Raw genomic sequence first — 56,923 nt, 5'->3', positions numbered from 1 at the left:
ACTCTTTGATGCCTGCATGTGCCACAACTGCATTGGCTTCTGGTATTTCTAAATAAAGTGGTGCCTCTTCATATAGGCGCATGAACTGCTTGCTGATGTTTCCTTGCATTTTTTTATCTAGTGCCTCGTATTCTGCTACAGTAGTTTCAAGTCCATGCTGTTGTTTTACATTATTACCAAGAAAAAAACGATATAGTTTGTTACAGTGATTGCCTGGTACATACAAAGCTTTATTCTTTTTGATGACCATATCATAAACTAGTTGAATGACTTTAATGGATTCAGGTCCACGGTCTGTTAAATCTCCAACGAAAATTGGTATACGATTATCAGGATGGATGTATACATCTTGTTCTTTTTTATAACCTAATTCCTCAAATAATGAACAAAACTCGTTATAACAACCATGGATATCACCAATAACGTCTATTTTCATTGTCTCACCCCCATATAATGAAAAGCGAGAATAGTTTTTGCTATTCTCGCCTTATTCAAACATATATTTTTTTGTTCTAGAATGGATATTTAATACAATACCAATTGCGATTAAATAGGTTAAGGTTGAGCTTCCCCCGTAGCTTAGGAATGGTAAGGGAAGTCCAGTAATCGGAAGTAATTGAATAGACATACCTATATTTTGAAAAATTTGATATGCAAACATACCGACGATTCCAGTTACAATATAACTTCCATAGCTATCATTACTCTGGATTGCAATGTGGATAAGGCGGTAGAGTAATAAGAAAAATAATGTTACAACAATACTGGAGCCAATAAAGCCAAATTGCTCTGCAATGGCAGTGAAAATCATATCCGTTTGACGTTCGGGAACACTCACTTGCATTGTTTCAATCCCTTTACCAAAGAGTTGACCAGAACCTATTGCCATCATGGCCCGAATAAGTTGAAATCCTGAATCGGAGTATTGTTCTGGTTCAAGCCAACCATAAAATCGACTAGATACATGTTTGAAAACGGATTCTTCTAGAAAAACTGCTACAGAATTTGGAAACATAAAATATGCTGCCACGATTAGCCCAAGAAAGGCTAAAACAATTAGTAGAATAGAAAATATTAATCGCCAACTTATACCAGATACTAAAATCATTGCACTTGTTAAAGCACACATGACTAAAAATCCGCCCAAATCCGGTTGAACTGCAATAAGTCCCATTGGTGGGAGAGAAAAAATTAGAATCTTGGATAATAGCCATAGATCGCTTTTTATGGTTTGAGTTACAAAATTCTGGTTATGTGCATACATAACATGAGCTAGTGTGAGAATCAGTATTACTTTCATAAATTCAGCAGGTTGCAATGTACCTAGTAAAGGGAATAAAAACCAACTTACTGCACCATTCGCCTCATGAATATATGGTATTGGAAACCCAAGGCTCCCTAAGAAAAGCATCAATAGCATAGTCATCCCAATACCATACAGAATCCAAGTTAATTGTCTAAAGCGGTCATAATCAATTAACATAATAAGCGCAATTAAGAAGCTGCCACCTACATACCAAACAATTTGCTTTTCAAAGAAATTTTGACCTGCTAATTTGGCTGGCAATGTTGGTTCAACAGTATGAATCGTAAAGACGCTAACAATTCCAAGTAGAACAATTATTGTTATTAAAGTATAGTCAAGGTTATTTTTAGTCGTATTCATGTATTATCCTAACTTTCTATATGAACTTTCATCTCTTTAAAGTTTACACGATTTCACATCATTTTTTAAGCATTATATAATTATAACATTTTTTTCTTGTGTTAGCTGAACGATTTTCTAGGGTATGGTATAACTATAAGTGAACTAAAAAGGAGGGTTGCGACATGGAAAATATTGAAGAATTGAAAGAAGAAATGTTTGAAAAACTTAAACAAGACTTACAGGAAGAAAAAATTGATACATTTAGAATGAGTTTTTTGGACATGCATCCATTTGACCAAGCTGAATTTTTCATGGAAGTTGATGCAACCGATCGAATGCTAATATATAGCTATCTGTCACCAGAAGAAGTTGCCGCAATGATGGAGCATATTGAACTTGAAGATACAGAACCGTTTTTCTCGGAAATGGATCCGCGATTTGCTTCGATGATTTTTGCAGAAATGGCTACAGATGATGCGGTTGATATTTTAAATGAGATGGAAAAGGATAAGGTTGTAAGCTTTCTAACTATTATGAACGAAGAGGATGCCGAGGATATTAAGGACCTTCTTCATTATGAAGAAAAAACTGCTGGTAGTATTATGACGACGGAATTTATTTCTGTCTTTAAAACCCAGTCTGTAAGGGACACCATGCTTCAATTAAAAGAAGAGGGACCAGACGCCGAAACAATTTATTATTTATATGTAGTTGATGATGACAAGAAATTGGTTGGGGTTTTGTCTCTTAGGGACCTCATCATTTCAAGTGATGAAACAAAGATAGAAGACATTATGAATGAAAATGTTTTTCATGTTTCTGTTGCTGAAGACCAAGAAGAAGTCGCAAAAATCATGCGTGATTATGATTTCCTTGCTGTTCCGGTTGTTGATTTTCAACAGCATTTGCTAGGGATTATCACCGTTGATGATATTTTAGATGTTATTGATGAAGAGGCTAGTGAAGATTACTCGAAACTTGCTGGTATATCCGATGGGGATCGTCCTGATACCAGTCCACTAGTTGCAGCAAAAAAACGACTGCCTTGGTTAATTATTTTATTATTCTTAGGGTTATTAACAGCTAGTCTTATTGGGCAGTTTGAAGAAACTTTAAGTCAAGTCACGATTCTCTCTATCTTTATTCCGCTAATTGCTGGGATGGCTGGAAACACTGGCACACAAGCATTAGCTGTCGCAGTTAGAGGACTTGCCACAGGTGAGTATGGAGCAGAAGGGAAGCTAAAGTTGATCTTTCGAGAAGCGGGAACGGGCCTCATTACCGGAACCGTTTGTGGAATCATTATTACGGTTGTTATTTTCTTATGGCAGCATAATCTTTATTTAGGTATCCTTGTTGGGTTGTCTATCATGGCCACATTGGTTGTTGCAACACTTGCGGGTTCTTTGATTCCAATCATTATGCATCGAATGAAAATTGACCCTGCAGTTGCTTCAGGCCCATTTATAACGACGATTAATGATATTATTTCTGTATTAATCTATTTTGGATTAGCGACAGCTTTTATGAGCTTTTTGCTATAGATTTCAGATCAGGATTTTTAATAGCAGGGGAAATTGTTTCCTGCTATTTTTTTGTGCATAAAGAAAAACTTACTGTCAGTTGCACAAATGAATTTAATAATCGGCAATTTAGCTATATTTCCTAGGCATTTACACAATTCGATAATGAGGTTCATATAATAGGGTGATAATAGAATTTGAAAGGAGATCATCCATCATGTCTGAACGTAGTAAATATGCGAATGAGCCATTAATGTATATTCATCAGCCTACTCAAGGTAAGCCCCATGCCCCAATGCAGCATTTCTATACGACACCAAAGCAACCCAAAACTTTAGCACCAACTCCAGAAATAAAAAAAAAAACAATAAAAACTCCGGTTAAAAAAATACCTTCTTTGAGTTCTTTCGCTGGAGAAGCACCACAGGATAAACCGAAATATTCAAGCAGTGCTGTACAGGAAAGAAAAACACCTGAATCTTCCTTGTCACAAGAACAAAAAGATCAAGAAAACAAAAAAAAATTTAAAGATATGACCATTCAGGAGAAAATCACTTATTTCTTGAATTCCTCGAATCACTTACCAAGAATGAGATGTGAAGTGCTAACAGAAGAAAGAAAATATCGAGGAATAATTCTTAATTTGGAAGATAATGAAGTCCAGATGAGAGTAGGAAGAAGAACTGTTTTTATTAAAAAAGAAGATATTCAGGATATTCAATTATTAGGATTAGGATATTAAATGGCTCATTTGTGATGGGTAATCTAGAAAAGCAACGGCCAGAGTACACTTCTGTATTCAGGCCGCTATGCTTTTTTTAAATACTGTAAAAAAACAAACACCATAGAGAGATTCTCCATGGTGTTCCTTAAAATTACTAGTTAAATACATTGATTGCTGGTAAGCAAGTAACGTGACAGAAACAGTTTAAGTCTACAGTGATGCAGATTCCAGTATTCTGTAGATTACCTGTATCATGGTCACATGGACTCTTTAATTCATGACAATCATCACGGTCGTCACGATCAAGTAACAATTCTAGAACTGCACAGCAGTCATCTGTTACTGTTTTTACGCGGAAAATGAAGCTACCTTTGATATCGCCCATTTCACCTAGTTCTCTACCACGTCTTGCACCGAATCCTTTAAATGGCTTACAATCACCTGCACAATATAAAATTACAGGTACTGTATCCAAGCCATTACCTGGATCAGTTTCACCTAATAAATCATTAATTGATTGTTCACAACTAGTTTCACAGCAATTTTCGATAACATCGTTTTGAGCATCAACAATATCACGAAGAATTTCACAAACGCAGTTATCTGTTGCTGCACCTTCTACTCTACCATGGCCACAACCCATGAAACATTTCTCCTTTCATCATGCTTATTGACTTATTGTCTTTAATAGAATATGTGTTAGAGGCTATATGGTGTGGGCACCTGTACGATATTTTATTAGTGTTTTTATCCGGATAAAAACACTAATAAAATAGGGCACATGACTATACTCGCCTCGGGCTAATTACATAGACTAATATCGAGCACATATCATAAAGGAGTGACAAGCATGTCTGAAAATAGAAGAGTGATTCGTGTAAAGGATCTTGTGATCGAAGCAGAAAACGTCATTATTAACCCAAGAAGAAAAAATTATGATCCAATTATTGGTGGAATTAGAGATGAAGAGGATAGATGGGAATCAAGTAGTAGTAGTAGCAGAGAATCTGAGAGCAGTGATAAAAATAATGATAAAAGAGACAGAGGTCCATTCTCCTGGATATAAAAGCCGCCATAACGATAAACCATAACCATTGCAGCTAAGCTAGCTGCATTTTTTTTACATAAAAGTAGAGGGGGGAGCGAATGGACAAGGAAAAATTGATTAATAATCTTAGGATAATTGAAAAGCATCTTGAGAAAAATGAAAAGTGGCTTCAGCAACCAGAAAAGAAAATGATTGCTTTTGAAAAGGATATGAATGAATGGAATACTCGATTTATGAAAACCATCGTTGAAATCGAGAAATGGATAAAAGAGTTAGAAAAGACGATGGAAGGTTAATATGTAGAGATTGACAGACATAAAAATAAGAAGATTATCGAATTTCTATAACAAAAGGTTGAGGGGGTAGTGATATGGGATATATATTACCGGTTCAACAACATGAATATGCGGAATATCAGAGAAGAATGGTTACAAGAAAAAGAGAAATTACTTCTGTTGAAAAACCTTATAAAATCATCTTTAAAACAAGGTATGAAGAATTGAAACGTGAAGAAGAACTTAAAAACCAAAATCTCAAACAACTTCCTCAGAAAAAAGAGTTATGTGTATCATATATAGACTTGGATGAAGTATTTACAGAGATTACAGGGTTAGGGAATTTTATTAATGAACGGATATGATGGACCGTCTAATTTTCACTAGGCAGTCCTTTTTTCTTTATGGTATGATGTTTGAAAACAGGAACGTGAATGGGGGTACCGAGATGAGATGGAGTGATCTAACTACACCGTGGAAAAGGAGCTTCTTACAAGCATGGGAGGCATATTGTAATGGTTCCATACCGATTGGATCTGTATTAGTTAATCAACAAGGAGAAATTGTATTAGAGGGTAGAAATAGAGTATTGGAAGGAACAGCACCAGTAAAACAAGTTTTTGGAAACCGTCTCGCTCATGCAGAAATGAATGTTCTTCTACAATTAAATGGAAAAGATTATGAAGAGATGAGTGAAGCAACAATTTACTCAACAATGGAACCTTGCATCCAATGCTTCGGCGCAATTATTCTATCAAAAGTGAGAAATATTTGTTTCGCAGCAACTGATGATAAACTCGCAGGTGCAACTACTATAAAAGATGAACACGGGTTTATTGAGTCTAGGAATCTTAATATTAGGGGACCTTTTCCAATACTTGGTGAAGTACAGATGGTCCTTAGAACCGACTTTTTATTAAGAACATTTACTACAGAACGGGCTGAAGAACTAATTGCTGCACATGCAATTGATTATCCAATTGGTGTCTCGGTAGGAAGAACGATATTTCAACTTAACACATTGCAAGAAGTAAAAAACGTATCAGATGGTTTCCCATTACTTTTTGATGAATTAGTTACTAAAATAAAACAGGTTAAACAAGCCCATTCCGTTTAGGAACGGGCTATTTCCATAGTAAGTATTTAAATATGCGTTATTTACTATTTCTTCCTTTTTCCACGGTTCACAAATGGTAACACTAATAATTCCTCATCCTTCATGTACTCTGCGTAAAATACATCTTTTACTTGTTCATATCCTTGTTCTTTTAATTCTTGCAGCAACCATTCTTCTGTAAGATTTTTTTCCTCCAAATTATCATAGATAATTTCTCCATCATTAACTAAGGTTACGGTGAGATTTGCAGGTTGGGGTGCTAGCTTCATATCTTTACGTGTCGGTGACTGATAATCGGATTTTTTGAGAACAGAAATGGCACCATTCGTTTCTAAAATTGCATATTCTACCTCTCGAACAGAAAATACATCCTTTTCACGCAAAAGATGTTGAAGTTGATTGACATCTAATTTGTTTTTTTTCATCACATCTCGAATCATCTTACCTTTTCGAATTACAATCTCGGGAGTACCTTCTAGTAGGGAACGAGAGGCTTTAAACTTCTGAGTAATAATCTCCGTGGAATATAATAATCCGCCCCATAAAAAAAGGACAAAAGCCATTTCTAATATCCCCGCTTTGTCGTCAAACATCGCATTTCCAACAAGCTCGCCAAGAATAATTGCAGAAATAAAATCAAAAGCAGTAAGTTGAGAAATTTGTGTTTTACCGAGGAGTTTAGTTAAAATATATAAGGCAAAAAAACCAAAAAGTGTATCAGTAAACATTTGAAAATAGGATATCAACCAAAACGCCCCTTTCCAAGCTTAGGATTAACCGGATTGAGAAAAGTCATGCATGAAAAGGGGGCATAAAAAAAGACAGTCCCTATAAAAGGACTGTCTAAAGTGATTTCTTCATGGTTACGTGAGGAATACCTGCATCCAGAAATTCACCTGAAACGGTTTTATATCCCAACTTTTCATAAAAAGTTTCAGCATGTGTTTGTGCGTTTAGTTTCGCCTTGGTACACCCATTTTTCTTGATTTCATTTTCCATAGCTTGTATAACATCTTTTCCATATGACTTTCCACGGTGTTCCTCTAAAACACAAATACGTTCTAATTTGCCGTATTCCTCCACAAATCGTAAGCGACTAGCGACAACTGGTTGGTTCTTCACATAACCAACAAAATGAATTGCGGTTTCATCGTATTGATCGAGTTCTTCTTCTTCCGGTACTTTTTGTTCCTCAACGAATACAATCGTACGTACTTGAAAAGCATGTTTTCTTTCTTCGTCTGTTTCAACAATCTTTAAAATCATACAAGTTCCTGACCGAAAACGAACGATTCATAAACCGTCCAAGAACCGTTTTCTAACTGGTATAGAAGTTGGAAACGATCAACTTCTTCTTCAAATTGAAAACTTTTCATCTTTAATCTACCGAAGACGTCAGAATACTCGTCGTCCATTAATTTTTGTCCGATTGTGATATGTGGAACAAAATTGTATTTCTTATTTTGAGGAAACTTTCCTTCATGAAGTTTTTCATAAAGGGTGGTTAACGCTTCATTAGGTTCTACTTTTAGGTAAATTGTATTTGTTACAGGAACAAATGAACTTGCCTTATTAATACGAATTGTAATCGGTTCTGTTTCATTTGCAATTCGCTTTAACTCTGGAATTAGTTCGTCTATCATATCATCATCAGCAACAAATGCTTCCTTTAATGTAATATGAGGTGGAATTAAAGGGTAGTGTGGGTCGTACCGTTTACGATATGAATTAGCTTCGTCCTGAATTACTTTGGATGGGAAAATCGCAATACCATATTTCATGTCAGAACCTCCTATTATTTTTTTATCGTATAAGTATTATAGCTTCTTCTAATTTATAACATAAAAGTCCATATTTAAAGTGTTTTATTTCCTATTTATATAAAAATTGGAACTGTTATTCACCAAAGATTGCCTTCAATGCATTTACCATATCCTTCTGCCAATACTTCCATGTATGCTCACCGTCTAGTATTTCTTTATAATGATACGTTAGTCCTTTTTGTTCCAACAATTCCTTAAGTTGTCTATTTGGTGTTAAGAAATCAACATTGGGTCCATTTGTTGTATCCACACTAGTTTCGGAGATGCCGATTGTATGGTATATATCTAATGCTTCAATATTTGATGCGTTTCGAACTGCTTCTAACACTATTTCATCGACTAGTGGAGATTGGATAATTACTTTTCCAAAGGTGTTCGGATATTTGATGGCCATTGTTAAAGCAAGCGTTCCTGCCAGGGAATCTCCCATTAAGGCTCGTGTTCCACCCATATGATACGAAGGTAGGATGTCATCCAAGAACGGAACAACCTCGTTCATTAAGAACTTGGAATAGGCTTCATATTGTTCCCCTAAAGGGTGGTATTTTTTTAAGCGATCATATCGGTCCTTATAATGAATACCAACAAAGATTGTATTCTCAATTTCTGCATCATCGTGTAACTTATCACTAAATGTTGCCACACGTCCCATCTGGTAGTAATCATTTCCGTCTTGCATAATGCAAATGTGATATTTATACAATGGTGAAAAAGATTCTGGTTGATAAATTTTAAGCGTCATTTTTTCTTCAAGATATATACTGTTAATTACATGCTCCAGCATTTTCCCTTTTCTGCTCAATACATTCACCTCATAAGCAAATTACCTAATCCTAGTTTACCATGAAAACTTATAGTTGTAACCTTAACTGCCGACTACTTCGCGAAGTTGTCCTTTGTATAGATTGTAATAATTTTCTTTAAGGTCTAGTAGTTCATCATGGTTTCCTTTTTCTAAGATTTGACCATGTTCTAACATTATTATTTGATCTGCTTCTTGGATGGTGTTTAATCGGTGGGCAATGATGAAACTTGTTCTGCCCTTCATTAATTCTTTTAACGCTTCTTGGATTTTCAATTCGGTTATCGTGTCAATGTTACTAGTTGCCTCATCTAGAACAAGGATAGTTGGCTCTGCAATAAATGCACGAGCAATTGTTAATAATTGCTTTTGGCCTTGGCTAATTCCACTTCCGTCAGAATCTAGAATCGTATCATAACCATCTGGTAATTGTTCAATAAAATCATGCGCATTCGCTTGTTTGGCAGCTACTATTACTTCTTCATCGGTAGCGTTTAATCGTCCATAGCGAATATTTTCCCTGATTGATGTATGAAATAAGAAAGAATCCTGTAATACAAACGCCATATGGGATCTCAGACTAGACCGTTTTATTTCTTTTAAATCAATACCATCAAGTTTAATTTTACCACTATCATAATTGTAGAAACGTGAAATTAAATTAATAATGGTTGTCTTACCTGCCCCAGTATGTCCAACGAAGGCTACGGACTCTCCAGGTTTTGCCTCGAAGTTTATTTTGTTTAAGATAGCTTCATTTTCATAACCAAAGGTGACATTTTCAAATTTGAAATGACCTTTTATTTCCTGAAGTTCGATTGCTCTACTCTCATCCAATTCTTCCTCTTCTTCGTCTATCACATTAAATACACGCTCAGCACCAGCAACCGCTGAAAGGAGAAGGTTAAATTGGTTGGAAAGTTCATTTAATGGACGAGTAAACTGACGGGCATATTCCGTGAAAATTACGATTACCCCAATGGTAACAAGCTCTGTATTAATTGCTAGAATACCACCAACTAGAGCAATCATCCCGAAACTTAGGAAGTTCAGCATATTCATCACTTTAGGAATAAAACCAGCAATGGTTAATGCCCAGAAACCAGAGTGGTTTAAATCTTTATTTTTTACTTCGAATTCTTTGATGACACGTTCTTCCTGGGAATATGTTTTTACGACATGTTGACCAGACACGGTCTCTTCGACATAACCATTTAATTCTCCGAGTCTTTTTTGTTGTAACTTATACAATGGTCCAGTTCTCTTTGTAATCCAACGAGTCGCAAAGAACATTACCGGAACAATAGACATGGTCACAACCGTTAATATAGGACTTAGATAAATCATTACCCCAATCGTACCAATAAGTGTCAATACACTGGAAAATACTTGGATGACCGACTGGTTTAAGGTGTTATTGACATTATCAATGTCGTTTGTAATACGACTCATTAATTCGCCATGTTGTCTTTTATCAAAGTAAGCTATTGGCAAGCGGTGGAACTTATGGAATAGCTCGGAACGTAAATCATACACTGTATTTTGCGCAATCCCAATCATCCAAAAGCTTTGTAGGAAAATGGAAAGGGAATGTAATAAATAAACGGCTATTAGTCCTACTACCAATATTCCAAACCCAGTTACTTCTTGTTTAACGATAAAATTATCAATGGCCTTCCCAACCATGAAAGGTCCAAGTAAGCTCATAGCAGAACTAATAAGTACCATTACTATAACTAGCCATAATCGTGCTTTTTCACGAGCAAGGTAGGACCAAATTCGTTTTATCGTTCCAACCGTATTACGCGCACGTTTTTTTGTATTGTCTTCAGAGATATTTTCTATTGGTATTTTTTCATATTGAAAGGGAGCTTTTAGTTGTTGTTTAATGGACATGTGGATACTCCTTTCCAAATTGTGATTCCACGATTCTTTGGTATAATTCGGAATCTCTCAGTAACTCCTCATGGGTACCAATGTTTAACATTTTACCTTCATCCAATAGTAAAATTCGATCAGCATTCATTGCAGTAGAAATCTTTTGTGTAATTATAAATAACGTATTTAGGTCATCCTGAATGGCGTCTAATAATTTTGACTCCGTTTCCAAATCAAGTGCACTTGTACTATCATCAAGCATTAGAATTTTAGGCTTGCGTATTAATGCTCTCGCAATGGAAATACGTTGTTTTTGTCCACCGGAAAGATTAACACCTTTTTGACCAATCTGTGTTTGGTACTGGTTGGGTAATTCCATAATAGTGTCATGGATTTGTGCGTCCTTAGCTGCTTTAAGAATTTCCTCTTTCGTCGCATCATCTTTACCCCATGAAATATTTTCGATAATTGGACCACTGAAAAGCAATGGACTTTGAGGAACATATCCAATACTTCTTCGGAGTGTTTCTAGTTTATAGGAAGAGATTGGTTTATCATCAATTAATATTTCGCCCCCCGTCACATCGTATAACCTTGGAATAAGCTGAAATAAGGATGACTTCCCAGAACCAGTTGCTCCAATAATAGCGAGCTTTTCACCAGGTTTGACAGTGAAAGTTAAGTCACTCAGTACAAGACCATCAGAAGTAGGGTATTGGAACGAAACATTTTTTAATTCAACTTTTGCGTCCATAACCTTTTGATTGTTATTGGCATCCTCTAAATCTAGCAGATCAACTTCCTCTACCAGTACTTCGCTAATTCTTTCTGCAGATGCTTTGGTACGAGATAGTGCCATAATAATGAAGGAAAACATTGAAATAGCCATGGCAACACGCATTGCATAGTTAAGAATAGCAACCACATCTCCAACTTCAGTAGTGCCTGCGATAGATTGTGTATTACCAAACCAGAGTATTGCAATGATACTAAGATTCATAACGAACAATAGGATAGGCATGGAAGCCTCAATGAAACGAAACGTAAACCTTGTGTTATTTTTAAGGTTTGAATTGGCATCGGTAAAACGATCTTCTTCATAGTCACGCCTGAAGAAAGCTTTGATTAATCTCATTCCTGCAAGGTTTTCTTGCATCACAAGGTTCACTTTATCGATGCTTTTTTGAACATTATTAAACATTTTGGATGCTTTCTTTAGAACCCATAACAGAAATCCTAGAAGTAGTGGAACAGTAATTAAGAAAATAATTGCAAGTCCAGGATTTACGACAAACGCCATGATAACGCCACCTAATGCAATAAGTGGTGCCTTCATCATAATGCGCAAACTCATAAAAATAGTGTTTTGGATTTGTCTAACATCGTTTGTAAATAGAGTCATAAGATGTGATGTTGGATGATGATTTAAATTTGTAAATGAAAATTCCTGAATTTTGCGGAATAACCTTTCACGAATATCATAAGCAAAACCCCAGCTCACATGGGAAGCATAAAAGGAATTAATAATACCCGATATAAAAGAGAAGAATGCAAGCCCAATCATGATGCTTCCACACATGACAATATTATTTAAGTCGCCATTCATAACCCCATTATCAATCATTTTTCCTAGAAAGAATGGAAGAAGTAGCTCAACAGCAAGTTCAACGAGCATGAGCAAGAAGGCAACAACTGCGGGCAATTTATACGGCTTTAAAAAGGAAAAAACTGTTTTCACGTGCATGTAACCCCCGTTGTCGAAATTGTGAAATTTTTTTAGATAGGAAAATATAATGTCTTTTCATTATAAAGGATAAACAGGTTTTGTACCAAGGATTTATTTCGTGTATCGAATGAATTTATGTATATAGAGCTCCTATTTATATAGGGATATATAATCTTGGCTTGTAAATTGTAGAATTGTTCAGTTAGTGATGGAGAAGGTAGAAATTGTTGTAGGAGAAATTTGAAAATATAGAGATTGCTCATACTTATTTTGATTGACTAATTTTACTAAAATTTATATAATTTATCTACAACTACATATTACGATTCCGTAGCTCAGCAGGGAGAGCGCTACCTTGACAGGGTAGAGGTCGTTGGTTCGAGCCCAATCGGAATCATCATGCACAAACCTTGATGTAAAGCGATTCCTAGTAAATATAGGAGTCGCTTTATTTTTGTTAGTTTTCTACTTTGCCGACATTTTGACGGCAGGAGCTTGTTTTTCATTGGTTTTTGATGGTTTATCTTGGTTAATTATTTTTCTGTTTAGGACTTCGGATAATCTCTCTGTTGCCAATTCGTCCACCGTTTGTACATGATGGCTATACGTATCATTCGTTATACTTATTCCAGAGTGCCCAGCACGTTTTGATATTTGCGATAGAGGAATGCTTAATTCAATCAATATCGTCACCATGGTATGGTGTAGGGCGTGGATATTAACATATCGAAGCTTATGCCTTCTTAAAAATCGTTCCCACCAGTTTTTCATACTATCCGGGTTAAAAGGTTCGCCGTTCTCATGAGAGAGCAGTAAGAAATGCTTACCTTCACGCCACAATTCTTCTTTTTTAAAGTGTGATCTTTCCTCTATTCGTTATTCAATTAACTCTTTAATAAGTGGCATTAAATCATAGGGTAAGGATATATCACTTTTATCTAATGAATTAAATAAGGAAAGTTTGCAACATATTATTTTTTTAGTCGCTTTAGAGAATAAAGAACTTATTGGAAGAAAGCTTATAAGACTTGAATTAATTAATAAAGAGGATGCCAATTCTTCGGAGTTTTGTTTGATAGGTAAAGATGAATTGAATAGCTTAGAAGTTGCATAAAATAAATCCATCTTGCATGGGTTTATTTTTTTGATTATGATAAGAACAAATGTTCCGAAAGGGTGTTCTTGTCATGAAAGGTTTATTCCAACGTTCCATCGATAATAAAGAAAAAATCCTCATCTTTTATATCGATAGTAAGAACCAGGTAACACAACGATATGTTCGTGTGATTAGCATGGATGATAATTCTATCGTGGCATTTTGTTATTGGCGTAAGAAGGTAAGAACATTCAAGTTGGAAAATATCCTTTCGGCTGAACAGGTGAAAAAGAGAGTTGGAGCATAGTATAAATGTTAATATCGTGGATTTATTATCGGTAACAGTTGGGCTTACTTGATTGACCACTAAATTAGTGCTCAGACAGGCGTTTCTTAAGTAGTAAGCCAACTGCTATTCCAGGAAATAAGGACAATATATGGACCATACAGGCCCTAATAAAACGCCAAATATCGTTACTTTCGAAGAATAAACTAATCCAACAGTTGCAGAAAACGCAGGACACACAAATGGAAAAAAGAGTATGGATCCTCTCCACCACCCGCATCTTTCACAGCATCCCACATAGCGAAACTGTATATACAAGGATAAAACAATAACCAGTTATAATTTGTAATGGCTATTGCAACAAGGGTTTTACCATGAAAACTTAACAGTATAGCACTATTTAAATTACTAAATAAATTAATTAAAAATTCAAGTGTCACTATATAATACCTTTTAAATATTTACCATTTAACAACTGTCCGAACCCAGGGAGTGCGACAGACCACAGCAGCTTCTCGAATGGATTCTTATTCATGCATTACCACCTTGCCTATTACTTATCTTTTGCTATTTTCTTTCTGTTTGGAGCAAGTGGTGGTTGTTCTAACCATCTGTTCTTTGTCATAAGGTTAAACCATTCTTTGGTAACCATTAGGTTTTTCAGAATGGTTTGTTCATACGTTACAACAAGGTCTGTTCGCATAGCTGATGCTAGTCCTGATCCATGGTAGGCTTGCCCAGTTTGAAGTAAAAAACCAATATGATACAACATTAGCTTATCTGAAAAGGGAGAATCCTGAGATGCCGTAACCTCTGATTCCCAAGACATTGGCACTGGTAAACTATCTTGTTGTAGTATCTTCCCGAACGATTGAATTTGATTGTCAGACGATTTTTGAGCTGAAACTAAAAATTTCCTTACCTCTTTTGATTGTGCAACTTGGCTAAATGCAATGGAGAGGGTTTTTTCCATTATCTTCTTTTTCAAGTTAAAAGATAGGCTAATAATTTCCATTGCGGACAAAGGACGTTGATCGCCAAAATATCCATCTAAAAATTGCTGACCTGTAATAAATTCAGGGTTTTTTTCAGGATAAAAGTATGGATCTCTTTGAAAATGACCTTTTTCTAAAAGTAATTCTATCGTTTGATGGTACATTTTTTTACCGCTATTATCACATGAATCATAAAAATCTCTTAAATCCTTTCTAACAGATGTACTAAGCGATGTTGTATGCCCTAACAAACCATGTAACGTCATAATATGTAAATAGTGTAGGCAAAAAATGTCCGAGAATAATCTTTTTGCCCCATGATTAAGATCGGATTCCGTAAACCCAATTGGAACTGGAAATCCTTCATTTTCCATGAAGGTTGAAATCTGCTTTTTTTGGTTGCCAAATATATGTATTGCTTCTTCAAAAAGCGCTTTAATTTTTTCATCCTCGATGATTGAATACATATATTTGTTGACTATATCAACGGCTGTACCATTTACATATTCGCCCCACAATGTTCCTATTTCACCAGATGTGAGCTTTAAATTTTCCTTTTCCAATGTAATCACCTCTGTCTAATATTTCCCTTGTTTTGTGATTTTATTAAAAATATTGGTTGTATCAGGACTACAAACACCTCATTATTGAAATAGACAATCAGCAAAAAATGAAATAGAACAAAATTAAGATTGATAAGTATAGGAGATTGATAGAACGAAATTCGTTTAAGGGTATGCCTAAACTTTATTGGGTAACGACTACACCATACAGAAGAAACAGTTTACTAGAATTATGTGAGGGTTTAAATGTAACGGTGTATCTTGATACCGACATTAATTAGGAGGGGAATTGTGAATTTATAATTGACTGATAATGAAAAGGGCTCAGTGGAATTAGTAGTAACTAAGGAAATAAAATATCTAAAGTCTTACGGATCCATGGAAGAGTTTTTCCCATCTTGCTAATTTGTTCTATGTCTATATAAAGATAATAGGAAAAAATAATGAGGAGGTCAAACATGCGGACTAAAACCTATGATTCTATTGAATTTATAAGGGGTGAACATAAATTAGTTAAACTCCTACGTTTTCATTGGTGCCACTTGCAGCTGCTCCTTTTATTCCTAGTACTGTATTTGCTGAAGAATCAATTCAAACAAAGGTCATGAATACCTTTGACCCGTTATGGCTTTTGCATATCCCGGGGCCTTAGCAGTGATGTTGGGCGGTACTTTATTCATTATAATAGGGAAGAGTGATAAAGGATTCGGGATGATTCAAAAAGCAGCATCGGGGTATATAATATTAATGTTATTACCGATGGTATTTGATATTTTAGTAGGTGCAATGGACGGTGTTGTCTAATGGAAATCAAAGCACCTATGGAGTATGTCGGGGATAGGGTAGGGGCAAAATTTAAAGAGGGAATGACCGATATAGCCTTAGAATATATAGCAGCCATTCCGATACTTGACGGAGTATCAATAGGATTATATGCACTCTGTAGCATGATTAGTAAAACTTTTGCTAAGTTAGGAGTTATTGGTGTGTTTGGGTATGTTTTTCTAGTTGCACTATTTTGAATAAAAAATAAATAGGAGTGGATCCTAATGAAAAAGGAGGCTCTTATATGCTACTGATTGGAACCGTAATAGGAATCTATATAGGGTATAAACTAAACAATCTCATTAGAAAACTGTATAATGGATTTGAATTTATGATACTGGGCTTAAAAGTGACAATTGGTAAGTTTAAGAAAGCGCCTGTTGTCGACATTACTAAGAAAAAGAAGAAAACCCATCCCTCCAAACTCAAAATGCGAAACATGCAATAATGAAGATATATTCATTGCTGGAACCAAAAATTATTTCCGTGTCCAAAATGTAAAAGAAATGGAAATAAGTTCAGGAAAATAACTATGTAAAATTTCCTTTTAAAGAGTTGTTGACAAATTGTTGAACAAACGCGACAGAAACGAGTGATTTCAATCTGAATTAAACGGAAGTAAATAGCGCTAACCCTTGATATAATAGGACTTTGCCGAAATTATTCTATTAGTTCAGAAGCCGCTGACTACCTTGACAGGGTAGAGGTCGTTGGTTCGAGCCCAATCGGAATCACTTATAAAAAACTATGGTATTTATTTATCATAGTTTTTTATTGTTAATCTTTAAATAATTGGAAATTTTTTGGTACTATACTAATTAGAGAATGCTTAGGAGGAACAATGGAGTAGGGGGAGTAGTAAAATAATTAATAATAAGGAGACATTTACAGAACTAAACCTTGAGAAACTCAACATTGTTGATAAAGAGGCTACCGTTATGATGACTCTTTTCAATGAGGAATATTCCACCTCTTAAAATGGATAGAAAAAAAATCTTTCCTAGGCATAGACAAAGTGTTCCAATTTCCGGAATAATGTTTATGGGATTGGAAAGGAATGTGGTTGGCTCATTTTTGGAAGTAAAGTGGGTGAGAACGAGGATTTGAGTTATATTCATAGCTAAAATATACGAATGAGGGGAAAAAACAATGGAGAAACCTTATGTAAAAAAACTATTTGTTGGGAAAGTAAAACAGGTTGGCAATCCTAATGCAAAAAGTCCAATGGACCGAGCTTGGGAAAGCGGTATGTTTAAAGAAGGAACGAGTGAAAAAGTGTGGCTTAGTAATACCGGATTAGTCGGTGATGAGGTTGCTGATAAGAAAAATCATGGCGGTCCAGAGAAAGCTGTTTTTACATACTCAGCCAATCATTATGATTATTGGAAGCATGTAGAAAATATCGATACTATTCATGTTGGTGGGTTTGGAGAGAATCTAGCTGTAGAAAACATGGATGAAAACTCTGTTTGTATCGGGGATTCCTATCAATTTGGCGAGGCAATTATCCAGGTTTCCCAACCGCGTAGGCCTTGTTGGAAACCTGCTCGCCGTTTTCGAACGATGGACCTTGCTTTGCGCATCCAGAATTCAGGTAGGACTGGCTGGTATTTTCGTATCCTGAAGGAAGGATATGTTCAGAGTGGAGTTGAATTAACTTTACTAAATCGACCTTATCCTGAATGGACAATTGCAACATGTAATGAAGTGATGTATGAGTATGACAAAAAAGACGATTTAGACCTTGTTAAGGAACTAGCATCTTGTGAGTTTTTAGCTGAAAACTGGAAAAAAACTTTAGCAAAACGTTTGGCGGGGAAAGAGTCTTCGGGTGAAAATCGTGTGTTTGGTCCGAATAAGTAATGACATAGGGAAAGAGAAAAGCTGTCCTACCTAACTGGGACAACTTTCCTGACCCTCTGTCCCACTAAAAAAATCTTCCGCAAGCATGTTTATTTCGTTTGATTTCTCTATAATTGTCCAATGTCCACAGTTTTCTATCGTATGTAATCGTGTATGAGGTAAATAGTTTATGAATAATTTTTCAATAATTGTGGGAGGGAGTATATCGTGACTTCCCTGTGCAACTAGTATTGGTATTTCTGCTAACCTATCTAGATCTTCCGATAAATCGTAATTATTCTCTATATCCTCTACAATCGTATAATTGACAGTTTGATTCATACTAGTTTTTTCATTGTTTTGTAAGGAGTGTTTGGAGAACACGTAGTAAGGATCCAATATGGCTAGTACCTTATCAACAGAAGCGGTACCTTTTTTTACTTCTCTGTCCGTTTTTAACAATTTTATTTTGTCCTTCAACGTTATTCGTTTCAATAGTTCTTTTTCAAATGTCTTTAATCCCTTTTGATTAACACCAATTGCTGCCGTTAAAAATAGTTTACTAACCCTTTTAGGGTAGGCTGATGCATAGCAGAGCGCAAGCATGCTTCCCCATGATTCCCCGAAGATATTTATTTTTTCAAACTGTAATAGTTTTCGTAATGACTCAAGGGTGTTAACCTCTTCTTCAATGGAATAGTTGTTACCTAAAATAGAATCTGATTTACCACATCCTCGCTGATCATATAAAACTAATTGATATTTCTTGGCTAATGGTAGTACATGCGGGAGGAAAAAACGGTGCTCACTTCCAGGACCACCATGAAGAAATATTATCGGTTCTCCCTCGCCGATAATATTAATATGGATGTTATGACCATTAATATTTACATATTGTGCTACTGCCATTTAAGCTCTCCCCCGTTAAAACATTGGAAATATTTCATTAACATATGATAATGGTATCGTTAATTTGATAGAAAATTCCAATTTTATTATTGTGTTTTCCTATACCTATGTATATGATAGTTAGATAGAAAATATGGTGGATATATAGATTATTAATATTAGGGAGGATATTGATGTGGTTGAGGCAGTATTCTTTGATTTGTATGAAACGCTAATAACGGAATGGAAGGATAATGAAAAGAAAGCTACGTATTCTATTGAGGCATTACGTATAACGGAAGAAACTTATAAGAAAGAATGGGCGGCAAGGGTAGAAAGAAGAATGAATGGTACTTTTCCTGATCATCAAAGTGTTCTTAGAGATATACTTACAACATTAGGGAAAACAGTAGAAGAAAATATTATCGAGGAAATTCATCAACAAAGATTAAAGGCCAAATTAATCCCCTTTCAAGAAATTGCTTGTGAAATTATCCAAATGCTCCAGGTTTTAAGAGAAAAGAAGATAAAAATTGGTTTAATTAGTAATTGTACACCGGAAGAAGTAATTGGATTTGGTGATTCTAAACTAGCGAATTTATTTGATGATATTATCTTTTCGTACAAGGTAAAACAAGCAAAGCCTAATGCTGAGATATATTGGACCGCATGTCATAATCTAAATGTTTCCCCGGAGAACTCCCTCTTTATTGGGGATGGTGGGTCAAATGAGTTAATTGGAGCCTCGAATGTTGGTATGAAGGCTTATCATGCAACATGGTTTCTGCCAACTTACATAAGTGAGAGAAATGTAGATTTTCCTAAATTATCAAAGCCGATGCAGGTAATTGATTTATTAGAACTGGAGGAATAGAACTGTGAGGAAAATGATTGATCCATCCAAACACCCAGATTGGCTACAGCCACATTCAGTGGAATGGTATCAACATATTGGAGAACATGATGGTAAATATCTTTATCCATGGAATTCCATTTTAGATGAGCCAAATGGAGAAACCATATTTGACAAAGAAGTATTGAGGATGGTTGAGGATAAGAATGTTTTAGATGTCGGGTGTGGTCATGGTGATTTTACAATCCGATGTAGCACGGTAGCAGAAAAGGTTACAGGGTTTGATATTACGGAACAATTTATTGGAAGTGGCAGAAATCAAAGAATGAAAAACGTATCTTTTGTTTTAGGAAATACAAAAGACGCATTACCATTCGAACGTGATGAGTTTGATTGTGCATATATTAGAAAAGGACCTACCTCTGCTTATCCTCTTTTGAGTCATGTGGTAAAACCAGGTGGTAGAATAATAGGTCTCCATCCTGGTGATGAGTCAGGTAAAGAACTGCTGCGTTTGTTTCCGGATATGTTCCAGCAACCGACAAGGAAAGTGATGGATGTGCTGACTAATAGATTAAAGAACAGTAGTTTTTCAAGAGCTGAAATAGAATCAATTAACAGTGTAGAATATTTGCAGTCACCTATTGATGTTGTGAAAATGTGTTGTTTTGGTCAAAAGGATACAGTTTATAAAATGGTTGAGGAGCAAAAGATAAATCAAATCACGGAAACGTTTCATGCACTTGCTACCAATAAAGGATTTGCAGTAACATTTTCGCGCTATATTATTCGTATAGAAGTTTAGAAGAAAGAGGAATGTCGTGATTAAACAGTTTAGGCAAATACTAAATCAAGAAATAGATGGAATGAACCTTTTTATCTTTAAGTTTATTGTTTGAATTTGATATAATATAATAACTATTCAAAAATATTATTGCGAGGATGTATCTCATGAATCAAAGACGTCATTTTATATCCGATCAATATCATTTTATAAGTGAAATGATTATCCTCTCTATCATTATGCTCCTCCCAATCCACTTTTACTATATGTGGATTCCAAAATGGGGTGTACTCGCTGTAACGATCCCCCTGTGTGTGATTTTCACCCTGATGGAGAAACAAAGTTTAAACTACAAATCATATTATTTAATTGTTCCTGTATTATTTATCCCATTTCTCATACTACAATTTCCTTTATTAATTTGTTTGCCAATAGCTGTCTTAATCATATGGAGATACCTACGTATTAGGCAGCTTTTTCTCAATGGCCGTGAAGCAAGTTATATATTGTTAACTACTATGATATCAATTATTGTCTATATAGTTACGGGTGAATTGTCAGCAATTGGATACTTATTTCTTCAATTATTTTTGCTTGTTTTTGGGTTTATGTTTAGTCATGTTGCAGTCTTAGAAAGAGCAAAGAGAAAGATGTCATTCTTCCAAAGTGGAGGTTATTTTGTGGCCTTTCTATTAATAGGAGCTGCTGTAGCTTTTTGGATTAGTACGCAACCCTATATGGAGAGGGCGTTTGACAAGTTTATATATTTCATCTTCTCAATCGTTGGTAAAGTGCTTTATCTATTTAACTTCCTAGAACCCAAATACTTTGAAAATCTTAGGGAAGGAATGGATTCTTTACCGGAAAAACAAGGTTTAGCAGAGATACCAGGAATGGATTATATCGGATCAGTATTCGGTGTATATATTGCGATAGGTATTATGATTATAATTGTTGGACTTATAGTAGTTCTAAAAATCCTAAAAAGAGATGCTTCCCCACCGGAGGATATTGGCGGAAAGACCGTTAACCTTGGTATCGTCACAAAAGTTTATGATTCCTCTGAGATGTTCATTAAATCTTTTAAAAGATGGCGAATAGGTAAGAAGCATCCTGTAAGAATAATGGTACACAAATTCGAACGGAAGGCGTTTAAAAATAAAATTGGTAGAAGACAATCAGAGACGTTGGATGAGTGGTTTAAGCGGATTGACTTACAAATAAATGTAGAAATCTATCAGAAAGTTCGGTATGGAAATATGGATGTTTCTGGACAAGAGGTAAATGAATTGAAAAATGGTCTTGAGAAGATGATAGGTAGTTTATATAAGAAATAAATGTTTACTTTTAGTATAGGTGCTAAACGAATTCAAAAATTGTTAACACATTGATGCGGAAAAAGTATGAAAAAGAACCTAATAAGAAAAACCTAACAGAACAAGATAAAAAGTTATTAGTATTTTATTTGAAGAATTGGCTATTGCACAGAATACAGCGTATCAAAAATTGATAATAAAGTATAGAATCTATTTAAAGTTGCTAGATAGGTAAAAGAACAGTAGATTTTGATTACCAAATTGTATGATTGCATTTGACATAAAAAAACAGCCTGAGGGGCTGTTTTTTAAATATGTGGATATTTTTGTAATGTTGCTTTTTGTTTTAGCTCTATTCCTCTTGAGAGCATGTAAAATGAAAAAAGTAATAGAACAAATGCTAGCAATGGGGAGTAGAGAATCCATTGATAATCATAAATAAAGGATCTCCATTGTCCGATAAGACCAGCCCAATCTCTACTGATTGATATATAAACTGGTGGGCCGCCTAGTCTTAATATAGTTCCCCCTAGGAATAAATTAAAGATTCCTAGCTGTCCAATTAAAGTAAGAACTAAAATAATTTCTTTCACAAACATGGCAAGAAGGGTACCTTTTAAATGAGGGAAGATATGTTTCCATAATATTCTTAGCTTACCTGCTCCGAGTGCTTTAGTAGCTGTAATATATAGTTCTTTTTTCAATTCAACCGTTTTACTGAAAACTGCTGCATATACTCCTGGAAAACCGACAACCACCATCAAGAATGATTGTAATAAAATTAGCTCTATTACGAAAAGTGGTGAGTTGATGGTTATTCTGATTAATAGAAAATATATGATTAGGAATGTTGGTATACTGCCAAGCAATCCGAAAATAGTACCCGTCTTCTTTTTTTCTCTCCCCGATAATCCAAACCATATACCAAGTGATCCTCCAATAATAATCCTTATAAGGGCTACCCCAATTCCTACAAACACCGTATATTTTGCACCGTAGAGAAGAAGTGTTAAAATATCATATCCCCATTGGTCGGTCCCCAGAAGATGCTCCTTTGATGGTGGATATGGTGATGCATGAATACCAAAGTCATCAGGACCATTATAATAATACCCAGTCGGTTCTACATAATCTTTTTCATAAGGTGCAAATAAAGGTCCAAATACGGCTATGAAAAGTATAAAACTAGTAGATATGATCCCTAGCCACAATCGCCAATTAGTCATGGGCAAACACCCTCTCCAGAAGCAAGATAAGTAAACGAATAGACCAATATACCATTAAATAAAGGAAGACTAAGGCAAACAATGTATTGACAATAAGATTATATTGGTACATTGTTCCACCAAATAACATAGCTGTTAATCCTCTAATATTAAACAAGTATTCTACAATGAATAGGTTACTCATCATGATAGCTAATACCTTATGTAAATCAGCTTTCAAGAATGGGAGTATATTTCGTACAACATGATTGATATAGATGACTCGTTTTTTCAACCCTTTTGCTTTTGCAGTTAAAATATAGTCTTCTGAGAGAACGTCATAAGTGCGCTCTGATAATGTCCGAATAAGATAGATTGCGGGAATGAGAGTCAACGTGATTAGTGGGAGTAAATATGCATTTTCATCTACTGAGCGTGACGCAACTCTTGCTAATCTTAACCCAGTAGATTCATAGATAAATACTACTCCAAGCTGTAAAAATATGACTAGAATGAAATCAGGAATGGTTCCTAAGAATCCGATCATATCTTTTACCCATTCTCTTTTTGACTTACTATACCAAGCGGAAATAAGCATCCCAATTAAAACAGATAGAAACCCTGCCAATAAAAGGTACCGTAAAGAAGTAAAAAAATAAGCAGATATATCTTGTAGGTAACTGTATGTACGGTTTTTTCCTTCTTGATAGGTAAAGGATTCACCATTCAGTAGACCGGTTACATAATTCTTGACCAAGTCAGAAATTGTCCGTATAGATAAGGACAAGTTTTCATCCATGATTGTTATAGATAAGGGAATTGCAGCTAATAAATATATAAAAGCTATCAGCCCGATTATTGAAAGTGCCATCTTCATTATTCATCATCCTTATAGTTAAACTTTAGAGATAACTAAAAATTACCACTATCAAAAAACTTGGTCAAGTTCGAATTTAATTAAAATTCTGGATAGGAGACAGAATATAATTGGAATTTTTATGATGTTTCATTTAAATAGTATTAACTCTCCTTGTTTAGTGAGAGAGATGAGAGGGCATATGAAAGGGAAACGTCATTGTGCTTGCTATTTGTCTTGCGCATTTTAGCGTATTCGGTTGAATGTATTGGAGAGTTCTTGTCACTTCCTCACCAAATTTTGTCTGTTTTAAGGGCATTTGTTTCAAGGATGGGTTAAGTTCATAATTGATAGATTTAGCATTTTATGATTCGGTAATTATTTTGTTTGGGGCTGTTATAATGAATGTATAGTTATTAGAGCCTAGAAAATAGAAAAGTGCTCTTAAACGTATTAATCGGATAAAGTTTTTAGTTAGGGGTGGAGTTTATGTCAACGGAAATGCTAATTTTTATCATTGTAATGAGCTGGACGTTAATTATCCATGGTGGTTTAACGTATCTAATTGTAAAGAAAAAAGATTACAGTTTGATATCGGGTTTTAACAATCGCTCAAAGGAAGAGCAAGAGTACCTAATAAATAAGGGCTATACAACAGTACTAGGGAAAATATTTACAAATTCTTTTTATTTACTTTTATTTGCAACATTCCTAACCCTATTCCGTGTACCGTTTGGCGTTGAAATTGGCTTTGGTCTATTTACAGTTTTTCTACTAGGTGGCTTAGTGTATCTCCAAAAGTTTGAGGTTCCACATAAGCGGAAGAAGTATATGTGGATCATCGGAAGTATTTCGGTGATAACAGTAGTAATCATTAGTAGCCTATGGGTTAATGGGAGTGCTGAGAACAACATTACCTTAGAAAACGATCAGTTTATCATAACTGGTACGTATGGTGTAGAGTGGTCAATTGAGAAAATAGAGAGGGTTGAGTTACTCGAGGAGCTTCCTGTAGTTATAATGAGAACCAATGGTTATTCCTCAGGAAATGTACGAAAAGGCAAATTTAGACTAGAAGAACCGTATGGGGTAGGAAGACTATTTATTACACAGAAGGAAGGCCCATTTCTCTATATATCCTTAAAGGATGACTATATTATTTTAAATGGAGAAAAACAACAGGAGACTTTAGATCTATATGAAAGGCTAAAGGAAGAGATTTAGAAAAGGAATGAGGGAAAGTATGAGAATTGCTCTCGTAACAGGTGCGAATGGTGGATTTGGAAAGCTTATCACGGTCGAATTAATAAAAGCTGGATTTCTAGTAATTGCTGCCATGAGAAATACAGGTAGTCAAGATGAATTAGTGAGTATGGTTAAGAAGTTAGGAATGGAAGCAAAATTGGAAATTGTTGAGATGGATGTGACAAAGGAGGAGCAGATTGAGAATGCTGCTAAATGGATAGAGTCTCAATATGGTCAATTAGATATATTAATTAATAATGCTGGATACTCTCAAGGAGGATTTATTCAAGATTTAACAATGGAAGATTGGGAGAGTCAATATGATACGAATGTATTGGGTGCTATCCGAACGACTAAGATGTTAATACCCTTGATAAAGAATTCAAAGCAAGGTCGGATTGTTAATATTAGTAGCGTTAGTGGGTATTTTGGATTCCCTGGAATGGGCCCGTATTGTTCATCTAAGTTTGCGATTGAAGGATTTAGTGAAAGTTTAAGACTTGAATTACTTTCTGAAAATATTTTCGTTTCTCTTATTGAACCAGGTTCTTTCAAAACAGGAATTTGGGAGAAGGGTCTAGAAATAGGGGAAGGGATACAGGAAGATGAAACATTGAAAAGGAATACCTTTAATTTGGCAAAACAGGCTTCTGAGACAGCGGGAGATCCATTTATAGTAGCCAATTTAGTACGAAGGATTTGTGATAAAAAAAATCCGAGGTTTCGTTATCGGGTTGGAAAAGGTACTAACTCATTGTGGTACATTAAGAAGTTTATTCCTTGGGGCATTATTGAAAAAATCGTAATAAAAAAATTAAATAAGTGAAACAAAAAAGAGTCGCAGATAATTCATGCGACTTTTTTGTTTCACTATTAGTATTTCAACAATATATACCAAATTTCGAGGAGTGACAGGCACCCCTTCTATTTCACTTCATACTGTCCCATCATTCCTGCGTCTTCGTGTTCGAGGATGTGGCAATGGTACATGAAGATTCCTTTGTGGGTGAATTTAGTTATAATTCGAACTGTCTCTCCTGGGTGTACTAGGATGGTATCTTTCCAGCCGGATTCATTTGCTGGTGGTGGATTACCGTCTCGGTCTAGTACTTGGAATTGGACACCATGTAGATGGAAGGGATGTGGCATACCACCATTTAATCCGGTTCGTTGATTGGTAACCTCCCAGATTTCAGTGTCATTCCATTTAACTTCTTCATCAATACGTGACATATCCATTGATTTATCGTTAATGGTTAATGTAGCACCTACTCCAGCTAAGACCATATCTCTTGTAACAACTGCGCTGCTTGGGTCTATCGATTCAATTTCTGTTAGCTGCTCTGGGACTTCAAAAACCTCTGACTGTTCATCAGTTACAACAAATTCCATTAATTCTACTTCTTGATTATCTGAAACAGTTTCTGCTAATTCAGAACCAGTGTCGATTAATTTTACAATATCTCCAGTTTCCAACTTGGAAAAATCAACAAGAATTTCTGCTCGTTCTGCCGGGCTCAAGCGAATAGAAGTCATTTCAATTGGCTTTTCCAGAAAGCCACCATCACTAGCTATTTGATAGAATGGTTGATTGTTGCTTAATTCGAAATGATAGGTTCTACCGTTTGAACCATTTAATAGACGCAGGCGAACCATTCCTTTTGGTACTTCTAGATAGGGGGATATGGCACCATTTACAAGAAAGGCATTACCATAGAGTCCCATCATAATATCAGTCATTCCTGGATCATATTGCATGTTACCGTTAGAATCCAATCTTTTGTCCTGAATGACTAATGGAAAATCATTCATACCATACTCTTTAGGAATAGCGAGTTGTTCCGATACCTCATCTTCAATATAAAATAGCCCTGCTAGTCCTTCGTAAACTTGTTTTGCTGTCAAGTGCATCATATGAGGATGATACCACAGTGTTGCAGCAGGTTGTTCAATTGTAAACTCAGGCTCCCAAGTTTCACCAGGCATAATTCCGGAATGTGGCCCACCATCATTTTTTCCATCAACAAGTAAACCGTGCCAGTGGAGGGTAGTTGCTTCATCTAATTCATTTTTCATCTTTACTTTTACTTTTTCCCCCTCATGAACCCGAATAACTGGCCCAAGAAAGTTTCCATTATAACCAAGTGTTGTAGATTCCACACCATCTAAAATTTCACTAGTTCCTTTTTGTGCAGTTAAATGAAATTCTGCTTGATTAGGATTCGGATCTAAGTCTTCTAAAATAGGGGGAATAGGTAGAGGTATTGATTCTACCAAGGAAGATACATCCTCACTAGATTTTTTTTCTGTTTTCTTATCATCATCGGAACCAATGGATAGCACAAGGATAATTCCACAGATAAATATGAGGGCAATCAATATAATTAATGCATAACTTTTTTTCATTAAGTAATTCTCCAATCGTTATTTCTAACATAATGTCTATCTATAATTGTACCGTTGAATGTGCTAATTTGATGGCTATTTTCTAAACGTTTTTTGACAATCTGTACCTAAGTGCTATTTTTCTATTTACTTGTGAAATATGTCACACCAAGGTACCTACAATAATTTTAAAATAAACTTGTCATTAGTGACAGGGAGGGATTAACCTTGTTTAATCGAAATTATAATGAAAATCCATTTATTGTCATTTGGGAGTTAACTAGAGCATGTCAACTACATGGGCATTTAGTATTGATGGACATTGTGCAGAGGTGCATGATCATTTCAGCGGTACAACCGGGTTATTCGATTTAACAATGAATGCGATTAAGTACTTGCATGAACTAGAGATAAAACATTGGACGACGATCATTAAAGATTGCTAGCTTTTCACCAGAATTCATTCTATCAAGATTTTTTAAAGTTCTCTTCATTGGTTGAGGTGGATCTAAGCCTCTATTATCAAGAGTTTTCATTGAAATCCTCCTATTTTGTATAGATTCTTTTCCTATGTCTCTTCAATTTTCTCTGCCTCATAGTCAAATCCTCTTCGTCCTAGTACTTTGTGGAGAGGGACAGGATTGAAAGGGGCTTGGAGAATTAATGCCTGATTATCTTTTAGCTGCTTTACTGTACCCATATGTGAGGTATATCACAGTGAATTGGGATTATATGGCAAAAAATGTCTACCGTAATTTGGTAGACATTCATTCGACAATATTTGCTAAATTTCGGGACTTGACAGGCACCTTTAAAGTGGTTCAAACGAAAGGGAATATAGACCAGAAATCTTTAATTTTTGCCCTTCTTTTAACTCGATCTCAACTGCTGTTTCAGTGGTAGTATCTAGGAATTCGAAAAGTCTAGGGGATTTATCCTTTTCAAAAATCTGTAAATCCCCAAATCCAAATTCAGTTAGGAAAACAGAATATTTCCCTGCTTCTATATCTTTTCCGACCTCCCAAATCCCTGCTGAAAGGTCATTCGAACTTTGTGTTTCTACCGGAATAAGCATAGCATAGTCTAAACCATCGATATGAACAGTATGGGAACCATTTAGGTCAACTGTAACACTACCTGTAAAAGAATAGTCTATTATTTCACTCAATAATAGAACACCCGCCTCATCATAGACGAGTATCCTACCAGACTGTGGGGAACCATCTGGTGGCATATCAGCGCTAATCCGGTATCTACCTTCTGGAGGGGTAATATCTTCACCTAACCCTTCGATAGGTCCAAGGAAAATTTCTTCTGCTTCAGAATTACTACGATCAATGGAATCATATATGGTATCACTGACTTCTCCAATAATTTCATCCTTCTCCGGTCCGATGATTTCGTTATTTTCCTGGTAAGCCAATACTTTCTCTGAAGGTTTTTGCCCACATCCACTCAAAACCAATATGCTTATGAAAAATATGAGGAAAATTACTTGTTTCATTTATTTCCCCTCCTAGTAAACTTTAATCTATTAATCCTCATGGTAATACTTTTCATAGTATTCAGCCGTTCCAAGTGGTCCAATTGTTAACCCTTTTTCTTTGTAATCAGACAATCTTACAACCCATTCCTTTTGTTCATCCATGCTCATGTTTGTAATTGGGATACAGCATAGATGGCCCGCAATCAAGAGGTGGTCCTCTGGTAGTGTATAAGCTAATTTTTCATACTGTTCCGGTGTTAGTTCAATCTTCATATATTCTTCAGTTGATTCATTTAAAGGTTGCTGATGAATGATGTCGCCACCTTTTAAGTAAAGAACACGGTCAGCATATAAATCCAGATTGGAAAGTAAATGGGATGCAACAAAAATTAACTTTCCTTCTTGTTTCATTTGCATCAATCGCTTAGAAATGAGGGAAACGTTTGCCACATCCAGTCCGTTCATAACCTCATCCATAAGCATGATAGGGGTATCAGCTGCAGCAATCATGGCAAAACATAATCTTTGTCGCATACCTAATGAATATGTTTTTACCTTTTTCTTAACATAGCTTTCCATGTGTAATTGCTCGTAGATTTCTTTAACGTTTTTGGTTGACCCGCTCCACATATTTGCATACAGCTTCATATGATCAACGCCAGTTAATTCTTCAAATAAATCTCCTTGATCAGGGAAAGTAGCAAGTTGTTTATGAATAGATATTTCTTTTCTCTCTGTTTTATATTGAAGAGTTTCATTAAAAGTAACATTACCTTTGTTAGGTTTTAGAAAATTTGATATTACATTGAATAAAGTTGTTTTTCCAGTGCCATTTGGTGCTACTAAACCAATAATTTCTCCGCTTTTAGCTGTTAAAGAAAGGTTATCTAAAACTACTTTATCTTTATACTTTACGGATACATTTTCTAGTTTTAACATGACAATCCTCTTTTCTATTAATTATTTTCAGCCCATTAGTATAAAAGCCAGATATAAAAGGCTAGAATGCTTTTTCCAAAGGGACATCTTTTGGTACTCTTTGATAGGTGAATTTATTAATCGCATAAATGACACCAATCAAGAGAATGGTTATAATGCCTAGAGTAGTCATTGCATTCCAGTAATCAATACTACTGTTTCCTAATTCTGTAACAAGGTCTCCGGAAAGAACTTTAAACATATCGATGTATTTTATTGGATGTAAAAATGTTGCCTTGAACCCTGCAGCCATAGCAATGTCCGGAAGTAGGAAAATCCCTAGCCCAACTAAAATATTAGCAAATGCATTTTTGAATAACATATTTAGTAAAATGGATAAAACTAATATTAAAATTGTTGCTAACGCCAAACCTAAAAAGATATAAACTAGGTATTGACCAGTAGAAATCGCAATATAGTCTTCATTTTTATATACTAGAATAGGGAAAGAAAACTCTCCTGCATCAAATTTTTTTGCTACGTAAACACTACCTATCGTAAATCCAAGAAGTAAAAAAATATAAAGATAAATAAAGTGTATCATCACTTTACTTGTTATTTTTTGCATGAATGATAAAGGAAATCCTCTTAAGACGGACTGGTGTCTTTGTTCATATACTAGCATTTCATTTCCACTAATTAAGACAATAACAAGAAATAGTAGCCCAGAAAACATGGTAAGGACATTTGAAATATAATGATTTGTCGCAAAAGAGTCTGACTCGATTGGTAAATTATTGTCTTTAATATAATGTAATAACGCATCTTCTTTTAATATTTCTTCCCGTGGAACAATTAGGTGATCTGGAATACCCTTGTTTCCTAATTCATGAACTTCTAGTCGTAAACGATTTATTTCTAGGCCGTTTTCAATATATTGTTCACTATCATCGCCTTTACCTATAAACCAAGTTTGCATACCTAATAACGATTGAATTTGTGTGTGATAGTCGTATACTTCTGCAACTTCAGGTAGATCATGGCGCTGCTGATCAAGGTATTCGAAGACGGCATAGGACGAATTCGTTTCTGAACTTTTTTTAGCATCTAATGGTATTGGAGTTTCTTGACTGTAATACATAAAAAACAAAATGAAAAAGATCAGAAGGAATACCGAAATAAACCAACTTTTTCTATTTTTCAACAGTAATTTTGTTTCAAAGCTTGTATACTTCCAGAACATATCTACTATCCTTTCTGACTAATGACGTTATGCCGCTTTACGATAGAATCGGCGTTTACTTACTACTCGAGAAACAACAAATAGGGTGGCTTCTAATACTAAAATCGTACTCAGTAAAACGATAATTCCTTTTCCATATGTAATCGCCTCAAGTTGAACCAAATAATATTTTTCGCCCGATATAACTCTACCAAAATCAAAATAAGTCTGTGGCATATTACTTATTTCAATACCAAATAGTTCAGTTAATGTCCTTGAATAATAGATTCGCTCTGAAAATAATAGTAGGGTACTTACCATAAGGACAATCCAGGAGTTTTTAAATAGTAAGCTTAAAATAGCATTTAAACGAATAAATAGATAAATAAGAATTGGTATTATCCCAAGAGCTAAAAGTAAAAATTTAGCCATGGAAATGGTGTCATATTCACTAAATCTGTATCCAAAATAATCGTCTGGCTGCGTACTAGGAATTGTAATTGGTACAGAAAGTTTAAATGATCCAAAGCCATTTTGAATGCTTATGATAATCACAGCTAGCAGTAACAATCCAAAAAGTATTAATAGCGTATAGAAAAATGCAACCATTGATTTCACATTAATTAGTCGATACCAGCCGATAGGCAACCCTTGTAAAATGGTTCGGTGCTGTCTGTCTTTGGATAGCATGTCACTACTAAAATAGATAGCACAAAATAGAACCATAAAGGCTGTTGTCCCGAGGAGAAAGTTTACGATGGTTTGTAATGCTGTCTTTTGCTCAATCATTTCATAAGTAACGGGAATGTTAGCATCTAAATATCCTTGATAACGGAGATTAGTTATACTTGCATTACGACCTTGATCTAAACCAGGATATGGAGCACCAGATATTAACATCCAATCTCGACCTACGACTTCAGTACTATAGTCGAAACCTTTCATCCGCAATCGGATAAAGCGATTAAGATTATCATCTTCAAAAGCATTTACCATTCTTGATTGTACTTTTTGGGAGTACATATTATTAGCAAAGGCCGCTGCACCTGTAAAACCACCAGTTCCTGTACCTCCTCTAGCAATCATTCCCTGTGAAACTGCTTCCAAATTTTTAATGTCCAGCTTCATTTCCTCTGCATCGAAAGAATCTGGTGTTTCTTTTGCTGGTAGAACTAGTAAACAATAACTTAAAATTAAACTGACAAGTGCGATAATAAATAAAACGTTCTTTTTGTTTTTCATCATCATTTTAAATTCATGAACTATCATTGATTTATTCATACGAATAACGCCCCCTTTAATGCCAATTCTCTTGTTTTATAAAAGGCATAGTTACATATAGAGTGTGAATTTACTGAATCTTGTCTCTGTTGCCTACATTATAAAGGTTTGTAACAAAATTGTAAAATATGATAGCGGTGATTTTGATAGATATAAAGATTTTAAGTACCAAAAAAATTAGAATCCATTTATTAATCATGCTTTAGAGAAAGATTTATAACCAGTAATAAAAAACTGCCTACCAAAAGTCGTAGACAGTTTTTCGACAAAATATGAGGGAAATCGGGGAGTGATAGTAGCACCAAACTCAATTTTTATTACAAATCTCAAGAGGACATTCCTCACATCCAATTTCGCTTTTAAGATAATCGATATTTTGGATGAAGAATTTGCCGGACTTTTCAATGGTAATTACCTTTCCATCGGTGGTCAGTTTTGACACTTGAACTAGCCCTGACTTAACAATATATTTCGTTTGCCTCTAAACCCTCATGAAATAGATAGGTTCCTTTATAAACTTTTCTAGTTGTATATATAGAATTTAATAACTCTCTTAATTCATCTGAAATCGGTAAGTTTGTATGGTTTCTAGATCCTAACATTAAACCGGCTAGCATCAATAACATCTCCTTTAAAAAGGTGGTAAACTCTACTATTAGTTTACAATTGAACAAGTTGCAATAATCTGTTGACCGGTTACGATATTGTGAAAATTAACACTTGACAAAGTATTGATGAAAGCTTTTTTTCCTTACAATGAATTACAATTATATTAATCTTTATAATATAATGTAAATAAGGTGATAAAATGAAAACGAATATTTACTTGGTCAGGCATGCACATTCAACTTATACTCCAGATGAATTAAGTAGACCATTATCGGTAGAAGGGAAACAGGAAGCAATTCGCGTAGCTTCCAAACTACAGAATGAAAAAATAGATTTAGTCTATGCAAGTCCATACAAACGGGCAATGGAAACAGTACAAGGAATTGCTGACAATATCGGTAAGAGTATTCTTGTGGAAGAAGGTTTTAAAGAACGTACCTTGGCAGAAAGTCCTGTTGAAAATTTTAAGTTAGCGATTAGAAAAGTGTGGGAGGATTACGATTTCCGTTATGATGGTGGAGAATCAAATCATATGGCACAAGAGAGAGGGATTCAGGCCTTATTAAAAGTACTGGAGAAACATGAAGGTAAAAATATTGTAGTAGGAACTCATGGTAATTTAATGGTTTTAATGATGAATTATTTTAATCATGCTTATGATTTTAAATTTTGGCAGGAACTAGAAATGCCAGATATTTATAAGCTTTCTTTCGAGCAAGATAGATTAATTCATGTAAAAAGAATATGGTTATAAAGGAAGAGGATTATTGAAGCGAATTGCGATTATTGGTTCAGGTGGTTCAGGGAAATCAACTTTAGCTACAAAACTAGGTGAACTTCTCAAGATTAATGTCTATCATTTGGACGCATTATTTTGGAAGCCAGGCTGGGTTGGTACTTCTAAAGAGGAACAAAGTAGGGTGCAACATGAGTTAGTCAAACAGGATGAGTGGATTATGGATGGTAATTATGGTGGTACAATGGATATTCGATTACATAAGGCAGATACCATAATATTTTTAGATATTCCAAGAAGCACATGTTTATACCGAGTAATAAAAAGGCGCCTTCGATACCGTAACAGGACTCGACCTGATATGAGAGAAGGGTGTGAAGAAAGACTCAACCTAGATTTTGTTAAATGGGTTTGGAAGTATCCAATTGAAAAGAAGCCAGGTATACTAGCTCGGTTAGGTAATGAGAAAGAGAAGAAGGTTATTATCCTATCGTCACCAAAAGAGGTAGAGAGATTTTTATTTCGTTTGGAGGAAAGTGTAGATGGAAATTAGAGAATACCAACCAACTGATGAACAAGGGTGGTTACGTTGTAGAGTACTTTCCTTTTTAGATACTGCTTATTTTGATAACGTCTTAAAGGAAAAGGAGCATTATGACAATCCTTCAATTGAATTAGTTGCAGTAGAAGACAATCAAATTGTCGGTTTGTTGGATATCGAATATGAAGTTGAGGAAAGAACAGTTTGTTCTAGAGGATCTGGACTTGGAGGTATGATTTGGCATATTGCTGTTCATCCGGATTATCGACGAAATGGAATTGCTTCTAAACTTTTAAAAAAGGGGGAAGAGATGGCTAAAGATAATAAGCTTAATCGTTTGGAAGCCTGGACGAGGGATGATAAATGGGTTAATACGTGGTATAGAAATAGCGGCTTTCAACTGGTCGATTCCTATCTTCATGTATATATGGAAGGTAATGAAGAGTTGGAAAGTCGTATAAAAAGTAAAGATCCAAAGTTATTACCAATCCAGACATTTGCACATTATGTCGGTGAGAACAAAGAGAAAATGAAGCAGAAGTTTAAACGTGTACATGATTGTGTATGTTTTGAGAAAGCTTTGCTCTAATTCTGCTTTTTTTGGGGGACAACTATTATGATTCATGTTATAAAAGCAAATCCTTCGCATGTTGATGGCATCGTTAAGGTGTGTACAGAAGCGAACCGTGCTACATATGGTGAGATTTATACCAAGGATTATTTGGAATCCATCATTAAAGAATTTTATTCTCCAGACCAAATTCTGAAAGAAGTCTCCCGTTCAACAAGAGAATGGGGAGGCTATTTTGTTGCTTTAGATAACGGAAAAGTGGTGGGTGCAGGTGGTGGAGGTATGACTAGCCTTGAAGTTGGAGAGATATACGTGTTGTATCTAGACCCTAGTAGACGAAACGAGGGAATCGGAACACTTCTTTTAAACTCGATAACAGCTCAACAAAAAAATTTTAATGCTACTGAGCAATGGTTGTCTGTTCAAAAAGGGAACCATAAAGGAATCCCTTTTTATGAATCCAAAGGTTTTGAACTACAATCGGAAGAGTTATCTGATGGTTATGTTTCACTACGATATAAAAGGAAAATATAGGAGGGAATCAGGTGAACTTTATTAAACGGTTGGGTACGAACTATTTACCAGTAGAAAATCCAGAACTTACTTGAAAGTGGTATCAAAAATTTCTTGGAGCGAAAATAAAATATCTTGATGAGGATAAGGCTATTTTAGAATTTGCTAATCAAAGTTTCTTTCTCGTGAAAGCTTCTCAGGGAGAACAATCTGGATATCGTGACAGTAATGGAAACGAACATTTCTTACTAACATTTGAGGTCAATGGTTGTGAACAATTGAAGGAAATTCCATACATATCTCGACAATAGTGCTGTAGAGGTTGTGAAATAGAGGATAGAGGTCATTCAGGGAATAATTTTGTGTTTTATGATTCAGATGGGAATAAATTCGATGTATGGAGCGAGTTGAGTCCAAGCTTTAATAATCAAACCGATATCTAAACATTTAAAGAAGGTAAAAAACAACATTGTCACCATAAAAGAAGCAATACGCTATATTAGCTTCGGAAATATATGAAGACTCCTGGAAAGAGAGAAACACGTTTTTCGAGTGCGAATTATTTTAGAAAAACGGGTTGTTTGTATTTCCGATTGTTCCAGACGATTGGATAATTCTGTTAGTAGTTTTAAGGCAATCGTTGGGTAATTAGTGATAGTTCTTGTAATCCTTCTCTCTAAAGGATACATATACTGGTTGCCATCATGGCCTCGGGGTGGATTCATGCTGTGACTTTTAATAAGGCAAGTTCAACGGTGTAATCACTGGGTTTTAATAACCGTACTGTCTGCTCTCCTAACCAGAATCAGATAATTGATAATTTCCAATTCTTAAATAGGAACCCGTGAAATACTTGACGGTGCTTTGTTTTTTTGGTGATAACAAGGTGTTATGCTAACTTCAATCAATAATTTCCTCTCCTCACATCCCTTATAAATTAAGTATAGCAAACTTTTTCTGGAATATTGCTCAAGGAGATACCTAATATGGTGATTGTCACGTTTTTTTCGAATGGAATAAGTCATATCCTCCGCATTTTGAGTTAATCTAATGTAGAATAGGTGTAGGAAATGAAAAATGAGTGGGGTGTACCGATGAGTTTTCAAATAACAGATGAAGCAGTACAATGGTATAAAGATGAAATGGGACTTGAAGAGGGGGATTATGTTCAATTCTTCCTTAAGATATATGGTGGAATTCAAACCGATCATCCGAATTATTTTCTAGGACTTTCAGTTGGGAAAGATGGAGAAATTGGAGAAAAGTTAGTCTTAGATGGAATTACATTTTATTTTAGTGAAAAAGACGTCTGGTTTCTAAATGAATATGACATGAAAGTAGTTTTGGGTAAAGATGAGGTAGAATATCAATTCACTGATAAATAGTAATGAAATAAGTTAATTTAACCTGGACATAATAATCCTTGAAAAAGTATTTTTAGGAGGGTTTAATTTATGTCAGAAGAGAATAAAATTAGGAATAGAGATACCGGAAAACAGAAGAACCATGGAATAAAATATAATACAGAACCCGAACGTAATGGGAAACATAATGAAGAATTTGCAAGTGATAGCGAATTTATTAATATTAATGGGAAGAAAAACAAACGAAAAAGAGACAATGGTTAACACATTTGGAGCTTGTTTAGCATATAAACAAGCTCCGTAATACATATAAGAGGTTTGGTTTGTGTGATTTTTCACATATAGATATAATAGGGAAAGAGGAAACTAAAAAGGAGTAATCAGCATGAAAATAGGTATAGATAAAATAGGGTTTTATACACCACATATGTATGTGGATATGAACAAACTTGCGGTTGCTAGGGATGTAGAACCTGAGAAGTTTACAATAGGAATTGGCCAGAGTCAAATGTCAGTTGCCCCGGTAACACAGGATTCCGTAACTTTAGCTGCAAATGCTGCATTAGAAATAATAGATGACGAAGACAGGGCTAAAATTGATTTTGTCATATTTGGTTCTGAATCAGGAATTGATCATTCAAAATCTGGTGCAGTTTATGTTCATCGCCTTTTGGGGTTAAATCCTAATGCACGTGCAGTGGAAGTAAAACAAGCATGCTACGCAGCAACTGCAGGAATCCAAATGGCAAAAGGTCATATCGCATTAAACCCAGAAAGTAAGGTGTTGGTTTTAGGGACAGATATCGCACGTTATGGGTTAAATACCTCAGGGGAATCAACCCAAGGTGCGGGTGCAGTTGCGATGATTATAAGTGCTAATCCACGAATTATGGAGCTTGAAAAACATAATGTATATTTGACAAATGATATTATGGACTTTTGGCGACCAATCTATTCGGACAAGGCTTTTGTCGATGGGAAATTTTCCAATGAACAATATATCTTATTCTTCAATAAGGTATGGGAAGTATATAAGGAAAAGTCTGGTCTAGAATTAACAGATATGGAAGCAATTTGTTTTCACCTACCATATACGAAAATGGGATTAAAGGCATTACGTACAATCTTAGATGAAGCACCAGAGGATATACGCGAACGTCTATTAGAAAATTATCAAATTAGTACAACCTATAATCGAAATGTTGGTAATATATATACTGGTTCTCTTTATTTGAGCTTGCTCTCATTACTGGAGAATAAAAAATTAAGTGATGGCTCAAGAATCGGAATGTTTAGTTATGGTTCTGGAGCTGTAGGAGAGTTCTTCACAGGGGCTCTTCAACCTAATTATCGTGACTATTTACATATTGAGGGGCATCAGAAATTATTTAATTCACGGAAAGAAGTATCGGTGGAAGAATATGAAATAATCTTTGAAGAAACATTACCAGCTGATGGTTCTGATATGGAATTAGATATATCAAAGGATCCAGCAACAATTGTTTTAAGTGGAACACTGGATAATAAACGCCAATATGTTAATAAAAATGTGTAGTTAATAAAAGAACAACTCTAGGAAATTCCTAGAGTTTTTTTATAATTGTTAATCGTATGGCAAACTAATTATAATGAAAAATATAATTATCTTACTTAGGTTAGGATGATTTTTAGTGAAAATTAAAATTGAAATCTTGTATAAAACATCAAAAGGAACAGAAACAACATTTTTATCAGATGAAATGAATCCAGAGAAGGCTTTATTGCTTGCAGAGGACTTAGAGCGAACAGGACGTGTGAAAAACATGATTTTCTATGATAATCATGACACGACCCTGATGTTAAAGGAACTGAGGAAATACGTTAGTAGTGTGGAAGATGAACCTCACAATATTGTCGTATTTTTTGATGGCGGGTTTGATGTGGAAACCAAAAATTCAGGTCTTGGATGTGTTATTTATTATGAGCAAGGTGGAAAGCAATTACGAGTTCGAAAAAATGCTCGCATTGAGGAATTAAATACAAATGGCGAAGCGGAATATGCTGCACTTCATCTAGCCATTTCCGAATTGGAATTTATGGGAGTTCATCATATCCCTGTTACATTTACGGGAGATTCACAAGGTGTCATCAATCAATTAAATGATGAATGGCCATGTTATGAAGAAGAATTACTTCGTTGGATTGATCGAATTGAACATAAGATAGATGAATTAGGAATTACTCCAGAATATACATTAGTACCTAGGAAGAGGAACCGGGAAGCAGATCACCTAGCAACACAAGCCCTAAATGGCGTGGAGATATTTAGTAATAGTGAAATAGAGTAGGGAAGAAATGGATGTACTGTTGAACGGTACATCCATTTTTTATTCGTTATTATTTACAAAAGCTTGTAAATGATTGACAATGAAATCGAATATTTATTTAGATTAGTAGGGTAAGATACATATAAAATTGCCTGTTCTAAAAGAGCATAGAAAAACAGGATTCATTTATACCTCCTTGTTAAACTGATTATAGAAAGGGAGTTTGGGAAATGGAGAAACTGCAAAGGATGATTGACAGCATTGATTATATTGAATCTAATCTTGATGGGGAACTAGATATTGAGGAAATTGCAAAGATAGCATTTATGTCTAAATTTCATTTTCAGAGAATGTTCAGCATGCTAACCGGTTACACGGTTAGTGAATATATTCGTAATCGACGCATTACGAAAGCTGCACAGGAATTAGTTAATTCCAATCGAAAAATTATTGATATTGCTCTGAAATATGGTTATGAGAGCCCTGAAGCATTCACAAAAGCATTTCGAAATATTCATGGTGTTACTCCATCCACAGCTAAGAAAAACAGTCATTCTTTGAAGGCATACCCTAAGCTTTCTTTTCAAATTCATATAAAGGGTGATGTGGAAATGGATTACAAAATTGTGGAAAAAGAAACATTTTCAGTAGTGGGGAAGAGTATTCGTACAACAACAGTGGGAGGGGAAAATAACCGAAAGATTGCTTCGTTTTGGAAGGAATCAAACTCAAATGGTTTTGCAGAAGAGTTGGCGAAGAATTGTGGTTCTCTTGGTTTATTAGGCATTTGTATGGAGTTTGATCAGAAGTTGGAGAAATTAACCTATTTAATTGCTGCAGAAAAGAATTTGGAACAAGTACCAGATGGATGGGAAGAAAGAGAAATACCAGCTGCAACTTGGGCTGTTTTCCCAGTGCGAGGAGCTATGCCTGATGCAATGCCTAGAATTTGGCAACGAATTTTTTCCGAATGGTTTCCAGCAACAGGATATGAACATGCTGGAGGTCCAGAGATGGAAGTGTATCTGAGTGATGATGATCCAACTTCGGAGAACTATTATAGCGAAATATGGATTCCTATAAAGAAATAAACAATATAATAGGTTAGGACAAAAGTGATTTAGTAAAGTTAAATCCTTTTGTCCTAACCTCTACCTAATTAGTTAAGGGCTTCCTGTAAAAAGATACAAGGATTGTGGTCAGAAAAAACAGTTAAGGAATGCATTGCCCTTGTACATGCGGTATAGAATAGTGTCCGGTCAGATTCTTGATAATATTGGTCACTTGATGCATCTGGAATTATCACGGCATCAAATTCAATTCCTTTCGCTAGATAAACGGGCAATACAACAATACCTTTTTCAAATGAATAAGTATCTTCATTGATTTGTTTAATATCAAATTTATCCTCTAATAACGTGTATACCTTATTACTTTCTTCTAATGTTTTGCAGATGATTGCAATTGTCTCAAACTTTTTCTCTTGTAATTTATTAATCGTATCCATAAAAGCCCCTGAAAACTTAGAGGCATCCTCCAGCAACATAATATGTGGAGGATCTCCTTCACGCTCAAATGGCTCTATCATTTCTCCTCCAGGTGCAAACTTTTTGGTGAACTCAACGATTTGCTTTGTGGAACGGTAGCTTTTCGTAAGTAAGATTCTTTCATGATTACCCTCAATAAAATCTGGTACCAGTGGATTTTCTCTAGATGCATATGTGTAAATTGCTTGGTTAATATCACCTAAGAGCGTCATTCGTGTAAATGGAAATATTTCCTTTATATATGCATATTGAAATGCAGTATAATCTTGCGCTTCATCGATAAATAGATGACGAACCCCTCGATTTTCTTTATCTCCAACCAGTTTACCCCTGAAATATCGGTAGGCTGTAGCATCTTCCCATGTAAGGAATCTATTAGAAATATTTTCGAGTGTCAATTCAGAAATGGTTTTCCATAATTCATCTTTTGTTTGTTTCTTTTCAAATAGCTTCTTATATGAAGCTAAGGTATGAACAAAGGCAAAATTTTTCACTTTCTTCCGGATAGGAGCGAATTGTTTCTTTATTACTTCAGCTCGTAAAATATCTTCCTCTAAGCTAAAATCATCTTCATCAACAAGTTGGTTTTCATAATAAGCTTTTAAATAAGCTTCCTTATCTAACAACTCGATATGATCCATAACCCAGTCCTTCTTCTTTTCCTTATCCTGATGGAACCGCAACTCTTTCAATAGCCACTTCGCTACATATTCCATTCTATTTGGAATCGAATGAATATCTTCCAGTGAGTAAAAGTAATCAGAGATACGTTCCTTGGAGACTAATATCCTATTTTGAAAAGTAATATTTCTAAATTGTATTCCGCTGGAAAACAAGGAAGTAATATAATCATCTAAGATAAATTTAAAATCAATACTAGACTTAAGGATCATATTTTGTTTTCTGGAAGTTAATCTCTCCCCATCACTACAGGTTAACATATACTCCATTTGCTCAAAAGGAGATTCTATTGTAATATTTTTTTCAATTCCATTTCGTAAAAAGTCTAAGAAAGTTGTTTGGCTAATGTTGGTTTCTCCAAGTTCTGGAAGTACATTCGCAATATAACTTGAAAATAATGGGTTAGGTGAAAATAACAATAAATTATCGGAATTCAAGCTACCACGGAAACGATACAACAAATATGCAATACGTTGTAGTACCGCAGATGTTTTTCCGCTACCTGCAACACCTTGTACAACAAGTAGTTTACTATGCTCATTACGAATAATTTTATTTTGTTCTTTTTGTATGGTAGCAACAATACTTTTCATTGTTGTACTTGCATTGTTTCCAAGTGCTGCTTGTAAGAGGCCATCAACGATTGTAACCCCAGTATCAAACATTCCTTTAATCTTACTCTGTCTGATAATATACTGTCTTTTCAGCGTTATTTCACCTGTTATGGTACCGAAAGAGGTTTCATAAAAAGCTTCGCCAGGGGAGAAATCATAATAAAGACTAGAAATAGGTGCTCGCCAATCATAAATTAAAAAATCTTCCTCATTATGATCCATTAGGGAAGCAATCCCAACGTAAATTTGTTCTTTTTCATTTCCTGGACTTTCGGTAAAATCGATTCTTCCGAAATAAGGAGACTCTTTAAGTCGTTTTAATATTTTCAGTTCTTTCCCAATTTCGCCGTGAGACCTTTCTCGTTCTGCAAGTAACTCTGCTTGCTGCTTTAGACTAGCCTGTGTCTCAATAACATCATCTGGTTCATCTAGATTAACTGTAACATCCTCCCAAAAGTTTTTACGGAGATCGATAATACTTTCCTTAAGTCCGCCTGCTTTGGAAAGTAGTTTTTCTTCTCTGATGTTAATTTCTTGTACTACTTCATCAACGCGTTTCTGTTCCATTTTCACACTTAAGTCTTTACTCACAAAAATCAACCCCAATCTTATTTTTTCTTTTCTGTTGACTCTAAAATCGATTGGTGTTATAATATAATTGGATAATTATATTATATTTCAATAAATGCAATCACTTTTTTAGTTTAACATATGTATTACTTACTCGCAATACCATTTTATTCCTCCAATTCTAATTTTCCTTTATCAATATCCACGACATATACATAACTTTCAACTGGAAAAATAAATGTCCATGGCATACTAGTATTCGGTTCTACGCTAAGATTTGGTAAATGAAATATATGTTCTGCTATTTTTTTATTGTTATGCTTGTAGCATAGCTTTTTTTGTTTGAACGGTATTTCTTCATCCGTTGTATTGTGGACAATTACCATAATGAGCAACTCATTCTTATAATTCCTATCTGTTCGTAAGGTGGTAAATTGTACAGGGTCTCTTGTTAATGAAACCTTCGCAAACGTCTTCTCAACTAAATTCCGATCTTTATCTGATATCTGTTTTCCCCAAGAGGGTTCATAGACTAGTTTTTGCATGACTGAATTCTCCTTATTCTTACAATTATCATTACCCGAACTTAATTATAACCTAATTAGGGGATTGCTTCATGTTGAGGGTGTTGACCAAGGTGGAACATGATACTGATCATCTAATTCAGATAATGTATGTCGAAATACTGTATTCAACTTTTCGGTTATATCCATAGTATTAGTCTCTAAGGATAAAGCATGGTTTTTAATTTGCTCAATTTCATCATAACTATATTGCAACATTGTGTGATAATCTATTTGTTTACTAATTTCAATAGTTAATTTTTGATTTATTATCAAATGAAGATTTTCTTTTGTTTCGCTCTCTTGAATTAACGTATCAACCAACTGCTGAAAGTTTAGTGGTGGAAAATTACCGTATTGTTCTATCCATTTTGCAGCAAGTAATGGACGGAAGATATTAATAATGGTTTTAATATTATGCTTTTCTTCTTTGAGTATTTTTTCGTAATTTCCGAGTGCCATATTTATATAATGCAGTATGCAGGCTTTTTGATTAAATACACTTGGAAACAGTTTTTTCATCTGAGGAATCGGCGAGAAAGCTTGATCATAAACAATTGGAGAATGGAGCCATTCTAATAATGATGGATTTGATTTTCGAAACAGTCTTAAGGACTTTGTGAGTTCCCAACCATTTATATCAAACTTGTTTGGTGAAGTCGTTATATTTTCAATTACATCCCGATTTTTACCAATGCCAATTGGATCAATACTTAAATAAGTTTCCGTAGGATAAGCATAAATGAACCGAATATCATAATCACTTATCTCGGATGCAAGTCCCCATGCTCTGCTTCCTGCTTCACAAGCGTATAAAATGATGACCTGGTATGTCTGTTCAATCTGTCTAAGACTATTCAAAATTTTCTCTTTCATATTTATTCCCCTTTCGTTACATTAGGTGATATGAGGGTTAATTCATCAAGCAATTAAGTTGTAATTTAGTGAAAATAGAGGCAAACTACATGCCAGTAGGATTAAATTATTGGAGGGAATTTCAATGGAGTTGAACGTAAAATGGGATGGAAAGATGGCCTTTACCGGACTTGCACCTTCTGGTCATGAACTAAAAATGGATGCAGCTGAATCTGTTGGTGGAGAAAATACGGGTGCGAGACCGACCGAGTTATTATTAAGTGCAGTTGCAGGTTGTACTGGAATTGATATCATATCGATATTGACGAAAATGAGACTTAATCCAACCTCTTTTCAAATGGATGTCAATGGTGAACGTACAGAAGAACATCCGAAAAAGTTTACCAAGGTGAATATCCATTATGCGCTTGAAGGGGATTTACCAGAAGAAAAAGTAGTACGCGCAATTGAATTATCAATGGATAAATATTGTTCTGTATCACACTCCTTAAGTGCTGAAATTACAGCTAGTTATTCAATAAATGGTGTTAATGGGGCGAAAAGCATTTAAGCTTTTCCCCCTTTTTAGTTGGATTATGGTAACGCATTAAGAGGAATATTAAAATACATAATTAAAATAAAGGACCAAATTATTGCAAAACTCCAAGCTAAAATAGGCTTTCGATAATGAGCCCATACAGTTGAAAACATAACTATATTAAATGCAAGAGACCAACCCATGGACCATCCATTTTCATGTCTGATTAGTTTAAAATAATGTAGATTTACAAATTCAACTCCCCAATAAAGAGCCACCCAGAAAAGAACCCACAGAACTTTTTTTCCGGTCCCCTTAGGGAAGTGTCCAAGATAGATAAGTGTTGTAGCTGGGTATACAATAAACATAATCATAATAGAGATATAGGAATGATTAGTTAATATATTTGTGGCAAATATACTTTCCTGGTATCGCCATAAAGGATAATTGTAGGTTAAGATATTAGCAAAAAAATCGCAAAGTATAAAAAACAATATAGTCGAATAGTATTTTCTCCATTCTCGCCACTTTCCCCATTTCCATCCAGCTATTAAAAATAATAAGTTATAAATAAAATGCATATTTATCGCTCCAAGGTAGTATTTTTAGCTATTTATCTTGTGCAATCAATTTTCTTATGAAAAGAAAATTAAGGCTTATAAGTAGATATACAAAGGGATAAATCACAGCGGAGTACCATAACTTCCAGTTTTCATAATAGAACGCTCCTGCCTGAACAGCAAAAAATTCATATACAATAGCAAATATGACCCACCCTAAAAAATACATTGATAGAATAACGCTTCCTTTCCCAATGGGAAAATAATTTAGAAAGATAATTGTGAGCGGAGGATAGACCATGAAAATAAAGACAAATGTTCGATAATCAACACCTTTGTCAAAGTAACCGTATAAACCATATTTAAATTCTAATAGAATATCGACAATTAATTGGAAGACACAGGAAAATAAAATCGCTGTATACATTTCCACATAGCTTAACCGCTTAGGTATCAGATAGGCAACCACCATAAAAATAAATGCAGAAATTAATGCAAAGACCATAATATACCACTCCATAATAAGTTACCGTTATTATCCTTATTGCTAGCTATTTTATTCTTCAACGATGTAGAATAAGAATGAAATACTAAGAAAAATACGACATTTATTGTCGTGTGATAAAATGCCTTAATTCAAGTATTCGTATTGACTTTTTTGAAAATTACTGTATAATGAATGACAATCAGTCATTTTGGTGGAGGAAGCAAAATGGATAATAAAAAAGAACGGATTATACATGCTGCAATGGATGTTTTTACGGAAAAGGGTTTGGAGAAAACGAAAGTATCTGATATCGTGAAAAAGGCTGGTATAGCACAGGGTACATTTTATATTTACTTTTCATCTAAATTATCTGTCATACCTTCTATTGCGGAGGTAATGGTAGAAAAAACGTTGAATGAAATAATTAAGAAGGTAAATAAAAATGATCCTTTTTCTGATCAAATGAAGGAAGTAATCGATGTAGCATTTTCTGTAACAAAAGAATACCGCCAAATCTTTGCTTTGGTATATGCGGGTCTAGCATCCACAGATTACCTACAAGAATGGGAAGCACTTTATTCCCAATATTATACATGGATGAGTAGATTTTTGAGCCAAGCAAAGGAAGCTGGGACATTGCGTCAAAATTTAGACCCTGACCAAACTGCTGTACTTTTAATTGATTTAATAGAATCTGCAGCAGAACAAACTTTTCTATATTCTCATGGAGATAAAGATATGGAAGCAATTAAGAAAAAAGAGGTCTGGGAGTTTTCTATGTACGGTTTGGGGGTAAAGTTAAACCATAAAGAACAATAATGCCTATAGCTCACTAAAAGATGCCAACAAAATTGAAACATAAAAGAAATACTTCCTTTTAAAAATAAGGAATTTTCTTTTAGGCATAAAATGACTGAATGTCAGTCACGGAGAAAATGGAGAGTGTTAGTATGAATAAATCATGGATGTATGTTGTGTTAACGAGTTTAGCTGAACTGGTTTGGATTTACGGGTTCAACACGGCATCTACCTGGTGGCACTGGGCATTGATTGTATCGTTTATTTTATTAGATTTGCATTTTCTAGCAAAAGCTTGTGAAGGGCTTCCTACTGGTACGGTATATGCGATTTTTGCGGGATTTGGGACAGTCGGAACGTTTTTAATGGATATCTTTATTTTTCATGAACAAATCCGTTTTGCAAAGATATTTTTTATTCTTTTGATTATTGCCGGTGTTGTTGGTTTAAAACTATCCGATGATAAAAAAGAATCGAAAGGAGTATTAGAATAATGGGTTGGTTATATGTTGTATTAGCTGCTGTCAATGAACTTGTTGGTGTTTGGGGTTTGAATCGATATAATGAAAAAAGAAATATAGCCAATGCTCTCCTGTATGCAGGTGGACTTGGTCTATCCTTTACTTTTATCTACGCTTCCTTTGATTACCTACCGACCAGCATTGCTTATGCCACTTGGACCGGAGTTGGTACTGGAGGAGTTGTGCTAATGAATATGCTATTCTTTGGGGAATCTAAAAGTTTATTTAGAATGGTAAGTTTATTAGCAATTATAATTGGAGTTACTGGCTTAAAAGTCGTTTAATCGAAGGGTGCCTGTCAGATCTTATGTTCAAATATGAATATGGGATCTGACAGGCATCTTTTTTGTCTAAATTTAATGTTTTTTGCAGGGAATGAGTTTTTTTTGTTGAAATGTATGTAGTGGGATATATTTTTTGTAAATGGTAGTATAAATTTTAATTTCTTATTCGTTAGTATTAATAGATGGCAATAAAGGGGGGTGTTGATGAATGAATTCCATTGAAGAAAAAACTGTACTTTTTACAGAAAAGTCGAGGGAATTGAGAGAAGAGTTTAGCAAGTTGATTCTTGATTTCAGGGAGGATTTATGGAAATATTGCCGGTATTTAACAGGCTCTCCTTGGGATGGGGAAGATTTGTTTCAGGAAACTTTAATTAAGGCGTTTGGTGGTTTTTATCAAGTTTGGCATCCAGAAAATCCAAAGTCTTATTTATACCGAGTTGCTACCAATACATGGATTGACCATTGTCGTAGGGAGAAACGTATAGTTGGATCCCTTGAGGAGGTAGATGAACAAAGCGAGGATTTTTCAGATAATCTGAACATAGAAGAAGCACTTGAATATTTGGTTGCACTGTTTACTCCAAGACAAGTTTCCGTTTTTTTATTGGTAAAAGTATTTAAATTTAAAGCCGAAGAGGTAGCTAGTATTATTAAAACTACTAAAGGTGGAGTCTATTCAACCATTAGAAGAATGGAAAAGAGATTAAGCAAAAGAGATTTCCTCACTGAAAACAATACAAAAATAAAACATGAAAATTTAACTCAGAACGAGGTTATTCAGACGTATATTAAAGCATTAAATAATGGCGACCTTAATGCTCTATTTGAAATTATTAGTGAGCATATACACAATGAGGCATCTCTAGGTTTTCAGGAGTTTACTCATGAATCAATCCGAAAAGGTTCCATGCAGAATGGGATTCCAAACTATCGTGCAGAGGAGCATTGGTTATGGGGGAAGCTGGTTATCCTTAAAATTGTTGAAAGTTACGAGGGTCCATTAATTCATGATATTCAGTATCAGGAAGTCGAAAATGGTAAAATTGTTTTCCATAGAAGTTATTATTTTAGAAAAGAATTTATTGAAGCGGCCGCCGAAGAATTAGGAATGAAAGCTCAATTGGATAAGTTTCCAATAGGTTGGGATAAAAAGTAAGGAGGAGAGTGAGTTGAACAGTCCATTAAAAAATAAGATTAATACTGTATTCATTCCTGTAAATAATATTGAAAAAGCAAAGCATTGGTATGAGAAAATTCTAGGAGTTGAAGGAGAAATTATGCATGGTCATCTGTGTGTTCTAGATATGGTAGGGACAGGTGTCATACTGGATGAAATGCCCTTATGGAGAAATGAAGAAGGTAATATCAGCCCATATCAAGTTCCATCTGTACAATTCGGAACAAATGATATTCAAAAGTCTTATCAGTTTATGAAAGATAATGGAGTGGAATTAGTAACAGGGATTGAACATGGTCATTTTTTCGTTATTAAAGATCCAGATGGAAATATGCTTATGGTTTGTCAATAGTGTTTTTAATAGAAGGTGCCAGGTACCAACGCGAAATTCTATTGAATCTGCGGTGGTCCGGGCACTTTAATTTTTGCTTTAATTATTTCGCAAAACGATGGTTTCCGATAGTTACAGTTACTTCACGTGTTGTAATCCAGCTACTACTAGCTGTTTTTGGATTGTAGAAGTATATCGAACCACTACCTTGGCCTCGGAATGCGATTGATTCATTAACAGCCTTCATATCCTCAGCTGTGTATCCTCCATTAATTTCACCATTTTGAACAGGAGTAAATGCATAGTACCCACCGGATTTTTCATAGATTACACTTTTAATAGTATTAGGGAATTCTTTATGATCGACACGATTTAATATAACCGTTGCAACCGCCACTTTTCCTGCATATGGCTCACCTTTAGCTTCAGCGTGTACTAATTTAGCCATTAGCTCTTTATCTGCTTTAGAAACATAATCTGGAACTTGAATTGTTTCACCAGCAAGTAAGATACTTCCACTACGATTATTGGCAATTTGCAAGTTTGCTACTGTAGTTCCATATTTCTGAGCAATTTTCCAAAATGTTTCACCTTTTTGCACGGTATAAGGTGCTGCTCCCCCAGCAGTAGGTAATGCAAATATAGATAACGTTAAAGTTGTTGTTAGTAGTAATTTTTTTAGTTTATTCATGTTGTACCTCCTAGTGGTTTAGTTATAAATAAAAAAGTTAATGTCGAAATTAAATATTCAAAGTGGTTTTTCCTGACAATTACGAGATTACTAGATGTAACATACTTTATCAGTAGTAATAATTGGAAAAATATCTTTCAATCTAGTAAATCAGGAGAGGACAAAGGTTGATTAAATTATTGGTATAATCTTCCTTGCAATAAAAGTGACCTAAAATCTGGTAACTATACCATCCCAAGGCATATTCATTACATATATTTCAAGGTTGTAACGAAACATTTTATCGTTAAAAACAGTTCAAAAGATAGTTGGAGGTTGTCACCGTTTATGTTTTCGACAAAACTCTTTTACTTGTCGTTACATGTATAAAATAGTTTATGTATCTAATAATGGAAGATTTATATTATTGGAGATTATTTCCAATAATGACGATATCACAAAAATGGTTTTGGAACAGTTTTATTCATTAGTACATGTGGATGAATACCATAATCTTAAGGAAGAGCGAATTCTTCCGTATCATTACCACAATCGTAACGATACATGGTAATGGGGTGATTAGCATGAATGGAGATTAAAAACCAAATAGAAGCACCGAACGGAACTCTAGGATTTCGCTGGGAGGGAGGGTACACCAACAGAAAAGACTGCTCCTCCAATACCTAGAAGAAGTCCACCTATTATTAAATCGCCAAAAGAATCTGCTATGCTAATAAAAAGCAGGAAACAATAAGATGTTAAAGCTAATAAAGAATATCCAGCATGCACCGAGTTGGTCTGTATAAAAACCAATTGGAATTCTTAGTAAAGAACCTAGTATGACTGGGATAGCAGTTGCAATAGATGCTTGTCCAGTTGTTAAGGTAATATCTTGTTGGATATAGGTCATTAATGAAGAAATAAGAACCCAAACCATATAGCCAATGACAAGACTTGAGGTTTGAATGGATAATTGCAATCCAGCTTTTTTCATGAAATTAACATGCCCCTCTTAAAAGTGTGATGTATTTAATATTCTTGAATGTTTTTTTTAGTTATAGTATAGAAAAAGGAGAAAATTCATGAGTAAATGGTTTCTTTTTAATTTCATTTTATTAATTATTCTACTTTGGACTGTGATCAGTCATTTTTCATTTCCAAATTTACAAACACATATATGGTTCGGATTAGCTGGGGCTTTATTATTTCTTTATAATTGGACAAGAAATGCAGTATTTGAAACGATTCGAAACGTTCCTAACCGAAAGACGAAAGTAAGACTTGCGAGGCTTTCTAAAAGGGTGGTGACTGTCCATCGATGGACAGGTAATATTGCACTAGCAGCTATTCTGGTACATGGTTCATTAGTGGTCTATCAGTATGGATTTACCATCTATAATAATAAAATGTTAGTTGGTGTTCTTGCTTTTGTAGCACTTGTATTTCAAATTACAACTGGTTGGTTAAGGCTTTATAAACCAACTATTAAACTACGATATTTCCATCTGTACACAGGAATGATTCTATTTTTTCTTATCTTTCTACATATCATTTTATGAGTACTAATAATGGGATACTCCTCCATAATTTGGTAGTCCCTTCATTATGTGATTTCTGGCAAAATAAAAAGAACCTATTTCCTCATGTTTTGGATAGCGGTTCTTGTGTTTCATGCGATATAGATAATCTTTCTTAGTTTTCGTTTTTCTTGTACTTAGATCTAACTTTGCATATGGGCTACGGTTAATTTCGGGATTTAGTCTTCCTTCACGAACTAATTTTTCCCGTTTTTTTTGAGCTTTGGATTTGCTCATTTGTATCACTCCTTAATAATTTGCTTTTATTATACAGAAAAAAGTTACTTGTTACTATAGCTAGGAAAAAAAGTACCTCCCTGAGATTATACAAAGAGGTAGTCCTATATCATACCTTTAAAATCCAAGCTTTCCACCTACAGGGTCTGTTATCCAGTCTTGCTTATAGACTTTTTTCTGGTTTGCTTGCATATCATGAATAACTTTTTGGATATCAACTTGTTTTTCATAATGCCATTCTAGTGCGATTGACATATAAACCTCATTCAGTTGTGCAATGGACAAACCATTTGTCATGCGAACCAAATCGTTTAATTTGGATTCTTCTAGAAATTGAGTTATACCTTTTCCCACTAAATAATCCTTCCTAAGTTGCTCGTTAGGTTGTCTTATTTCATATGCTCGGTCAAATCGACCTGCGCGATTGATTAAAGCAGGGTCAATTTTCTCTGGGTAATTAGTTGTCCCAATTAAGAAGATTCCTTCCTTTGTAGTTGCCCCGTCTAACGTATTTAAAAATACGGATCGGGAGTGCTCGGGCATGGAGTCTATGTCTTCAATCACTAGCACCATAGGAGAGAGTCTTACAACCTTAGAAAAAATCTCATGAATGGAATAACTTGTCGTGAACTCCGTGATTTGCCAATAGACGATAGGTGCTGAAACACTTCCTGCAATAGATTTGACTAGTGTTGTTTTTCCATTTCCAGGGCTACCATAAAGCAAGATTCCTCGTTTATATGGAATGTCATATGTTTTAAAGAATGAACCACTATGTAAGAAAAATTCATCAATTGAACGAAAGATTTCTGTCTTTAGTCTGTCCTCTAATAGAACATCTTCACGGTTGATTTGCTGTGTAATTTTCTCTTTTGATCTTACTAGACCTTCTTCAGTATCTGTGAAAACGGTTATCCCCTGAAGCATAAACTTACGCTCAATATCATCATAGAAATGTAAGAACTTAGTTACTAGTTTATCGCTCTTTCCAAATAAAAAGTTCTCTGGATAAGGATGCCCATAACTATAAATTGGTAGGCTGACAAGTGCTACCTCATAATTAGGAAAGTAAAATAGGTTATTAAAGGTTGAAGGGCTAATGCTGTAATTACCTTCCTTTGACGATAAAATTTTAGAAGAACCAATTGAATCATAAATTCTCGTAACCAGCTCTATTTCATCTGGATTATAGATAAGTATATCTTCTATCACATCGCGACAGTCAGATAGTCTTTCTCTCTCCATATTATAAAGCTTAAAATCACGACCATAATTTTCATTTAATAATTCCACTATTTTGTTGAGTGGATAAGCATAACCATAGTATGTTTTTAATTCTTTACTAGCTTCATTCGTATATTGTATTAGAGTCTTTTGTTTCTCCATGTACAAACCCTTTCTGTTTTAATTAATTAAGAAGATTATATCAAATTTTGAAAGCTAAACATTATTTATAATTCGACAAAATATTTCAAAATTCGGGAGGTGACAGGCACCGCGTTATCTGCTATAATAATAGAAATTTATTTGAAAATCGATGATGAAGAGAGTAGTTGTTTGTGAAGCCTAGCGAGCTGGGGGTGGTGGGAGCCTGGTGCTTGATCGGACAATGAACCGGACTTTGGAGATGCTTTCTTGAACTAAGAGTAGGGAAGGTCGGGGAGAACCCTCGTTAACAATTTTAAGTGATTTTTAACGATTGTTAAAAATAATTGGAGTGGTACCGCGGGATTAAATTCAAACTCTCGCCTCTTTCGTTTGGAAGGGGTGAGAGTTTTTTTATTACTAAGGGGACAGTTCCGCACCACTTTAATGCGTTAATGTATTGAGGGACTGTCCCTCTATAATTTAATTTGGAGGGAATAGGTGTGCAGTATAAACAAGAATATGCAAAAGCATTGGTTCAAGTATTAGGGGATGTGTTAACAGAAGAACAAATAACAATAATGATAGAGAAGCCTAAGCATGATAAATTAGGTGACCTAGCATTTCCGTGTTTTGAATTGGCTAAACAATATCGTAAGTCACCTAATAGGATTGCAGAAGATATAGCTTCAAAGCTTGATTTACATATAGCCGAAAAAGTAGAGCCTGTTGGGGGATATATTAATATTTTTCTAAAGAAGGCGGTTATATCTGCACTAACGATTAATAAGGTTCTCAAGGAAAAAGGGCAGTATGGATCATCTCCAGTAACAAGCAAAGTAATGACCATTGATTTATCCTCACCCAATATTGCGAAGCCATTTTCCATGGGGCATCTACGATCAACGGTCATCGGGAATTCTTTGGCTTTGATTGCAGATAAACAGGGCTATCAAGTGGTTCGTATCAACCATCTAGGTGACTGGGGAACTCAATTTGGAAAGCTAATTGTAGCATATAACATGTGGGGAGAAGAAAAAGAGGTTAGAAAGAGCCCAATTAAAGAATTACTAGCATTATATGTAAAATTCCATAAAGAAGCAGAAGTAAAACCATCTTTGAATGACCTTGGTCGTGCTGCCTTTAAAAATTTAGAAGAGCAAGATGAAGAGGCATTACAGTTGTGGAAATGGTTCCGTGAAGAGTCATTAAAAGAATTCATGAAAATTTATAATCAATTAGGAATTCAATTTGATTCCTATCATGGAGAGGCTTTTTACAATGATAAGATGGATTCTGTAGTTAAAGAACTACAAGAAAAAGGGTTATTAATGGAATCAGATGGGGCTCATGTTGTTGAGGTTGAAAACTTCCCACCATGTTTAATTAAAAAAAGCGATGGTACAACACTATATGCAACAAGAGATTTAGCTGCTGCAATTTATCGTCAGGAAAATTATCGTTTTGATAAGTCTCTTTATGTTGTCGGTCATGAACAAACCCTCCATTTTAAACAGCTCTTTGCTGTGCTGAGAAAGATGGGATATGAGTGGCAGGAAGGGATGGCACATGTTCCATTTGGGATGATATTGAAAGATGGCAAAAAAATGTCTACCCGTAAAGGGAAGGTTGTATTACTCGAAGACGTTATTAAAGATGCAATTACCCTAGCATTGAAAAATATTGAAGAGAAAAATCCTCAATTAGAAAATAAAGAAGAAGTAGCGAATCAAGTTGGAGTTGGAGCAATCATCTTCCATGATTTGAAAAATTTCCGTCTCAATGATATTGAATTCTCACTAGAAGACATGCTTCGTTTTGAAGGCGAGACAGGGCCATATGTGCAATATACTCATGCACGTGCTGCATCATTACTTAGAAAAGGAAATTATCGTTATGACGAAAATCAACAACTTGAGATGCATGACCATAAGGCTTGGCCAATTATTAAGTTGTTACTCTCATTCCCAGAAGTAATTGATAAAGCAATGAATGACTATGACCCATCTCAAATTGCAAAAGTTCTATTAGATATATCTAAAGCATTTAATAAGTATTATGCAACTGTAAAAATTTTAGACGAGGACAATTTATATAGCCGTCTTTCTTTAGTGGATGCCGTGAAAATAGTGCTAAATGAAGGACTACGCTTGTTAGGAATACAAGCACCCCAACAAATGTAATATGACTTTGTTTAGCTAGGTCTTGAATTATGATTTGAATTGGAATGCGTATTTTGATTTGCTATTATGATTTTTGTTATAGTAAGTTGTACTAGATAAATATTAAAAACAAAAAGTTAGGGATGATTGGTTTGGCAGAAACACATACTTTCTCTAAAGGTGAGGAAATTGCAAATGCTGTGACCCATGGAATCGGGGTGCTGTTGAGTGTAGCAGGTTTAGTATTATTAATTGTATTCGCAGCATTTAACGGTACAGCTGTACATGTTGTAAGCTTTACAATTTTCGGTGCAACTATGGTTATCCTCTATTCTTCGTCAACACTTGTTCATGCTTTTCCACCTGGAAAGGCAAAGGATCTATTTGAGATATTCGACCATTCTTCCATTTACTTATTTATTGCTGGAACTTATACGCCATTCACCTTACTTGTCATAAAGGGTACACTTGGATGGACGATGTTTGGAGTTGTCTGGGGCTTAGCGGTTGCTGGGATAGTTTTTAAGGCTTTTTATGTGAAAAAGTTTCTATTCACCTCCACTTTAATTTATTTGTTAATGGGATGGTTGGTTGTTTTAGGATGGAACAAAATTGTTGCAAATATAGAGTTTGGTGGAATTGTATTGCTAGCGGTTGGTGGACTTTGCTATACGTTTGGAACCATATTTTATGTTTGGAGAGGCTTTAAATATCACCATATGGTCTGGCATTTGTTTGTACTGGCAGGGACTATTTGTCATTTCTTTTGTGTTCTCCTATATTTAGTATAAAATCTAATTGCACTAATTGAGTTAAGAGGAAAACCTCTTAGCTCTATTTTAATTGCTCCCTTTTTCAAAATTAATGGAAACAGGCGAAATATTTCAGAAGTTTAATAGAAAAAACATGGATATTCTCTGGTTTGCCGTGGACACTGGATTAGAAGAGAATGATAAATGATATGAAGGGGTAATCACGGACCCTATTGGATTTCCTAACTCTCCTATTTGGCATGATGATGACATAATACTAAATTCGCCAGATGTAGAAAAGGGGTTTCTTGGTAGTAAAATTGTATCAGAAGGGCAACTCTTCCTCTCCGTATGAGGAAGGTGATTTTGAATTACTCCATACACAATTCATAAAGACACTTCTTTTTCTAAATGAACGTGAGGCAAAAGCTAATAATCTATTCTTTGGTGATATAAGACTTAAGGAACGTAGTGAACATCTAAAAGATAATGGTATTAAACACTATGGTGTTGTTATCACCGGTCCAACGAAAGAGATACTCCAATGAGGAATGGATTAGGATTAGTACCCTAGAAGTTGATGAGGTAGGATTTTGGAATTGGGATAACTGGAGAGTTGAGGGTATTGAATAAATTGAAAAATGAATTTAAATGGGCAAAGATACTCTTTGCTCGTTTTTTATTGTTCATTTGTTAATGTAAATCAATAATATAATAAAGGTTGTTGTTATAATATGGTAAAGTAGGTAACAAAAAACATATCCACCTAACAGATGACACAAATAAGGAGTTCAATTATGAAACAAGAGAAGCTAATTGAAAAGTATACTAAGCAGGTAACCGTGTACGAAAAAAATCGTGATCATCCAACAATTACTTCTTGGAGAAAAAGAATAATTAAGGATGCATATGGAACTGTATTGGAAGCTGGAGTCAGCGTTGGAGCCAATTTTCCATACTATGATAAAGACAAGGTCACTGAAATCACGGGGGTTGATTTTAGTTCAGAGATGATAAAAAGTGCAATAAAGTCAGCTCAGCAACATCACATTAATGCAACATTTATCACACAAGATATTAACTCATTACAACTTGCTCCCAATTTCTATGATACTATAGTATCAACACTCACTTTATGCAGTTATCCCAATCCAATTGAGACACTAAATCAATTCAATACATGGTGCCGTAAAGATGGAAGTGTTTTGTTTTTGGAACATGGTCTTAGCACAAATCCCTTGTTATCGTTAACGCAAAAGATTGTAGACCCGATTTATAAGAGAATCTCTGGATGTCATTGTAACCGTAATATGGTAAAACTTATTGAAGAATCGCAGCTTCAAATTGAAAAGGTAGAACGATTTTGGTCTGGAATTGCCAT

General features: G+C 34.9%; 65 protein-coding genes, 1 tRNA gene, 4 pseudogenes and 1 other annotated feature (2 of these 71 only partly in view). Of the genes and pseudogenes, 39 read left to right on the top strand and 31 right to left on the bottom strand.

Annotated elements, in window-relative coordinates:
* Both prpE and TY11_RS16930 read right to left on the bottom strand, forming a co-directional pair.
* A protein-coding gene (prpE, locus tag TY11_RS16935) for a bis(5'-nucleosyl)-tetraphosphatase PrpE (RefSeq protein ID WP_042148954.1) crosses the window boundary here: on the bottom strand, positions 1-436 show its 5' portion. 311 nt of this gene lie to the left of the window's left edge; the window shows 436 of its 747 coding nt (coding positions 1-436); the start codon lies at positions 434-436; its stop codon lies beyond the left edge, outside the window.
* A gap of 51 nt (positions 437-487) precedes the next feature.
* Positions 488-1,666, bottom strand: a complete 1,179-nt coding sequence (locus TY11_RS16930; RefSeq protein ID WP_042148951.1) for an FtsW/RodA/SpoVE family cell cycle protein — start codon at positions 1,664-1,666, stop codon at positions 488-490.
* 164 nt (positions 1,667-1,830) lie between these two features.
* Between TY11_RS16930 and mgtE the strand changes: the two genes are divergently transcribed.
* Positions 1,831-3,192 carry a magnesium transporter gene (gene mgtE, locus TY11_RS16925; protein ID WP_042148948.1) on the top strand — a complete coding sequence of 454 codons (1,362 nt, stop codon included), beginning with the start codon at positions 1,831-1,833 and terminating at the stop codon, positions 3,190-3,192.
* 196 nt (positions 3,193-3,388) lie between these two features.
* Positions 3,389-3,913 (top strand): CotO family spore coat protein, encoded by a 525-nt coding sequence (locus TY11_RS16920; protein ID WP_042148945.1) that lies wholly within the window; start codon positions 3,389-3,391, stop codon positions 3,911-3,913.
* 136 nt (positions 3,914-4,049) lie between these two features.
* On the opposite strand, the gene TY11_RS16915 is transcribed toward TY11_RS16920, so the two are convergent.
* The gene (locus TY11_RS16915) at positions 4,050-4,538 is read right to left on the bottom strand and encodes a CotY/CotZ family spore coat protein (protein ID WP_042148943.1); all 489 of its coding nucleotides are present in this window, start codon (positions 4,536-4,538) and stop codon (positions 4,050-4,052) included.
* Between the two features lie 207 nt (positions 4,539-4,745).
* On the opposite strand from TY11_RS16915, the gene TY11_RS16910 reads away from it, so the two are divergent.
* The 4 genes from TY11_RS16910 to TY11_RS16895 all read left to right on the top strand — a co-directional run bounded on the left by TY11_RS16910 (position 4,746) and on the right by TY11_RS16895 (position 6,335).
* Positions 4,746-4,961, top strand: coding sequence for a hypothetical protein (locus TY11_RS16910; protein WP_042148940.1), 216 nt, complete (start codon positions 4,746-4,748; stop codon positions 4,959-4,961).
* A gap of 80 nt (positions 4,962-5,041) precedes the next feature.
* The gene (locus TY11_RS16905) at positions 5,042-5,239 is read left to right on the top strand and encodes a hypothetical protein (protein ID WP_042148938.1); all 198 of its coding nucleotides are present in this window, start codon (positions 5,042-5,044) and stop codon (positions 5,237-5,239) included.
* A 74-nt stretch (positions 5,240-5,313) separates the two neighbouring features.
* Positions 5,314-5,583, top strand: coding sequence for a hypothetical protein (locus TY11_RS16900; protein ID WP_042148935.1), 270 nt, complete (start codon positions 5,314-5,316; stop codon positions 5,581-5,583).
* 83 nt (positions 5,584-5,666) lie between these two features.
* Complete coding sequence (locus TY11_RS16895) at positions 5,667-6,335, top strand: nucleoside deaminase (RefSeq protein ID WP_042148932.1); 669 nt, start codon at positions 5,667-5,669, stop codon at positions 6,333-6,335.
* Positions 6,336-6,379: 44 nt separating this feature from the next.
* Here the strand turns inward: TY11_RS16895 and TY11_RS16890 are convergent, their stop codons facing one another.
* The 6 genes from TY11_RS16890 to TY11_RS16865 all read right to left on the bottom strand — a co-directional run bounded on the left by TY11_RS16890 (position 6,380) and on the right by TY11_RS16865 (position 12,576).
* Positions 6,380-7,081, bottom strand: coding sequence for a YetF domain-containing protein (locus TY11_RS16890; protein WP_081755966.1), 702 nt, complete (start codon positions 7,079-7,081; stop codon positions 6,380-6,382).
* Positions 7,082-7,178: 97 nt separating this feature from the next.
* Positions 7,179-7,601 carry a GNAT family N-acetyltransferase gene (locus TY11_RS16885; protein WP_042148929.1) on the bottom strand — a complete coding sequence of 141 codons (423 nt, stop codon included), beginning with the start codon at positions 7,599-7,601 and terminating at the stop codon, positions 7,179-7,181.
* A complete protein-coding gene (locus TY11_RS16880) occupies positions 7,598-8,116 on the bottom strand; it encodes a YjcG family protein (RefSeq protein ID WP_042148927.1) in 519 nt (172 codons plus the stop codon). The genes TY11_RS16885 and TY11_RS16880 overlap by 4 nt, the downstream gene beginning before the upstream one ends.
* Positions 8,117-8,231: 115 nt before the next feature.
* Positions 8,232-8,960 (bottom strand): alpha/beta hydrolase, encoded by a 729-nt coding sequence (locus TY11_RS16875; protein ID WP_042148924.1) that lies wholly within the window; start codon positions 8,958-8,960, stop codon positions 8,232-8,234.
* A gap of 63 nt (positions 8,961-9,023) precedes the next feature.
* Complete coding sequence (locus tag TY11_RS16870; protein ID WP_042148921.1) at positions 9,024-10,856, bottom strand: ABC transporter ATP-binding protein; 1,833 nt, start codon at positions 10,854-10,856, stop codon at positions 9,024-9,026.
* Entirely contained in the window at positions 10,846-12,576 is a 1,731-nt protein-coding gene (locus TY11_RS16865; RefSeq protein WP_042150351.1) for an ABC transporter ATP-binding protein, read from the bottom strand. Before TY11_RS16865 ends, TY11_RS16870 begins: the two co-directional genes overlap by 11 nt.
* A 312-nt stretch (positions 12,577-12,888) precedes the next feature.
* Between TY11_RS16865 and TY11_RS16860 the strand changes: the two genes are divergently transcribed.
* A tRNA-Val gene (locus TY11_RS16860) sits at positions 12,889-12,961 on the top strand.
* Positions 12,962-13,029: 68 nt separating this feature from the next.
* Here TY11_RS16860 and TY11_RS16855 read toward each other — a convergent pair.
* Entirely contained in the window at positions 13,030-13,404 is a 375-nt protein-coding gene (locus tag TY11_RS16855; RefSeq protein ID WP_042148916.1) for a tyrosine-type recombinase/integrase, read from the bottom strand.
* A gap of 347 nt (positions 13,405-13,751) precedes the next feature.
* On the opposite strand from TY11_RS16855, the gene TY11_RS16850 reads away from it, so the two are divergent.
* Positions 13,752-13,967, top strand: coding sequence for a hypothetical protein (locus TY11_RS16850; RefSeq protein WP_042148913.1), 216 nt, complete (start codon positions 13,752-13,754; stop codon positions 13,965-13,967).
* A gap of 64 nt (positions 13,968-14,031) precedes the next feature.
* Here TY11_RS16850 and TY11_RS16845 read toward each other — a convergent pair.
* Positions 14,032-14,481 (bottom strand): annotated as a pseudogene (locus TY11_RS16845) (hypothetical protein).
* Positions 14,482-14,499: 18 nt separating this feature from the next.
* Positions 14,500-15,504, bottom strand: a complete 1,005-nt coding sequence (locus TY11_RS16840) for a DUF3231 family protein (protein ID WP_042148911.1) — start codon at positions 15,502-15,504, stop codon at positions 14,500-14,502.
* A 654-nt stretch (positions 15,505-16,158) separates the two neighbouring features.
* On the opposite strand from TY11_RS16840, the gene TY11_RS20505 reads away from it, so the two are divergent.
* The 4 genes from TY11_RS20505 to TY11_RS16825 all read left to right on the top strand — a co-directional run bounded on the left by TY11_RS20505 (position 16,159) and on the right by TY11_RS16825 (position 18,192).
* On the top strand, positions 16,159-16,308 hold the full coding sequence (locus TY11_RS20505) for a hypothetical protein (RefSeq protein WP_155982725.1): 150 nt from the start codon (positions 16,159-16,161) through the stop codon (positions 16,306-16,308).
* The gene (locus TY11_RS16835) at positions 16,308-16,526 is read left to right on the top strand and encodes a hypothetical protein (protein ID WP_042148908.1); all 219 of its coding nucleotides are present in this window, start codon (positions 16,308-16,310) and stop codon (positions 16,524-16,526) included. Before TY11_RS20505 ends, TY11_RS16835 begins: the two co-directional genes overlap by 1 nt.
* Before the next feature lie 47 nt (positions 16,527-16,573).
* Positions 16,574-16,777, top strand: coding sequence for a hypothetical protein (locus tag TY11_RS16830; protein WP_042148906.1), 204 nt, complete (start codon positions 16,574-16,576; stop codon positions 16,775-16,777).
* A 701-nt stretch (positions 16,778-17,478) separates the two neighbouring features.
* The gene (locus tag TY11_RS16825; RefSeq protein ID WP_042148903.1) at positions 17,479-18,192 is read left to right on the top strand and encodes an MOSC domain-containing protein; all 714 of its coding nucleotides are present in this window, start codon (positions 17,479-17,481) and stop codon (positions 18,190-18,192) included.
* Between the two features lie 30 nt (positions 18,193-18,222).
* Here TY11_RS16825 and TY11_RS16820 read toward each other — a convergent pair whose 3' ends face one another.
* Positions 18,223-19,080, bottom strand: a complete 858-nt coding sequence (locus TY11_RS16820) for an alpha/beta fold hydrolase (protein WP_042148899.1) — start codon at positions 19,078-19,080, stop codon at positions 18,223-18,225.
* Between the two features lie 175 nt (positions 19,081-19,255).
* Between TY11_RS16820 and TY11_RS16815 the strand changes: the two genes are divergently transcribed.
* The 3 genes from TY11_RS16815 to TY11_RS16805 all read left to right on the top strand — a co-directional run bounded on the left by TY11_RS16815 (position 19,256) and on the right by TY11_RS16805 (position 22,033).
* A complete protein-coding gene (locus TY11_RS16815; RefSeq protein WP_042148896.1) occupies positions 19,256-19,933 on the top strand; it encodes an HAD family hydrolase in 678 nt (225 codons plus the stop codon).
* A 13-nt stretch (positions 19,934-19,946) separates the two neighbouring features.
* Entirely contained in the window at positions 19,947-20,717 is a 771-nt protein-coding gene (locus tag TY11_RS16810) for a class I SAM-dependent methyltransferase (protein WP_042150348.1), read from the top strand.
* Positions 20,718-20,863: 146 nt separating this feature from the next.
* A complete protein-coding gene (locus TY11_RS16805) occupies positions 20,864-22,033 on the top strand; it encodes a hypothetical protein (protein WP_042148891.1) in 1,170 nt (389 codons plus the stop codon).
* A 287-nt stretch (positions 22,034-22,320) separates the two neighbouring features.
* Here TY11_RS16805 and TY11_RS16800 read toward each other — a convergent pair whose 3' ends face one another.
* Positions 22,321-23,238 carry an ABC transporter permease gene (locus TY11_RS16800; RefSeq protein ID WP_042148888.1) on the bottom strand — a complete coding sequence of 306 codons (918 nt, stop codon included), beginning with the start codon at positions 23,236-23,238 and terminating at the stop codon, positions 22,321-22,323.
* Positions 23,231-24,094: an ABC transporter permease subunit gene (locus TY11_RS16795; protein WP_042148885.1), complete on the bottom strand. Its 864-nt coding sequence runs from the start codon at positions 24,092-24,094 to the stop codon at positions 23,231-23,233. The genes TY11_RS16800 and TY11_RS16795 overlap by 8 nt, the downstream gene beginning before the upstream one ends.
* A gap of 468 nt (positions 24,095-24,562) precedes the next feature.
* On the opposite strand from TY11_RS16795, the gene TY11_RS16790 reads away from it, so the two are divergent.
* Positions 24,563-25,297, top strand: coding sequence for a DUF3784 domain-containing protein (locus tag TY11_RS16790; RefSeq protein WP_042148882.1), 735 nt, complete (start codon positions 24,563-24,565; stop codon positions 25,295-25,297).
* Between the two features lie 19 nt (positions 25,298-25,316).
* Positions 25,317-26,144 carry an SDR family NAD(P)-dependent oxidoreductase gene (locus TY11_RS16785; RefSeq protein WP_042148881.1) on the top strand — a complete coding sequence of 276 codons (828 nt, stop codon included), beginning with the start codon at positions 25,317-25,319 and terminating at the stop codon, positions 26,142-26,144.
* 98 nt (positions 26,145-26,242) lie between these two features.
* Here the strand turns inward: TY11_RS16785 and TY11_RS16780 are convergent, their stop codons facing one another.
* A complete protein-coding gene (locus tag TY11_RS16780; protein WP_042148880.1) occupies positions 26,243-27,724 on the bottom strand; it encodes a multicopper oxidase family protein in 1,482 nt (493 codons plus the stop codon).
* Positions 27,725-28,002: 278 nt separating this feature from the next.
* Here TY11_RS16780 and TY11_RS21140 point away from each other — a divergent pair.
* A pseudogene (locus tag TY11_RS21140) lies at positions 28,003-28,116 on the top strand (radical SAM/SPASM domain-containing protein); the annotation flags it as partial.
* Here the strand turns inward: TY11_RS21140 and TY11_RS20260 are convergent.
* The 6 genes and pseudogenes from TY11_RS20260 to TY11_RS20500 form a co-directional block, all read right to left on the bottom strand.
* Positions 28,117-28,239 (bottom strand): annotated as a pseudogene (locus tag TY11_RS20260) (DUF2249 domain-containing protein); the annotation flags it as partial.
* 275 nt (positions 28,240-28,514) lie between these two features.
* Positions 28,515-29,207 (bottom strand): hypothetical protein, encoded by a 693-nt coding sequence (locus TY11_RS19915; protein ID WP_052345877.1) that lies wholly within the window; start codon positions 29,205-29,207, stop codon positions 28,515-28,517.
* Between the two features lie 30 nt (positions 29,208-29,237).
* Positions 29,238-30,128, bottom strand: coding sequence for an ATP-binding cassette domain-containing protein (locus TY11_RS16770; protein WP_042148876.1), 891 nt, complete (start codon positions 30,126-30,128; stop codon positions 29,238-29,240).
* 61 nt (positions 30,129-30,189) lie between these two features.
* Positions 30,190-31,350 (bottom strand): ABC transporter permease, encoded by a 1,161-nt coding sequence (locus tag TY11_RS16765; protein ID WP_042148874.1) that lies wholly within the window; start codon positions 31,348-31,350, stop codon positions 30,190-30,192.
* 27 nt (positions 31,351-31,377) lie between these two features.
* The gene (locus tag TY11_RS16760; protein ID WP_042148872.1) at positions 31,378-32,610 is read right to left on the bottom strand and encodes an ABC transporter permease subunit; all 1,233 of its coding nucleotides are present in this window, start codon (positions 32,608-32,610) and stop codon (positions 31,378-31,380) included.
* Positions 32,611-33,068: 458 nt separating this feature from the next.
* Complete coding sequence (locus tag TY11_RS20500; RefSeq protein WP_155982724.1) at positions 33,069-33,227, bottom strand: hypothetical protein; 159 nt, start codon at positions 33,225-33,227, stop codon at positions 33,069-33,071.
* 191 nt (positions 33,228-33,418) lie between these two features.
* On the opposite strand from TY11_RS20500, the gene TY11_RS16755 reads away from it, so the two are divergent.
* From TY11_RS16755 to TY11_RS16720, 9 genes are all read left to right on the top strand, one after another.
* Complete coding sequence (locus TY11_RS16755) at positions 33,419-33,973, top strand: histidine phosphatase family protein (protein ID WP_042148869.1); 555 nt, start codon at positions 33,419-33,421, stop codon at positions 33,971-33,973.
* Positions 33,974-33,986: 13 nt separating this feature from the next.
* Positions 33,987-34,508: a DNA topology modulation protein gene (locus tag TY11_RS16750; protein ID WP_042148867.1), complete on the top strand. Its 522-nt coding sequence runs from the start codon at positions 33,987-33,989 to the stop codon at positions 34,506-34,508.
* Positions 34,498-35,085 carry a GNAT family N-acetyltransferase gene (locus TY11_RS16745; protein ID WP_042148864.1) on the top strand — a complete coding sequence of 196 codons (588 nt, stop codon included), beginning with the start codon at positions 34,498-34,500 and terminating at the stop codon, positions 35,083-35,085. Before TY11_RS16750 ends, TY11_RS16745 begins: the two co-directional genes overlap by 11 nt.
* 27 nt (positions 35,086-35,112) lie before the next feature.
* Positions 35,113-35,601, top strand: coding sequence for a GNAT family N-acetyltransferase (locus TY11_RS16740; protein ID WP_042148862.1), 489 nt, complete (start codon positions 35,113-35,115; stop codon positions 35,599-35,601).
* A 1,049-nt stretch (positions 35,602-36,650) separates the two neighbouring features.
* Positions 36,651-36,965 carry a HesB/YadR/YfhF family protein gene (locus tag TY11_RS16735; protein ID WP_231495867.1) on the top strand — a complete coding sequence of 105 codons (315 nt, stop codon included), beginning with the start codon at positions 36,651-36,653 and terminating at the stop codon, positions 36,963-36,965.
* Between the two features lie 69 nt (positions 36,966-37,034).
* A complete protein-coding gene (locus TY11_RS20710; protein ID WP_197025112.1) occupies positions 37,035-37,208 on the top strand; it encodes a hypothetical protein in 174 nt (57 codons plus the stop codon).
* Between the two features lie 121 nt (positions 37,209-37,329).
* A complete protein-coding gene (locus TY11_RS16730; protein ID WP_042148860.1) occupies positions 37,330-38,499 on the top strand; it encodes a hydroxymethylglutaryl-CoA synthase in 1,170 nt (389 codons plus the stop codon).
* Between the two features lie 115 nt (positions 38,500-38,614).
* On the top strand, positions 38,615-39,271 hold the full coding sequence (locus TY11_RS16725) for a reverse transcriptase-like protein (RefSeq protein ID WP_042148858.1): 657 nt from the start codon (positions 38,615-38,617) through the stop codon (positions 39,269-39,271).
* 209 nt (positions 39,272-39,480) lie between these two features.
* Positions 39,481-40,341, top strand: a complete 861-nt coding sequence (locus tag TY11_RS16720; RefSeq protein ID WP_042148855.1) for an AraC family transcriptional regulator — start codon at positions 39,481-39,483, stop codon at positions 40,339-40,341.
* A gap of 68 nt (positions 40,342-40,409) precedes the next feature.
* Here TY11_RS16720 and helD read toward each other — a convergent pair whose 3' ends face one another.
* The 3 genes from helD to TY11_RS16705 form a co-directional block, all read right to left on the bottom strand.
* Positions 40,410-42,683 (bottom strand): RNA polymerase recycling motor HelD, encoded by a 2,274-nt coding sequence (helD, locus tag TY11_RS16715; protein ID WP_231495866.1) that lies wholly within the window; start codon positions 42,681-42,683, stop codon positions 40,410-40,412.
* Positions 42,684-42,829: 146 nt separating this feature from the next.
* On the bottom strand, positions 42,830-43,207 hold the full coding sequence (locus TY11_RS16710) for an SLAP domain-containing protein (protein ID WP_042148852.1): 378 nt from the start codon (positions 43,205-43,207) through the stop codon (positions 42,830-42,832).
* A gap of 69 nt (positions 43,208-43,276) precedes the next feature.
* Positions 43,277-44,101 (bottom strand): nucleotidyltransferase domain-containing protein, encoded by an 825-nt coding sequence (locus tag TY11_RS16705; protein WP_042148850.1) that lies wholly within the window; start codon positions 44,099-44,101, stop codon positions 43,277-43,279.
* Between the two features lie 124 nt (positions 44,102-44,225).
* Here TY11_RS16705 and TY11_RS16700 point away from each other — a divergent pair, with 124 nt between their 5' ends.
* Positions 44,226-44,651, top strand: coding sequence for an OsmC family protein (locus TY11_RS16700; RefSeq protein WP_042148847.1), 426 nt, complete (start codon positions 44,226-44,228; stop codon positions 44,649-44,651).
* A 23-nt stretch (positions 44,652-44,674) separates the two neighbouring features.
* Here the strand turns inward: TY11_RS16700 and TY11_RS16695 are convergent, their stop codons facing one another.
* The gene (locus TY11_RS16695; protein WP_042148844.1) at positions 44,675-45,199 is read right to left on the bottom strand and encodes a CBO0543 family protein; all 525 of its coding nucleotides are present in this window, start codon (positions 45,197-45,199) and stop codon (positions 44,675-44,677) included.
* A gap of 28 nt (positions 45,200-45,227) precedes the next feature.
* On the bottom strand, positions 45,228-45,683 hold the full coding sequence (locus TY11_RS16690) for a CBO0543 family protein (protein WP_052345876.1): 456 nt from the start codon (positions 45,681-45,683) through the stop codon (positions 45,228-45,230).
* 207 nt (positions 45,684-45,890) lie between these two features.
* On the opposite strand from TY11_RS16690, the gene TY11_RS16685 reads away from it, so the two are divergent.
* From TY11_RS16685 to TY11_RS16665, 5 genes are all read left to right on the top strand, one after another.
* On the top strand, positions 45,891-46,484 hold the full coding sequence (locus TY11_RS16685; RefSeq protein WP_042148838.1) for a TetR/AcrR family transcriptional regulator: 594 nt from the start codon (positions 45,891-45,893) through the stop codon (positions 46,482-46,484).
* 131 nt (positions 46,485-46,615) lie between these two features.
* The gene (locus TY11_RS16680; RefSeq protein WP_042148835.1) at positions 46,616-46,957 is read left to right on the top strand and encodes a DMT family transporter; all 342 of its coding nucleotides are present in this window, start codon (positions 46,616-46,618) and stop codon (positions 46,955-46,957) included.
* On the top strand, positions 46,957-47,268 hold the full coding sequence (locus TY11_RS16675) for a DMT family transporter (RefSeq protein ID WP_042148832.1): 312 nt from the start codon (positions 46,957-46,959) through the stop codon (positions 47,266-47,268). The genes TY11_RS16680 and TY11_RS16675 overlap by 1 nt, the downstream gene beginning before the upstream one ends.
* Positions 47,269-47,476: 208 nt before the next feature.
* Positions 47,477-48,427 (top strand): RNA polymerase sigma factor, encoded by a 951-nt coding sequence (locus tag TY11_RS16670; RefSeq protein WP_042148830.1) that lies wholly within the window; start codon positions 47,477-47,479, stop codon positions 48,425-48,427.
* A 13-nt stretch (positions 48,428-48,440) separates the two neighbouring features.
* Complete coding sequence (locus TY11_RS16665) at positions 48,441-48,800, top strand: VOC family protein (RefSeq protein ID WP_081755961.1); 360 nt, start codon at positions 48,441-48,443, stop codon at positions 48,798-48,800.
* An 82-nt stretch (positions 48,801-48,882) separates the two neighbouring features.
* Here the strand turns inward: TY11_RS16665 and TY11_RS16660 are convergent, their stop codons facing one another.
* Positions 48,883-49,470: a cell wall hydrolase gene (locus tag TY11_RS16660; protein WP_042148825.1), complete on the bottom strand. Its 588-nt coding sequence runs from the start codon at positions 49,468-49,470 to the stop codon at positions 48,883-48,885.
* Between the two features lie 618 nt (positions 49,471-50,088).
* Positions 50,089-50,443 (bottom strand): annotated as a pseudogene (locus TY11_RS16655) (NarK/NasA family nitrate transporter); the annotation flags it as partial.
* Positions 50,444-50,531: 88 nt separating this feature from the next.
* On the opposite strand from TY11_RS16655, the gene TY11_RS16650 reads away from it, so the two are divergent.
* The gene (locus TY11_RS16650) at positions 50,532-51,008 is read left to right on the top strand and encodes a hypothetical protein (RefSeq protein ID WP_042148819.1); all 477 of its coding nucleotides are present in this window, start codon (positions 50,532-50,534) and stop codon (positions 51,006-51,008) included.
* 3 nt (positions 51,009-51,011) lie between these two features.
* On the opposite strand, the gene brfA is transcribed toward TY11_RS16650, so the two are convergent.
* Positions 51,012-51,263 carry a ribosome rescue factor BrfA gene (brfA, locus tag TY11_RS16645; protein ID WP_042148817.1) on the bottom strand — a complete coding sequence of 84 codons (252 nt, stop codon included), beginning with the start codon at positions 51,261-51,263 and terminating at the stop codon, positions 51,012-51,014.
* 117 nt (positions 51,264-51,380) lie between these two features.
* On the bottom strand, positions 51,381-52,649 hold the full coding sequence (locus TY11_RS16640; protein ID WP_052345875.1) for an ATP-binding protein: 1,269 nt from the start codon (positions 52,647-52,649) through the stop codon (positions 51,381-51,383).
* Between the two features lie 142 nt (positions 52,650-52,791).
* Positions 52,792-53,019, top strand: a binding site (T-box leader).
* Between the two features lie 112 nt (positions 53,020-53,131).
* Between TY11_RS16640 and argS the strand changes: the two genes are divergently transcribed.
* From argS to TY11_RS16620, 5 genes are all read left to right on the top strand, one after another.
* On the top strand, positions 53,132-54,811 hold the full coding sequence (gene argS, locus TY11_RS16635) for an arginine--tRNA ligase (RefSeq protein WP_042148814.1): 1,680 nt from the start codon (positions 53,132-53,134) through the stop codon (positions 54,809-54,811).
* A gap of 131 nt (positions 54,812-54,942) precedes the next feature.
* A complete protein-coding gene (gene trhA, locus TY11_RS16630) occupies positions 54,943-55,581 on the top strand; it encodes a PAQR family membrane homeostasis protein TrhA (protein ID WP_042148811.1) in 639 nt (212 codons plus the stop codon).
* Between the two features lie 73 nt (positions 55,582-55,654).
* Positions 55,655-55,750 carry a hypothetical protein gene (locus TY11_RS21135; RefSeq protein ID WP_369797428.1) on the top strand — a complete coding sequence of 32 codons (96 nt, stop codon included), beginning with the start codon at positions 55,655-55,657 and terminating at the stop codon, positions 55,748-55,750.
* A 100-nt stretch (positions 55,751-55,850) separates the two neighbouring features.
* Positions 55,851-56,090, top strand: a complete 240-nt coding sequence (locus tag TY11_RS19910) for an anti sigma factor C-terminal domain-containing protein (RefSeq protein WP_052345874.1) — start codon at positions 55,851-55,853, stop codon at positions 56,088-56,090.
* 249 nt (positions 56,091-56,339) lie between these two features.
* Positions 56,340-56,923, top strand: the 5' portion of a protein-coding gene (locus TY11_RS16620) for a class I SAM-dependent methyltransferase (RefSeq protein WP_042148808.1). Its footprint extends 28 nt past the window's final position; only the first 584 of its 612 coding nucleotides appear in the window; the start codon lies at positions 56,340-56,342; the stop codon falls past the right edge of the window.

The sequence above is a fragment of the Paucisalibacillus algeriensis genome, from assembly GCF_000577245.1.
In the GTDB taxonomy this organism is placed as follows: domain Bacteria; phylum Bacillota; class Bacilli; order Bacillales; family Amphibacillaceae; genus Ornithinibacillus.
The sequence above is the reverse complement of the archived record's forward strand: the minus strand, read 5'-3'. Positions and strand labels throughout refer to the sequence as shown.

Excerpts from the sequence above, each read along its gene's own strand:
- TY11_RS16930 (WP_042148951.1), bottom strand. The coding sequence starts at position 1,666 with ATGAATACGACTAAAAATAACCTTGACTATACTTTAATAACAATAATT.
- mgtE (WP_042148948.1), top strand. The coding sequence starts at position 1,831 with ATGGAAAATATTGAAGAATTGAAAGAAGAAATGTTTGAAAAACTTAAA.
- TY11_RS16920 (WP_042148945.1), top strand. The coding sequence starts at position 3,389 with ATGTCTGAACGTAGTAAATATGCGAATGAGCCATTAATGTATATTCAT.
- TY11_RS16915 (WP_042148943.1), bottom strand. The coding sequence starts at position 4,538 with ATGGGTTGTGGCCATGGTAGAGTAGAAGGTGCAGCAACAGATAACTGC.
- TY11_RS16910 (WP_042148940.1), top strand. The coding sequence starts at position 4,746 with ATGTCTGAAAATAGAAGAGTGATTCGTGTAAAGGATCTTGTGATCGAA.
- TY11_RS16905 (WP_042148938.1), top strand. The coding sequence starts at position 5,042 with ATGGACAAGGAAAAATTGATTAATAATCTTAGGATAATTGAAAAGCAT.
- TY11_RS16900 (WP_042148935.1), top strand. The coding sequence starts at position 5,314 with ATGGGATATATATTACCGGTTCAACAACATGAATATGCGGAATATCAG.
- TY11_RS16895 (WP_042148932.1), top strand. The coding sequence starts at position 5,667 with ATGAGATGGAGTGATCTAACTACACCGTGGAAAAGGAGCTTCTTACAA.
- TY11_RS16885 (WP_042148929.1), bottom strand. The coding sequence starts at position 7,601 with ATGATTTTAAAGATTGTTGAAACAGACGAAGAAAGAAAACATGCTTTT.
- TY11_RS16880 (WP_042148927.1), bottom strand. The coding sequence starts at position 8,116 with ATGAAATATGGTATTGCGATTTTCCCATCCAAAGTAATTCAGGACGAA.
- TY11_RS16870 (WP_042148921.1), bottom strand. The coding sequence starts at position 10,856 with ATGTCCATTAAACAACAACTAAAAGCTCCCTTTCAATATGAAAAAATA.
- TY11_RS16850 (WP_042148913.1), top strand. The coding sequence starts at position 13,752 with ATGAAAGGTTTATTCCAACGTTCCATCGATAATAAAGAAAAAATCCTC.
- TY11_RS16835 (WP_042148908.1), top strand. The coding sequence starts at position 16,308 with ATGGAAATCAAAGCACCTATGGAGTATGTCGGGGATAGGGTAGGGGCA.
- TY11_RS16830 (WP_042148906.1), top strand. The coding sequence starts at position 16,574 with ATGCTACTGATTGGAACCGTAATAGGAATCTATATAGGGTATAAACTA.
- TY11_RS16825 (WP_042148903.1), top strand. The coding sequence starts at position 17,479 with ATGGAGAAACCTTATGTAAAAAAACTATTTGTTGGGAAAGTAAAACAG.
- TY11_RS16820 (WP_042148899.1), bottom strand. The coding sequence starts at position 19,080 with ATGGCAGTAGCACAATATGTAAATATTAATGGTCATAACATCCATATT.
- TY11_RS16810 (WP_042150348.1), top strand. The coding sequence starts at position 19,947 with ATGATTGATCCATCCAAACACCCAGATTGGCTACAGCCACATTCAGTG.
- TY11_RS16805 (WP_042148891.1), top strand. The coding sequence starts at position 20,864 with ATGAATCAAAGACGTCATTTTATATCCGATCAATATCATTTTATAAGT.
- TY11_RS16800 (WP_042148888.1), bottom strand. The coding sequence starts at position 23,238 with ATGACTAATTGGCGATTGTGGCTAGGGATCATATCTACTAGTTTTATA.
- TY11_RS16795 (WP_042148885.1), bottom strand. The coding sequence starts at position 24,094 with ATGAAGATGGCACTTTCAATAATCGGGCTGATAGCTTTTATATATTTA.
- TY11_RS16790 (WP_042148882.1), top strand. The coding sequence starts at position 24,563 with ATGTCAACGGAAATGCTAATTTTTATCATTGTAATGAGCTGGACGTTA.
- TY11_RS16785 (WP_042148881.1), top strand. The coding sequence starts at position 25,317 with ATGAGAATTGCTCTCGTAACAGGTGCGAATGGTGGATTTGGAAAGCTT.
- TY11_RS16780 (WP_042148880.1), bottom strand. The coding sequence starts at position 27,724 with ATGAAAAAAAGTTATGCATTAATTATATTGATTGCCCTCATATTTATC.
- TY11_RS19915 (WP_052345877.1), bottom strand. The coding sequence starts at position 29,207 with ATGAAACAAGTAATTTTCCTCATATTTTTCATAAGCATATTGGTTTTG.
- TY11_RS16770 (WP_042148876.1), bottom strand. The coding sequence starts at position 30,128 with ATGTTAAAACTAGAAAATGTATCCGTAAAGTATAAAGATAAAGTAGTT.
- TY11_RS16765 (WP_042148874.1), bottom strand. The coding sequence starts at position 31,350 with ATGTTCTGGAAGTATACAAGCTTTGAAACAAAATTACTGTTGAAAAAT.
- TY11_RS16760 (WP_042148872.1), bottom strand. The coding sequence starts at position 32,610 with ATGAATAAATCAATGATAGTTCATGAATTTAAAATGATGATGAAAAAC.
- TY11_RS20500 (WP_155982724.1), bottom strand. The coding sequence starts at position 33,227 with ATGCTAGCCGGTTTAATGTTAGGATCTAGAAACCATACAAACTTACCG.
- TY11_RS16755 (WP_042148869.1), top strand. The coding sequence starts at position 33,419 with ATGAAAACGAATATTTACTTGGTCAGGCATGCACATTCAACTTATACT.
- TY11_RS16745 (WP_042148864.1), top strand. The coding sequence starts at position 34,498 with ATGGAAATTAGAGAATACCAACCAACTGATGAACAAGGGTGGTTACGT.
- TY11_RS16740 (WP_042148862.1), top strand. The coding sequence starts at position 35,113 with ATGATTCATGTTATAAAAGCAAATCCTTCGCATGTTGATGGCATCGTT.
- TY11_RS16735 (WP_231495867.1), top strand. The coding sequence starts at position 36,651 with ATGAAAAATGAGTGGGGTGTACCGATGAGTTTTCAAATAACAGATGAA.
- TY11_RS20710 (WP_197025112.1), top strand. The coding sequence starts at position 37,035 with ATGTCAGAAGAGAATAAAATTAGGAATAGAGATACCGGAAAACAGAAG.
- TY11_RS16730 (WP_042148860.1), top strand. The coding sequence starts at position 37,330 with ATGAAAATAGGTATAGATAAAATAGGGTTTTATACACCACATATGTAT.
- TY11_RS16720 (WP_042148855.1), top strand. The coding sequence starts at position 39,481 with ATGGAGAAACTGCAAAGGATGATTGACAGCATTGATTATATTGAATCT.
- TY11_RS16710 (WP_042148852.1), bottom strand. The coding sequence starts at position 43,207 with ATGCAAAAACTAGTCTATGAACCCTCTTGGGGAAAACAGATATCAGAT.
- TY11_RS16705 (WP_042148850.1), bottom strand. The coding sequence starts at position 44,101 with ATGAAAGAGAAAATTTTGAATAGTCTTAGACAGATTGAACAGACATAC.
- TY11_RS16700 (WP_042148847.1), top strand. The coding sequence starts at position 44,226 with ATGGAGTTGAACGTAAAATGGGATGGAAAGATGGCCTTTACCGGACTT.
- TY11_RS16695 (WP_042148844.1), bottom strand. The coding sequence starts at position 45,199 with ATGCATTTTATTTATAACTTATTATTTTTAATAGCTGGATGGAAATGG.
- TY11_RS16690 (WP_052345876.1), bottom strand. The coding sequence starts at position 45,683 with ATGGTCTTTGCATTAATTTCTGCATTTATTTTTATGGTGGTTGCCTAT.
- TY11_RS16685 (WP_042148838.1), top strand. The coding sequence starts at position 45,891 with ATGGATAATAAAAAAGAACGGATTATACATGCTGCAATGGATGTTTTT.
- TY11_RS16680 (WP_042148835.1), top strand. The coding sequence starts at position 46,616 with ATGAATAAATCATGGATGTATGTTGTGTTAACGAGTTTAGCTGAACTG.
- TY11_RS16675 (WP_042148832.1), top strand. The coding sequence starts at position 46,957 with ATGGGTTGGTTATATGTTGTATTAGCTGCTGTCAATGAACTTGTTGGT.
- TY11_RS16670 (WP_042148830.1), top strand. The coding sequence starts at position 47,477 with ATGAATTCCATTGAAGAAAAAACTGTACTTTTTACAGAAAAGTCGAGG.
- TY11_RS16660 (WP_042148825.1), bottom strand. The coding sequence starts at position 49,470 with ATGAATAAACTAAAAAAATTACTACTAACAACAACTTTAACGTTATCT.
- TY11_RS16650 (WP_042148819.1), top strand. The coding sequence starts at position 50,532 with ATGAGTAAATGGTTTCTTTTTAATTTCATTTTATTAATTATTCTACTT.
- brfA (WP_042148817.1), bottom strand. The coding sequence starts at position 51,263 with ATGAGCAAATCCAAAGCTCAAAAAAAACGGGAAAAATTAGTTCGTGAA.
- TY11_RS16640 (WP_052345875.1), bottom strand. The coding sequence starts at position 52,649 with ATGGAGAAACAAAAGACTCTAATACAATATACGAATGAAGCTAGTAAA.
- TY11_RS21135 (WP_369797428.1), top strand. The coding sequence starts at position 55,655 with ATGGAAACAGGCGAAATATTTCAGAAGTTTAATAGAAAAAACATGGAT.